Source organism: Acidobacteriota bacterium (assembly GCA_022562055.1).
Classification (GTDB): domain Bacteria; phylum Actinomycetota; class Acidimicrobiia; order Spongiisociales; family UBA5794; genus BMS3BBIN02.
The window spans coordinates 1-57,671 of record JADFQA010000007.1; the positions used below are offsets into that span (position 1 = coordinate 1).

A 57,671-nucleotide genomic window follows, 5' to 3' on the forward strand; every position below is an offset into this window, starting at 1 on the left:
CAATAGAACCCCGACAGATCCAACTCGGTGACCACATCAACAATGAACCACGCCAAATGATCCGAAGGCAACCAGTCAGACAACGACGGTGGCATCAACAACAACTGATCCCGCTCAACAGTACGTAAATTCACCATGACACCATTGTCCCGCGCGGCACACCAAAACGCGAGAACCACGCACATTCATGCGACAGCCCCCAATGCAAGGGTTTCGCCGCGTTGACGGAGAGGGTTACAGACGTTTCTCTGCAGCTCTTATGTGCTTCCATGCGATGTCGGAGAAGTCGAGAGGATCGGTGATACTTTCGGCTTCTCTGATGATGTTCAGTTTTACCTCTAAGTCTTGTTCGCCCCAATACGGTGAAAACAACACATGCGCTAGCCACCGAGAAGTTTCGGGCTGGCGCACAAGCGAGTTTGGGACCATAACCTGCACCGTCCCTTTCCTCGGCCACGACATCGGCACGGTTGAAGGCAATTCTATACGTACTGAACTCGACTTCTGCAGCCACCCGTCTCCGTTCGAGCGTGTTTTCCAAGACCGTCGACAAACCGGCATCGGATGCGTTCCGAGCAGCTCGTTGAAGCATCTCTTCGGAGGGGATATGACAACCGAGCGAATTCCGGAACGGGGTTGACGGTTTGCGGTAGGTGCATACGATGTCTCCACGCAGCCTGGAGGACCACATGCCGGCGGAGCCACGCGACAGCACATGGAATTTCCGTGTGAAGGCTCAGAGCGACGCACTGGTACGCGAAGCAGCAACGCTGTCAGGAACGACGAGGGCACCGTTTGTCGAAGAGAGCGCGGTCACTCGTGCCCGATCGTTGATTGCTGCGTATCGGCCGGTAATCCGGTTCTTCGGAAATGAGCGGGGTCGGGTGATGATGGAGACATGACAGGGACTCTGCCAGTCTGAGAGTAGTTACCACCTTCAGAACGGAGGGCCCCTGTGGAAATGGACCCTACTGTCATGTGCGAGTTGCTTGTCGGACTCGGCGATGTAAACGTCTTGGGAGTTGACGGCGTTGCGGGTGAACCCATCCGGGTCCGTGTCGAGGCTCGATGGTTACGACCTGAATGTCGACGGTGTTCAACATCGGCGGTGGCCAAGGACCGTCCTGTGGTTGTATTGGTGGATCTGTGTGTGTTCGGCCGTCCGGCGCGTCTGGTGTGGCGCAAGCACCGGTGGCTGTGCCCCGATGAGACATGCCGTAGCGTGACGTGGACCGGGCAGGAACCGCGTATCGGGTCGCCACGGTTGGCGTTGACGGACCGGGCGGGCCGGTGGGTGACGTTCCAGGTCGGGAAACACGGCCGCACGGTGAGCGAAGTCGCACAGGATTTGGGCTGTGACTGGCACACGGTGAATGATGCCGTGATTGCCTACGGCACCCCACTTGTTGATGACGACGCCGACCGGATTGGTGACGTTAGGGCGTTGGGGTTGGATGAGACACTGTTCTGTCGCTTGGGCTGGTGGCGGACCCAGGCGTGGTCTACCCAGATCCTCGACGTCGTGGAAGGCCGCAAAGCTGTGGGTCCCGCAGCATGGCTTGCCACTCGGGGCGATGCGTGGTGTTCCCAGATCAGATGGGCGACACTGGACCTGTCGGGCCCGTATCGCAGCGTGTTCGACACCATACTCCCCAACGCTACCCAGGTTGCTGACCCGTTCCATGTCATGAAGCTGGCGAACACGAAACTTGATGAAACCAGACGCCGGGTCCAGAACGAAACAATGGGGCACCGCGGCCGCAAAACAGATCCGCTGTATCAGATACGACGCCTGTTGACCAGAGCCGATGAGCGGCTCACCGAGAAAGGCCGAACCAAACTCGTGGGACTCCTCAAAGCAGGAGACCCCAACAGTGAAGTCACAACAGCGTGGCAGCCCAAAGAAGCGATCCGTCAGATATACACCCACACCGACCCCGGCCTCGCCACTCAACACGTTGAACGGCTCGGCCGCGGCCTCCAAAACCCTGAGAACCCGCCAGAAGTCCGATCCCTGGGCCGTACCCTCATCCGATGGAGAGACCAGATCGCTGCGTGGCACCAGGCCCACGTGACGAACGCACCCACCGAAGCAGCCAACAACCTCATAAAAAGAATCAAACGCATCGCATTCGGATTCCGACAGTTCCGCAACTACCGGATCAGGACACTCCTCTACGCAGGGAAACCCAACTGGGACCTACTCGCCACCATCACACCCCGCTGAAATCCGAAGCGCCGGTTATCTTCTCGGCGTGGTTTCAGGTCGATGCCTCAGCTCTAACGAGGTTCAACGGCCGATTGGAGGAGTCGGCTCGATTGGCAATCGGGAGAGTGAGTTCGAAGATGCTTGTTTCGTTCTCATACCTGTAGGTGAGGTCGCCACCCATGAGTCGTGCCAGCGATCGGGATATTGTGAGACCGAGACCGATCGAGCCCGTTTGGTGTCGCCCTGCTTGGGCCTGGTTGTAGGGATCGAAAATCGACTCCCGGTCCTCTACCGGAACGCCCTGCCCGTTGTCGCAGACCTCGACGACCGCGGTTGAGTTGCGGGAGAATACGCGAGCCCGAACGTGGTCGCCACCGTAACGGGCTGCGTTCGTCAGCAGGTTACGGATGATTTGACGTACGCGCTGAGGATCTCCCAGTGTGTCGACAGACCCATCGGCGACCTCAACGTGCTCAGCCGCTGCCGCCCTCCACGCGTTCAGCACCTGGGTGAGCTGCTCTCGGAGATCAACCGTCACCTGAGTCACGTGAAGTTTACCGATCTTTGTTCGCGCCGATACCAACAGATCCTCGACGATGTTGGAGATGTCAGTAGCCTCTTCAGTGATGGACTGCATCATTTCCTTCCGCTCGTCAGCGGAGAAGTCCTCCGGTGATGCTTGCAGGAGCTCGGCGAAACCGAGGACCGCGGTGAGCGGAGTGCGCAGCTCGTGGCTGATCGACGCCACAAAGTCGTCCTTCGAGCGAATCAGATCTTCGAGGTGTCGTTCGGCAGCCTTCGCCTCGGTGATGTCGCGGATCACCAACAACGTTTCGTCAGATCCGGGGATGGCTACTATCCGAGCCTCCTTTTCTTGCGTGTCGCCCGCTGAAGAGACCTGATACTCGAGCCGCTGGACCTCTCCACTACGGTGCGCCTGGTGACTGGCCGATACGAACTGCTCCGCTAGATGCCGGGGTAAGAATTCTTCGAGATTGTTGCTGTGAAGATCTTCGAACAAGGGGAAGATCGCCGCGGTGCCACCGTGAATGAATTCGAGGTATGCGCCTTCGCTGCTAACGCGGACGATAAGGTCTGGGATTGCTTCGAGCATGGCGCGATTTTGGGCTTCGTTGGCTGCCAGCTCGGTGGTGCGCTTTTCTACCTTAGTCTCCAGCTTCTGGTTGAGGGTCGTGAGGTCGTCGGTCATCTGGTTAAAGGCGTCAGCGAGCGTTCCCAGCTCATCGTGGACGTCGATATCGGCCCGCTGGCTGAAATCCCCACGTTGGATGGCACGCGCAACCCGTGCCAGGTTGATTGTTCGCCTGGAGAGCCGGCGCCCTATCCGGTTTGCAGCGTAGAAGCTGGTCGCAAGGACCAACAGGCCGAGGGCGGAGAACTGCCACACCGCGGTGCGCGACCTGTCGGCTGCGGCGTTGCTCGCATCAGCAAGATCTTCTAGCAGGTTGTGCTGAATATTGTGAAGGGCGCTGATTCGTCTGGAGGAAACCCAAAACCACATAGCAGGCTCCAACGAGAATTCACCGGCCGAAAAGCGCGCGAGGATGGTTGCCGCGGATACGGTCTTGGTCGCATTGAGGCGACTCTCGTACTCAGCGCGCAACTCTGGAGGGGTGTGGTCATCAAACGCCTGGAGTGAGGCTTCTTGTCTGCCTACCAACCCGCCGAGGACAATGAGCTCGTTGGCATCGATACTACGATCCGTGAGCACCTTGGAAACGATCGCCCGCTCAAGGCTGGCCGCCTCAAGAGCGGCAGTGATGTCAAGGAAACCCGTATAGATACCCGCGACTTGTGGGTCAAGACGTACCAGCGGCCATAGGCCGTCCGCTAGACCCTCGCCCATGTCTTCGACGAGATCCGCATAGAAATGCAAACTGTCAGCCCAAACCGCGTCGAGGTCGACGATGCGCTCACGCATGTCGGCGAGACGCTCGAGATTCTCAAATAGATCTGAAAACGGTTGAGCGAAGAGCTCAGCCTCGTACTTGTTGTCGAATTCGCCAAGAGCGCTGCTGAAGTCGGCCAAAGCCGCGTCCGTCTCGATCCACTGAGAAAGTAGGGCCTCTCGAGCATCGGGCCCATCTGATGACGACAGGAGCGCAGCGCGTCCCAGTTCCAACTGCAACTCCGTGACCAGATGCTCAGATTTAGTCAACACGACGGTTGACGCCACAATGCTCTGCAGATCTCGCTCCCGAGAGATGCGGTTCGCCACCTCGAACCCAAGTAGGACTACCAGCGCGGTCAGCGGTATCGCCACCATTGTGACAAGCTTGGCTGCAATACCGACTCCTGTCCGCGCAGGCTCGGGTTCTGCACGCGCGGCTTTACCGTCTGTGTCAGCCCCCGTGTTTGTTGTCAGAGGAGCGTGCGTGCGGTTCACGGCATTCTCAATAGGTTTCGGGGATGCGTTAACTGTCGACGCTTTACTAACTGCCTTAAGCCATAACTGCCTTAAGCCGCACGAAGGCAAATCGTCGGAGGCACGCTAGCGTGGGAGGCGGCGACCGTGCTCGTCGTTGTTAGCTCGACCTTTTCGCCCTTTTGGCCTGTCGTTTCTCTTTCAACGTCCTAGCGGCAACTTTCTTGCCGCTCCTGCTGGCCTTGTCTTTGTTTGCCATCGTATCTCCCCTCCCTGCTTGGCTTGGAAAATCGTCAGACCCATAGTGGCACATGAGTGGCTTGGTTGGTCGGATCAAACGGAGATGAACCGGTCGTCAGGGAGTGGTAGGGATCTCAACTCCACGATCGGCAAGAACGCTGACGATTGTTCCGATCCGCCCCTGGATTCTCGACGCGCCACCCGCCTCCAGGATCCGGGCATTCAAGGAAACCCCACCGAGGTTGCCCATCTCCCCGCCGCCACCGCCACCGCCGCCAGCTTGTGTCACAAGGTCAATTCTTTGCCCCTCAAGACCCTGCAACTGCGAGCGTAGCGCAGCGAGTTCGGTGAGGAGTCCTGCGTCCGAGCGTTGCGCGTCGAGGTCGACGGCGTATTGGGACGCCTCTTCCCTGAGCTTGTCGCGTTCCTTCAACAGCTTGTATTTTTCCGCAAACGCATCGTCGGGCAACGCAAGAAGCTCGTCGTTGACCGTTACAAGTCGGGCCACAATGTCAGAGTCGATCTCCATACTGCCAACATATCACGACGGCGGTTTTATAGATATCGCGCAATCGTCATTCCGTCAGCGACGCTCCGTCTGCCGACAACTCGTCGCGGCCGCAAAGCGCGATCTAGGTTTGGCCGTGCACCGGTATCGCAGCGCCATTGATTACTTGCGCATTTCGAGAGGCGAGAAAGTCGATCACGACCGCGATTTCAGCCGGTTTTGGCCAGTTGATGTAGTCAGCATATGGGAGGGCAGCACGGGTCGCTGCGGTGTCGATCACCGACGGTAGAACGACGTTGGCGGTGATTGCGGTGTCATCAAGTTCGACCGCCAACGTCTTTATGAGCGCAACCACTCCTGCCTTGGAAATGTTGAACGCAGCCTGGGCTGCTGGAGTGTCCAGCGCGGCACGACTGCCGATTGCGATGATCCGCCCCCACTCGGCGTCGCGCATGTACGGGATTGCTGCACGAATCGTATAGAACGCTGAACGGAGGTTGAGATCGAGCATCCGATCAAACCGCAGATTATCGGTTTCATGCACCATCCGTCCGCCGGCCCATCCGCCGACCAGCGACGCCATCACGTTGAACGGCCCAAAACGATCTGCCGCTTCGCGCATGAAATCGTCCACCGCGTCCGAATCTGATGCATCGACTCTCCGCAGCAGCAGTTGGCTTTCGTCGAGTCCCAGAGAGTCTTCGAGAGACGTTGCCTCCTCTGGTATGAGGTAGGTGACTGCGAGCTTGAAGTTTCTGCGCACGAGCAACGGGAGCAGGGTTTTTCCTAAAGCGCCGGTTCCGCCCGTGATTACTGCAACTGGTGAATCGTGCATGGGCCTACTGTAGCTTGTATATGTTTTGCGGCTGTTTGTGGGCCCGTGCTACGGTGGCCCGATTACGGAACGACACGGAAGGTATGCGCATGGCGGGAATTACGCTTGAGGGGATTGGGAAGATCTATCCCGATGGGACACGCGCCGTCGGCAACGTGAATCTGGAAATCGTCGACGGAGAGTTTTTGGTGCTTGTCGGGCCCTCTGGTTGCGGCAAGTCGACCATTTTGCGGATGATCGCTGGTCTTGAGGAAATCACCGAAGGAAAGATGTACATCGGCGAGAACCTTGTCAACGACGTGCAGCCCAAGGATCGCGACATCGCGATGGTTTTCCAAAACTACGCCTTGTACCCACACATGTCCGTCTTTGACAACATGGCGTTCGGTCTCAAGTTGAGGAAGACGCCAAAGGACGAGGTGATCAGGAGGGTCCATGAGGCAGCAGAGATTCTTGAAATAATGGAGTTTCTTGAACGGAAGCCGAAGAACCTGTCCGGTGGTCAGCGCCAGCGCGTTGCAATGGGCCGCGCAATCGTCCGCGAGCCGAGTGCGTTCCTCATGGATGAGCCGCTCTCAAACCTTGACGCAAAGCTCCGGGTCCAGATGCGTGGTTCGCTGGCTCAGCTCCACACACAGCTCGACACAACCACGGTGTACGTGACGCACGACCAGGTGGAAGCTATGACGCTCGGCCACCGTGTTGCGGTCTTGAAGCCCGTATCCGAGAAACGGCCTGATAACCTGCAGCAAGTTGCGCCGCCAAATGAGCTGTATCACGAACCCGCTAACCTCTTCGTTGCCGGTTTCATCGGTTCGCCCGCCATGAACATGGTGTACGGCACTCTTGAGGCCGATGGCGACCGGGTGTACGCAAAGTTTGCGGGCAACAGCTTGCTAGTTGAACGGGTGGCGCTCGATCGCCATCCAGGCATCGAGAACTGGATGGGCAAGCAGATCGTTGTCGGCATGCGCCCAGGAGACTTTTCGTCAGCAGAGTTTGTTGGTGCTGACGACAGCGCAGTGATCATGGCGAACATCGATGTTGCCGAGGTTCTCGGTGCCGAAACATTCATCAAGTTCGATGTCGATACGCCGCCTGTTATCACGCTGGACATTGAGGAGCTGTTGGCTGATACCGAGGGCGATGCCGGCTCGCTTGGTGATGTCGTGACATTCACCGCCCGTGTCAACGCAGATGTCAGTGTTTCGGCGGGATCGCAAATCAAGCTGACGTTCAACACCGCAAAGCTGCATTTCTTTGATCCCGAGAGCGGTCTGCGTATAGGAACCTGACCGGCCGACTCGACAACATTCCGCAATCGGTGTGAGGACTCTTCGGGGTCCTCACACTTTCTTATGTGACGAGTCAGGGCATGATGCGTCGAACTCCTAGGCCGAGTCGATTGGCACGACGAGGCCAACTCGCCTGTTCAGGCTATGGCACCTCAGCGGGGAAGCCTTCCTTAATACCAGCGTTGGTGGCATCGACCCCCTCTCGGCGGATGGACAGCGCCGCTACGGTTTGGCGTCGCCGGCGCCATACATGTACCCCTGCCTCAACCTGGATCAAGTTGAATCGCGAGTACGCTAATACGATGTTGAAACGATGGACGGCCTTGTTTTTGTTGGCACTGGGGGGCGTCTACGCCGGTCACGCTGTCGGTTACACGCTTGTCGGCCAGATCCACCTCCACAGTACCGAACTCGCTGACCTCCACAGCTACCTGCCAGGTGTGGCCAGGCTGGCAGTGCCTCTCGCGGCGTTGGCATTCGGTTGGCTCACACTATCCGGCTCTCGTAAATCACCAAGTGTCAATCCTGGCGTAGGCATCGGCAGCTTGCTGGCACTTCAGATCGGCGTCTACGGTGTGCAGGAAGTGCTTGAGCGTGTGGTCTCAGGTCGTGGGGTCGCCGGCATTTTGGCCGAGCCCGTTGTCTGGGGTGGCTTGGTCGCCCAAGTCCTTGTGGCGGTTGGCGTGCTTGCCGCCGTGCGCTTTCTCAAGCGGGTGGCGGTGGCGGCGCTGTTGTTCTTCATCCCCCAAGGGTTGCACGCGGGGGCGCCTGCTGAGTTCTTTAATCTCATTTCACGAGTCACTCCCCGGATTCGGCAACAAGCTGAGCCTCGTTCTTTGCGCGGGCCGCCGACGATTGCCTGACGGCCCGCGCGGCCGTCGATTCCACTTTCACTCCAAGATCGTCACTCGGTCTTCATCGTTGCCCGCATTGAGGAGCCGCACATGTTCAAGAACACAAGAATCCAACTCGCCACAGGGGGGCTGCGTTGGTGTTGTCCGGCGTCGGCGCGTGTGGTGGAGGTGATGCCGACGTCGCAGTACCCACCGCATCGACTGTAACGGTCCTCGCGACCGGCGCCCCGACAGCGACCACGACTAGCGCCCCGACAGCGACCACGACGACCATCCCCATTGCGGCAGGTCCGGTGGAGTTCGTGGTGTCGGTGGAGGCTGGTTCTGTTGAAGGTGGTGGGAGGATCCCGGTTGAGATGGGTACCAAGGTGCGTCTGATCGTTTCGGCCGATGTCGCCGACGAAGTGCACCTCCACGCCTACGACATCTTCGTTGACGTGACACCGGGGACGCCGGCGGTCTTGGAGTTTGTGGCCGACATCCCAGGGATCTTCGAGGTCGAGTTGGAGTTGTCAGGTCTAGTGCTCATCGAATTGGTGGTGGAGCCGTGACACACAAACAGCGCTTGGGGGTCTTTGGGGCGCTTGTCGCTGGCTTTGTCTTGACGCCCGACGTGGCTCTCGCTCATGGTATCGGCGGCCGCGGGGACCTGCCGGTTCCGCTGGAGTTCTTCCTGGTGGGGGCAGGTCTTGTTTTAGTGTTGTCCTTGTGATCCTGACGGTGTTATGGCCTGAACCTCGTCTCCAGGGCGGCCCGCTGGAGCGACCGCTAACCGCGTCGTGGGTTAGTTCGGTGGCTTCGTTGCTCGCTTTCGTCGGCCTTGCCGGGTTGGGGCTGGTGCTGGTCACGGGGATCTTCGGCGGTGTGCGAGGTCGCAGCAACTTAGCCCCAGTGCTGGTCTGGGTCTATTTCTGGCTAGTGATTTCGTTTCTCAGTGCTTTAGTCGGGGACTTGTGGCAGTACATCAACCCGTGGCGCAGTATCAGCCGCATCGGCGGGTTTGGCAGGAGGGAACGCCCGGAGTTGGTTGAGAAACTTGGAATGTGGCCAGCGACAGTTGGGTTCGTGGCGTTCACCTGGCTGGAGTTGGTGTGGGCGGATCCGGCGAGGCCTCGAGTGGTTGCGGGGGCAGCCGTGATCTACACCCTCTACTTGGTGTACTCCATGGTATGGGTCGGGCGTGAGACCGCGCTCGACGCCGGTGACGCCTTCACCTCCTACAACGCGTTGGTCGGAGCGATAGGCCCGGTGGGACACGACGTTGATCGAGGTCTGGTGTGGCGGGGTTGGCTGCGACAACTCCCGGCGCTGAGAGAGCGGCCCGGGCTGACCATGTTCGTCGTGGCCATGATTGGTACCGTCAGCTACGACGGGCTTTCAAGCACGGCCTGGTGGGGAGTGCGGCAACTTCGCAGCTTTTCGGAACCCTGGCGCTATTTAGCTCGATTGCGGTGATCGGCGCCTGCTACTGGCTCGCCTCGTGGGCGGCAGCCCGACTGGCTCCGGGAGAGAGCCTGACGGCGACCGCAGTGGCGCGCAGCTTTGCCCATACCCTGGTCCCCATCGCGTTCGCATATGCATTCGCTCACTATTTTACATTGGTGATCTTCGAGGGGCAGATCCTCTTTTCTGCGATCAGTGATCCGTTTGGTCGCGGATGGAATCTATTCGGAACGGCCACCTGGTCGGTGAACTTCTGGTTGTCGCCGAATTCCATCTGGTATATCCAGGTAGTCGCGATCGTCGGCGGCCATTTGGCTGCGGTGATCCTCGCACACGATCGGTCCCTGGCCATTTTTCCCCGTGAGGACGCCGCCAAGTCACAATACGCCATGCTTGCTCTGATGGTCGCCCTCACTGTGTTCGGTTTGACGCTTCTGGGGACTGTCTGATGCTGGCCTCGCTAATGCTGGCACATCAGAGCGGGTGGGACGATATTGCCTATTTCGTGGTGCCGACGGCTCTAGCGATTCTGGCACTCCGATGGTCCGCGAAACGAGCGACGCGACAGCGTACCCACGAACAAACGAACACGCCTGACGACAACGAAATGACGAATCGGTCCCAAGAGTGATATGCCCTGGCGCTGGGTACTTGCTATGCGCTGATGATGAGAGGCCGGTTATAGTCCGTTCACATTCCGCGTTCGTCTGTTGACACCACTGGCGAATCCGCGCGTCAGTGACGATCGTTGCGAAGTGCTGACGGATGGCGCCGGCGGCGTCTGACGGCTTTCGCCTAACTGTGTCGGTGTGAGCGATGTTCGTTGCGTCGCAGCAGGGTCAATAGAGTCAGCCACGATTCTTGTTGCATCTTCATGTGCAACGAGAGCTATCTGCTCGTAGCGCGGTAGCGCGAAGTCACGAACTGAGTCAGGGGGTGATGCGTCGAAACGCCTCGGCGCGTTTTAGGCCAGCCTCGACTCCGGACTGGCTCGCCCATTCAGAGATACGGGCGCCGAACGCGTGTGCGTTGGATTCCTCCGTCACGTCTCCGCCCATCGTGGTTGCGCCTTGTGAAGTGTGACAGAGCAACGCACGCACCTTGGTATCGATGGTCGCCACGATGTCCTCCCAGTGGTTCGCTTCGTCCGCAGACCAAAGGAGGATTGCCTTCGGCCGGTGCGGAGCGAGGTTTTGGTCCTTGAAGAACAGATGGTCGCGGGCCGCAACTACACCGTCGGTCGCACCAAAACCGGTCACACGGTGGTCGGGATGAAGCTGGTACCGTTGCCAAGGATCGTGGCTGAGGACCACTTCAGGGGTGTGGACCCGAATCTGTTCACAGATCTGGCCCCGCAGTTCCATTGAATATTCAAGTTCACCGTCGACGTACCCAAGCTGTACGGTCTCTCTAGCTCCGAGAACCTCCGCGGCGGCGCGTAGCTCGTCGCCTCGCGTCGCTACGAGCTCATCTTGATCTTGCTCGGTATCCCAGGCGCCCTTCGAACCGTCGGTCACAATTAGCATCACAACGCGGCATCCTGCTGCTGCCCATTTCGCAAGAGTTCCTCCGGCGCCGAACTCGATGTCGTCTGGGTGCGCACCGATCGCAAGCGCAGATGCGGGGGTCGGCAGGTCGACGGCGTCTGTTTGCGAGATTTGTGTTGGCGCCATGGCCAAGAGCCTATCTGATACAGCGATTGTCTGACGCATGGCCTAGCGGATGACGGTCTCGATCCATATGCCGTTGCGGTGGCGACGCACCGCCTCCAGGTCGATCGTGGAATCAAGGTCGATGGTGAGATTTGGTGATACGAGGACGGTAGCGAGCGGGATCTGGCGCCTATGAAGCGAGAACGAACCCAAACCATATTTGAAGTGGATGGCTTCCCGGGCGAAACCATGGACCCCGCCGAGAATGTTGGTGCCGCCGTCCCGTGAGGGCACGATAACTCCGTGCTCCGTTGCCGTGAATGCGTCTAGGCAGACGCGGGCATCGGCAGGCCGGATCAGCGGAAGATCTGCATGGACCGCAAGCCAGCGACAACCGGCCGCGGACGCGGCAGCGCAACCAGCAGCGATGGCACCGTTGAGACCGGGTCCGAACACGTCGGGCTGTTCGGGAATGACCACACACCCGAGATGAGTCGCCCAGACCTGCACATCGCGGTCGGCGGTGACGACGACGACGTGGGCGCCCGCAGATGTAAACGCGGCGATCGTTTTCGATGCTACCGCTTTCCCGAGGCGGCTCCGTTGGTCACTGTCGAGCACCGCGGCGAGACGTTGCTTCGCTACGCCGAAAGCTTTCACCGGCACGATCACCCACGCTTTGTTCACTGCAGGGAGAGATAGTGTTCGAAACTCAGCGACGTTTCGGTACCGTCACCGACGCCGTCTTGCCACTGTGCAAACTGGATGACGATCCCGTGTGTCGACGAAGGATGGAAGAACGTCTCGCGCCAGTCGGCGTGGTCTGTGTTGGTGCTGGCTACCACGAGACCAGCACCTACCGCAGATTCGGTGGCCGCCTCCAGGTCGAACACCTTGAACGTTATGTGGTGGAAACCCTCGCCGCGCCGTCGCAGAAACCGGTTGAGAAAGTTGTTCGCGTCGTTTGGGTTAATCGGCTCGATCATCTCGAGCTGGCCTCGCATCGGAAGATCCCATTTGGCATATTTGAACCCCGCGTCGCGCTCGATTCCTCCGCCCTTCCAGATGCCACCCATAACTTCCGCTATGAACCCCGAGTCCTCCACCGAGTGGACTCCCATCGCGATGTGGTCGAAACGCTCAATGTGGGCTTGCAGTGCGTTAGGGAACTCAATGTTGATCATAAGGTGATCCTACCGATAGTACGTCTTGATCGGACACCGGGCGACCGGCGCTTCCGAGTGGTGATGTCAAGTGTCATTCGCCTACTCTGCGGGTTGCTTTGGTGCCCGCTCCGATGGGCACGTTGAGATTAGGGAGTGAAGTGACAATGAAAACTACGACCAGATTGGTTGCGTTCATCGCTGTTCTTGCGGTCGTCGTGGCCGCATGTGGAAGCGACGGTGCATCTACGATCGCCGACGGCAAACTGACGATTTGTTCGGAAATACCGTACGAGCCGTTCGAAATGGACGACGGCAGCGGCGGTTACACCGGGTTCGATATCGAACTGGCTGAGGCCATCGCTGGCGAGATGGGTCTTGACCTTGCGGTGATCAACACCGGGTTTGATGGGATCCTTCTTGAGGTCGCATCGGGAGGATGTGACATGGTGGCCTCTGCAATGACGATCACGGCCGAAAGGGCTGAGAACGCTTCGTTCTCAGATTCGTACTTCAGTGCCGACCAGTCACTGCTCGTGCTGGCCGAGATGGGCACACCGAAACTTTCTGAGTTCGGCGGCAAGAAGATCGGCGTTCAGAGCAGCACCACCGGTGAGGCGTACGCCAAGGAGAACGCACCGGCTGACACGGAGATCGTCTCGTTCGAGTCTGGTGAGGACCTGTTCCTGGCCCTGACGTCAAACGCTGTCGACGCAATCCTCCAGGATCTGCCCGTCAACGGCTACCGGGCGCAAACGGATTCAGCCTTCTCGCTTGCGGACACATTCACGACTGATGAGCAGTACGGGTTCGCAATGGCGAAAGGCAGTGACCTCGTTGCCGAGGTAAACAAGGCACTCAAGACGTTGCGTGACAACGGCACGTACGGTGACCTACACGAGAAGTACTTCGGTACGCGAGGGTAAAACTACATACCAGTACCTGATGGGGGACCTTCGGGTCTCCCATCTCGTTCAGTTGAGGGAGTAGCAAGTGGCTAGCTGGGCATCGTTGTCGAGGCGGCGGCGGACAATTGTCTTGCGTCGCATTGCATACAGCGTATCGCTTGTCATCGTCGTAGTTGTCGGATTCGTGATCGACTGGGTCAGCCTGTCGGATTCGATGATCAGGCCGTCGATCATCGTGGATCAGTTCCCCAGAATTGTGACTGTTGCCGCACGGAACACGCTGATTTTTACGTTCTTTGGTTTCGTTGGCGGTCTGATGATCGGTCTGGTTGTCGCCCTTGGGAGGATTTCGCAGGCGAGACCGTTCCGGATAGCAAGCGGTGTGTTTGTCGACGTCATTCGTGGAATCCCTTTGCTTGTGTGGATATTGATCATCGGTTTTGGGATTCCGATCGCGACCGGGGTTCGTATTCCCGGCGCATACGGAGCGGGTTCGTTGGCTCTTGCGATTGTCGCAGGTGGCTACATGGCAGAAACGATCCGGTCAGGGATCGAGGCGGTCCCGCGCGGTCAGATGGAGGCTGCGCGTTCGGTCGGGATGACCTACACCCGCGCAATGTGGACGATAGTTCTGCCGCAGGCGTTTCGAATCATCATTCCTCCCCTCACGAACGAACTTGTCTTGTTGATCAAGGACACGTCGCTGGTATCCGTGCTCGGCGTGACCGCCGGCACCATCGAACTCACCAAGTTTGGCCGATCGGCATCCGCTACGGCGTTCAATGCGACTCCGCTGATAACGGCCGCGCTCGTGTACCTCGCCATCACTCTGCCGATGATTCGAGTTGTCGCGATCCTTGAGAAAAAGGCGGCGGCGTCACGATGAGCAAAGTTGTTGGTACCCCGGTCATTGAGGTGCAAAACCTCCACAAATACTTTGGTGACTTGGAGGTGCTCAAGGGGATCGATTTCGTGGTTCGCTCCGGTGAAGTCGTGTGCATCATCGGGCCCTCAGGATCGGGAAAATCGACTTTGCTTCGGTGTATCAACCGTCTTGAAGAGGCGACGTCGGGCAATATTCTCATTGAGGGCGAGGACATCACCGACATCGACGCCGATGTTGATGCGCTTCGAACCAAGATCGGGATGGTGTTCCAACGGTTCAACTTGTTTCCACACCTCACGGTTGTCGAGAACCTCACCGTTGCTCAGGTCAAGGTGTTAAAGCGATCAAAACAGGACGCCCTTGAGATCGCCAACGCCAACCTGGAGCGTGTTGGCCTCATGGAGAAGGCCAGCGATTTTCCGCGGACCCTGTCGGGAGGACAGCAGCAACGCGTCGCTATCGCAAGGGCGCTGTCGATGGAGCCAGAGATGATGTTGTTCGACGAAGTTACCAGCGCTCTCGATCCAGAACTCGTCGGCGAGGTGCTTACGGTCATGCGAACCCTTGCGGAGGAGGGGATGACGATGATGGTCGTGACCCATGAGATGGATTTTGCTCGTGGCGTTGCAGATCGGGTCGTGTTCATGGACGCTGGCGTCGTGTGTGAGGAGGGTCCGCCTGGCGATATCCTCGTGAGTCCACAGACCGAGCGTCTCCAGCAGTTCTTGCGAGTGATCAGTTAGCGCTACATGTTGCGTCGGTACTGACCGCCGACGTTGTACAGCGCAGCGGAAATCTGTCCGAGTGAGCACACTTTTGTGGTCTCAAGCAACGACTCAAACACGTTGCTGCCGTGCAGCGCCGTCTCTTGAAGCTCAGCTAGTGCAGTGACGGAACTCGCTGCGTTGTGTGCGTGATAGTCGGCAAGCTGACTAATAAGTCGGTCCTTGTCCTCATCGGTCGACCGAATGATTTCTCCCGGCACCACAAACGGGCTGCCCGAATCTGATAGAAAGGTGTTGACTCCGATGATGGGGAACTCGCCCGACTCTTTGAGTTGCTCGTAGTACATCGATTCTTCTTGAATCTTGGTGCGCTGATATTGGCTTTCCATCGCACCCAAAACGCCACCGCGTGCGGTCAAGTTATCAAACTCAGCCAGCACCGCTTCCTCGACGAGGTCTGTAAGGTCGTCGATGATGAACGAGCCTTGGAGCGGGTTTTCGTTCATGGTCAAACCCAGCTCGCGGTTCACGATGAGTTGAATCGCAAGCGCTCGGCGCACGGATTCGACGGTCGGAGTCGTAATGGCCTCGTTGTAGGCGTTGGTGTGTAGCGAGTTGCAGTTGTCGTAGATCGCGTACAGGGCCTGGAGCGTGGTGCGGATGTCGTTGAAGTCAATGTCCTGCGCATGCAAGGATCGCCCCGACGTCTGGATGTGGTATTTAAGTTTCTGTGACCGCTCGTTGCCGCCGTACTTCAGCTTGATCGCCTTGGCCCAAATGCGACGGGCAACACGTCCAATCACGGCATACTCGGGGTCGACGCCGTTTGAGAAGAAGAAGCTGAGATTCGGTGCGAAGTCGTCGATGTCGAGTCCGCGCGACAGGTAGTACTCGACAAACGTAAACCCGTTCGCCAGCGTGAAGGCAAGTTGTGAGATGGGGTTCGCACCCGCTTCGGCCATGTGATAACCAGAGATCGAAACCGAGTAGAAATTTCGGATGTTGTTGGCAATGAAGTACTCCTGCACATCACCCATCATCCGCAGCGCAAACTCTGTCGAGAATATGCACGTGTTCTGCGCCTGATCCTCTTTGAGTATGTCGGCTTGCACCGTCCCGCGCACAGCAGCCAACGTATCTGACTTGATCTGTTCGTACACTTCCGCAGGCAGCACCAAGTCTCCGGTCACGCCGAGAAGAAGAAGCCCCAGCCCGTCGCTTCCTTCCGGGAGGTCTCCCGAGTACGTTGGTGCGACTGTGCTGTGTAGATCGGCGATCTTGCGCCGCGTTTCATCCACCAGGTCGTGCTGGGTGATGTAGCGCTCGCATTGCTGGTCGATCGCGGCATTGAGGTAGAACCCAAGAAGTATCGGCGCCGGACCATTGATCGTCATCGACACCGATGTTGATGGGTCGACGAGGTCGAAACCGCTGTAGAGCCGCTTCATGTCATCGAGGGTGGCGATCGACACACCAGAGTTGCCAACCTTGCCGTACACATCAGGGCGGGATTCGGGGTTCTGTCCGTACAGTGTCACAGAGTCGAATGCTGTGGAGAGCCGCTTTGCCGGCACACCGAGTGACAAATAGTGGAAGCGGCGGTTGGTCTGCTCGGCGCTTCCTTCGCCGGCAAACATGCGTGTCGGATCTTCATCCTGCCGCTTGAATGGGAACACCCCGGCCGCAAACGGGAATGCACCGGGGACGTTCTCATGGAGCAGCCACCGTAAACGGTCGCCGTGGCTCGAGAACCGAGGCAGAGACACTTTGGGGATCCTGGTATGTGCGAGAGATTCTCCCGCGAGAGTCGCGGATATCTTGCGATCTCGCACGAGGTAGGTCAGCTCGGTGCCGGTGTAGGACCGCACAAGGTCCTCCCAACCCTCGAGCATGGCGGCGTTTTTTGGATCGAGTTCGGCGGTGAGCGCTGCTTGGACGGTGTCAAGCGCACTCTGGGCCGCCTCGTCTGAGACTTCGGTTAGCGCGACCTCAAGGCCCTGAATGCGGTCGGCTAACGTCGCCTGCTCGTCGACCCTTAGGCCGTACCCTCGGATTACCTCAGTGATTTCTGAGAGATAGCGGACGCGCTCCGCAGGTACCACGGCGGCCCCCTGTGGAGGGGCTTCCACGAGCGGGCTCTCGATGTCGAACGAAGCGTTGGCCGCCCGACCGACAAGCTGCATCAGTTTCTCGAAAACCGTGTTCACCCCGGCGTCATTGAACTGGCTCGCAACCGTTGCATACACCGGGATCTCGTCGTCGGATTGTTCGAACATCACGCGACTGCGCCGGTACTGCTTGCGAACATCTCTCACGGCGTCGAGTGCCCCGCGTTTGTCCGCCTTGTTGATGACGATGACGTCGGCGAAGTCGATCATGTCGATCTTCTCAAGCTGGCTGGCGGCACCATATTCGGGTGTCATCACATACAGAGTGACGTCTGCGTGATCAACGATTTCGGTGTCCGACTGACCGATCCCTGAGGTTTCGAGGATCACCAGATCGTATCCGGCCGCTTTGACAATGTTGATTGCGTCGTGGACGTGACGCGGCAGCGCAAGATTTGCCTGCCGTGTGGCGAGGGACCGCATGTAGCAGCGCTCATCACTGATGGCGTTCATACGAATGCGGTCCCCGAGCAAAGCCCCCCCGGTACGCCGTTTCGAGGGGTCGACACACAGCACCGCGACTGTTTTCTTGACATACGCAGATAGGAATCGACGGACGATTTCGTCGACCAGCGACGACTTGCCGGCGCCCCCTGTGCCGGTGATGCCAAGGACCGGTACTCCTGACTGCTCAGCCAGGCTCTCTATCACGGTGGACATGCCGACGAAATTGCTCGGAAGATTCTCCGCAATACTTATGACACGAGCGGTGATCGTCGGATTCGCCGTCGACAGGGGAGTGTCAGCAACGGAGTCGACCGATGGGCGTGCGACCTTGCGTGCCGCGGCGATCATGTCATCAACCATTCCCTGGAGACCGAGGCGCCGTCCGTCGTCGGGCGAATACAACGTTGCAATGCCGTCGTTTGCGAGAGCCTTGACTTCGTCGGGCAGGATCGTGCCACCACCACCGCCGAACACCTGTATGTGGTTGCCGCCTCCGTCGTTGAGCAATTCGCGAACGTACCTGAAGAACTCGTCGTGGCCACCCTGGTAGGACGTGATCGCGATGGCATGTGCGTCTTCCTGGAGGGCGGTCTGAACGATGTCGCGGGCCGTACGGTTGTGACCGAGATGGATAACCTCGACACCGGATGCCTGGAGAATGCGCCGAAACATGTTGATCGAGGCGTCGTGCCCGTCAAACAGGGAGGTCGCGGTTACAAAGCGAAGCGGTGATCCTTTGGACTCTGGTTGTTTGACCTCGGTGGACTGTGTCTGAGTCACGCTGCCCTCCCGGTCGTCAACAGGCGGATTCCCTGGCTTGCAATGGTTGCGGCCGTCGCACGCGCCGAGACACCCACCGACGGGTCATACCACTGGTACACCCAATTCATCAGTGACAGAATCGCAACCGCTGTGTCGCGGGGGTCGACTGTGCCATCCGCCTCACCACTTATCTGAGCATCGATGACTAACTTGCGGACAAATCGATCGTATGTGAGGCGATCTCGCCAGATGCGGTCAGCATTGGGTGCGTCGAGCGATCGGAACTCTTGAAAGTAGACGCGGATGCCGTTGAGATGGTCGATGTTGTACATCACATGGTCGGAAATGAACCATGACAACGTCTCCAAAGGAGAGCCGGTTTGTTTGCAGGCTTCGGAAAGCCGGTCCAGCGCCGAGTCGTGGACGGACTGGATGACGGCCTCGAGCAACGCCTGTTTCCCCGAAATATGGTGGTACAAACTGCCCTTGAGCATGCCTACATCGTTCGCAATATCTTGCACCGATGTCGCACCGTAACCCTTTGTTGCAAACAGTCGGGCTGCAACCGTCACGATTTCTGTATAGCGGGGAGTTGTTGTCGCCATGTGCTGATTGTACCAAACGTTTGGTAGGTTGGGAAGGGCGTAGCTAGCTGCAATTGGGGCTTGTCGATGAATGGGGTAGATTCGTTGGCATGGAGCGCAAGACAAAAATTATCGCAACACTCGGACCAGCAGTTGCAAGTTTCGAGGGGATCTGCGGTCTCATCGAAGCCGGCATGAACGTCGCCCGGCTCAACTTCTCGCACGGCACTCACGAATCACATGCACAGATGATCGAGTGGGTGCACGGCGCCGCGGACAAACTTGAACGGCCGATCGCGATTCTCCAAGATATTCAGGGTCCTCGGATCCGCGTTGGGTCCTTTGCTGGTGGAGAGATTGAGTTGTCAGACGGTGACATCATCCATCTCGAGCCGGGGACGGACTCCATGGATGGCTCGACGATCTTTGTTGAGAACCTCCAGCACGTCACCCTCTCAGCCGGGTCACCAATTCTATTGGCGGACGGTCTCATCGGCCTCGAGGTCACCGGTGTCGATGGCACTCGGGTGACCGCTCGCGTTGTCGAGGGGGGCACGGTCAAGGACCACAAGGGGGTTGCATTCCCTGGCTCGGCAATGACGCTTCCTGCCGTCACCGGGAAAGACGAGGCCGATCTTGCTTTCGGCCAAGAGCAGGAAGTCGACTATGTGGCGGTGTCGTTTGTGTCCTCGGGCAGCGACATTCGCGACGTCCGTCGCATCATTGGGTCCGACACGCCGATAATCGCAAAGATCGAAAGCACGATCGGTTACAAGAATCTCGACGACATACTCGATGAGGCATACGGCGCGATGGTCGCTCGTGGCGACCTAGGTGTGGAGCTTTCGTTCGAATCGGTGCCTCGCGCTCAGAAGGACATTCTTACGAGAGCCAATGCTCGCGCTCGCCTGACGATCACCGCGACCGAAATGCTTGAGTCGATGACCCACTCATCCCGGCCAACTCGCGCCGAAGTCACGGACGTGTTTGGTGCGGTGCTCGACGGTTCGGATGCCGTCATGCTTTCGGGGGAAACTGCCGTTGGCAAATACCCACAGCGCACGGTTGCCGCCATGGACCGGATCTGCCGTGAAGCTGAGCAGAGTTCACGTTATGGCCAGACGGTCCCGGTCGAGTTCACCTCTGACGATGCGCGGTTCGCAGTTGCGACGTCGCAAGCATGTGTCGAGGCAGCCGACTCGCTCGGCCTTCGGGCAATCGTGGCGTTTACCGAATCGGGCAGCACGGCTCGTCTGATCTCGAAGTATCGACCAAAGGCCGACATCTATGCATACACACCAACGACACGGACATATCGACGAATGGCGTTGTACTCAGGGGTGCGTCCGGGTGTGTTCAGACGGGTGGATTCGACCGACGAGATGATTCTGTACGCAGAGCACCAGCTACTCGAGGAGGGCATCGTGAAAAAGGGCGATGGTGTTGTGATGGCGGCCGGCATCCCTCCAAACCAGGCGGCGTCGACGAACCTCATGAAACTGCACTCGATAGGCTCCACGATCGTCGGCGTTCCCACGGGCGATTAGGATTGTGAACCTACCGGCACGAGAGGATTCTCCGCAATGGGTCAGAAAATTCAGATCGCCAGCGTCCGTGTCGTAGGCGACATCGCCTCTTACACCACCGACCGCAACGTCTCTTCTCAGGACGGAGAGACCTTTGCCGGTCTGGCCGACGCGGAGAGTGCCGGCACGATTCCTGCTCGGTTGGCAGTGCGGCTTTTCGAAGCGGTCGATGGCATTGTTCACATTTTCGCGGGTTCTAACCACATCGTCATTCGTCGCTCGGGCGGCTGGGATGAGGCAGCCGAGTCCTCGGCTTCCGCCGTGATTGAGTCGTTCTACAGTCACTACGCCGCAGCATCGCAGGCGTAGCGTCGCCAGCCATCCGCGGCTCTCGCAAATATCCCACACTGGTCTCCGCAACTCCGGGGAGGGCCGCTGCATATCTGGCTGGATACGCCTCGCGGGATCGACGCGGACTCACTGCGAGACGCGGTGCTTCGACAGGGTGTAGCGATCGTGGCGGGCAGACAATGGCACCCGAGTGACGCCCCCAGCTCGTTCATCCGGTTGAGCTACGCTGCCGTTACCACACCTCTTGTCGAGGAGGGTGCGTACCCACTCGCACGAGCGATAGGGCCGGAGATTTGTCCTTGTCGTTCGGTGTTGGTCTATGTTTCGGGCGGGGTGTATTCGCCTAGGCGGACGGTGATTGTGGCCCCACCATCGAGGTAGCTGCCGCCAGCGGCGCTCTGGGTCTGCACGATGCCATTCTGTTCGGCGCTTGTAACCACGATCGGGTCACCGACCGCAACTCCAAAGCCGGCCGCCGCAAACGTGGCCTGAGCGTTGGCGAATTCCATGCCGACAACCGACGGCACCAGCAGTGGACAATCCTCTTCGCTGTCTGGCATGTTGCACGGATGTACCTCGATAATTTTCGTCCGGGGACGGTACGTCGCGGTGTCTTTTTCTTCAGTGACCGTACCGTCGGGAGCCGTGATAATGCGTGTGATCGTCACCGACCATCCGCCGAGGCCATTGCGCTTGATATGTTCTTCGCCGGGGGCGAGCGAGGCGTCGGGCTCGTACTCGGTTTTCGGTTCAGTGAATGCGAATCGCCCCGACCTCTCGGCCTCGCATGTGACGCCGCCGGTGTTGCCATAGAACTGCACGGTGATCGAGGTCGACGTGTACTGGGTCTTGATGATGAGGGCCGTCTCGGTGTTGTTACGCAGAATGAGATTCGGCGCCGGCCAAGAAATCGTCGCTTCACGGCCCTCGGGATAGCGCGAGAAATAGATCGAATGCGGAACATGTCTGATGTCCTCGTAACAACCGAAAAAGATCGCGTTGTAGAACGTAGTTGCGAACTGGCTGACGCCGCCGCCAATAACCTGTACTAGTTCACCACCCAAGATCATGCCGTCCGACAAGTAGCCCTTTTCAACAGTTCGTTCGCCGACTGCTACGTTGAGCGAATACTCTTCTCCGGGAAGGACGATGTTTCCGTCGACCGCCTCGGCGAAAAGCTGAATGTTGATAACGCGATTCTGCCCTGCCGGATGGTTGGTGGTGAACTCGCTCACCAGACCGACTTCGTCCATGGCTTCGGCATCTGCCGTTGTGAACGAAGCCGCCTCCCCTTCGGCAAATGGGAACTCGCCGATCCGCACGCCGGAAGACGCGGTGGCGAAAATGGCTTCAGCAACGAGGTCGATGTCGAGCGACGTCGATGGACGCGACGGGACGAGTACGACCGGGAATCCCTCGCCTTCGCCGACCTCGGCCTCCTCGTCGATGGTCCACTCAGCATCGCGAGCCTCCGAGCGCGCAGTCTCACGCAGTGGTTCGATGACGTTGACGAGTTTGTCTCTGTCAAATCCGAGGACGATCCGCGGAGTTCCCAAAGTCACCACGTTCGATACGAATGCGTTGATGAGTTGCTGCGAGGTGATGACAAGCTCGATTTCGGGCTGCTCGGAACGGAGGGTGATTGGCCCGCCGATGAGCAAGTTCGCTTCGCTCACGGCCTTGTCAATATCGTTTCTGGTTAGTGAAGGCTGCACCTCAATTGTTGGAAGCCATGCGGTGTTTGTGCTTGGGTTCGTGAGGACGTTGGTGAGAATCGCTAATGCGGGGACACGGTCGATTCCCTCACCCGACACCGGGTACTCCGCCTTGGCGAATCCGCCAGCCATCACTACCGCCCCCTCGTATGCCGGGATGGAGATGGCGTCTTGCTGCCATTGGTCGATCTGTTGATCCAGAAGTACAGGATCGATGGTCACCGCAACGTCAATCGTCCGAGTGTCGCCAAACGACGAAAACCAACCCAGTACTTGACCAATCAGACCGGACTCACGTCGTTGTAACAGTGCCTCTTCAACTACTTCATCAGTGTTGAGGACGAGGTCGACCGACTTTGGGTCAAGCTGGAACGTAGTGTCCTTGACGGTAATCAAGGCCGGCTCGTCGCGTAGAGCAGCCTCGTACTCAAGAACAGCAACTGTTGCATCCTCTGGACCGAATCCGCCTACCTCGATTCCCGCAATTGTGACATTGCGAGCGATTTCCCCGTTGCGCGACGATATGTCGGCCACGATCACCAGTAAGGGGAACAGCACAACTACGACGAGTAGGTATTTCAGGTTGTTTCGTAATTTCGCGATTACGCGTGCAGCCCCTGCCGGTGTCGGTGGAAATCGGCGCTCACTCACCATGTGTATGCCGACACCACAGTCTAAATGGTTTCTGAAATTGCACAATATCGCATGTGTGTCGTGCGATACGATGGGGCATGGATCTGCCGATTACCGTTGCGGGCGAGGACCTCGCCGTCTCCGCCACAACCTATGTTGCGTTTAGGCAGTGCCCGGCATCTGCGGTTGCCCGCCTTTCGGGAATCTACGGACCCGAAACCAAGGCCTCGTTCAAGGGCAGCCTTGCGCACAGGATTTTCGCACGCCATCTCGAGCGCGGTCCTATCGATTCGACCGACGTTGACCATGCGTGTCGAGAGGAGATCGGGAAAGCCTTGAACCACAAGATGGCGTCACTTGGATTGAAGCCGTCGGAGCTGGGCCTTGTCCTACAGGAGGTGGGTGCTCTCTACGAGACGTTTCGGCAAATGCCCGTCGATGGATTCCGTGCTTGTGAGGTGTACATCGATGCCGATGCCGGATCGGGCGTCACCCTGCGGGGTCGCATCGACGCGATTTTTGATACTAATGATGGCGGTGTGCGTCTCGTTGATTGGAAGACTGGTCAGCTTGGTGATGTCGACGACCAGTTGGCCTTCTACGCCTTGACGTGGTTTGCGGATACGGGTGCCCTGCCCGCTACGATCGAGGCTCTTTCGGTGCAGACCGGAGAGCGCACCGAGCGCGTCCCCACCGAGGACTCGTTGCACATGACTGCGGTTGAGGTTGGGAGTCTCGTGGACACGGTGCGACGTCTACTCGTCAGCGGTGACGAAGGCGAACGCCGGGGCGGACAGTGGTGTCGCTGGTGTCCTCTCCTTGAGGATTGTTCGGAAGGTCAAACCGCGACGGCCGTCTACCGCCACGGATAAGCACCTTGACGTCCGGGACACGGCGCGATGTCTGGCATACTGCGTCGCTATGGCAACCTTGATGGCGATCCACGCCCACCCCGATGACGAGAGTTCCAAGGGCGCCGCGACCGTTGCTCGGTACGCTGACGCAGGGGTTCGATGTCTGCTTATTACGGCCACGGGAGGTGAGGCCGGCGACATCCTCAACCCCGCAATGGACAACGATGAAGTCCGCGACAATCTCGCTGAAATTCGTCGTAAAGAACTTGAGGAGGCAGCTCGTATCATCGGATACGACGATGTGTTCATGCTCGGTTATCGCGACTCGGGCATGGTCGATTCCCCGGACAACGCCAACCCTGCAGCTTTCGTGAACGCTGACTACGACGAAGTTCTCGAGAAGGTCGTCACGTTGGTGCGCACGCATCGTCCAGATGTATTCCTTGGGTACGACGCGCACGAGTTCTACCCGCATCCTGACCACTTGCGAATACACGCCATCACGACCGACATCATGGCGGCTGCTGCGGACGCGAAATGGTTTCCGGATGCGGGCGAGCCGTGGAAGATCCGGCGGCTGGTGGCGTCCCTGTTTTCGCGGCGAGGCATGTTGGCCATCCACGAGGTACTCCTCGAACGTGATGGAGAATCCCCCTTTACCGAGTGGATCGACAGAATTCGAGGAGAAGATGTGCCCGACGTCAGGACGCTTGCTGTCGAAGTAAGCGCCACCATGCAACGCGCACGGGATGCTCTGCGGGCGCACGCCACCCAGGTCGATCCGGACGGATTTTGGTTTCAGGTGCCGATCAAGCTTGCAAAAGAGGTGTACCCGTACGAGGACTTTCAGATTCTCCTTTCTAACCCTCCGATGACAGACGGGGTAGGCGACCTCTTCGCTGGGCTCACCGGCGGGACTTCCGGGTAGTCTTTGCAGCTTCGCCCCTTGGTAAGCCGTATTGCTGCGCGGCAACAAGAGCGATCGTCCGCATGCTGACACGGACTGCATTGGGCTAGTTGGTCGGTAGCGATTGCGCCCTCGGTGGCGAGTTGTTGGAATCATTCGGCGATGCAGTCGGGATGTGGTGTAATTCGGTCCTATGGAGATCGAATCGGGGGCCAACAACAGCATCAAAGCGGAGCTCGGTTTCCTCGCTGCACCGCTTGAAGGTGTCGGCATCCACCCGGATGTCGAACGGAGGCGCAGGTCCGCGGTCGGTGAATACATGATGCGCCGCCATGCGGCCCACCGCCAAGTCCCTCTCGTGGTTGTTGTCGGACTCACCGGAACAGGTGTCTCGACGGTCGTCAACGCGTTGTGCGGCGCGGATGTCGCCACCACAGGAGTGCTCAGGCCGACCACGACCAGTCCGCTCATCGTTGTGACGGCAGACAATCTCGATGCTCCGGTCACAGGACTCGCTGTTGCGATGGACGGTGCGCCACGGGTCGTCGAGATGGCTTCCGTTCCGTTCACCATCATCGACGCACCGGCGTGGGAGATGGGTGTCGGCGGCGAGGTCTCCGCTCGGCTTCTGCCCCTTGCTGATGTCGTTGTGTGTGTCACGACACCTGAGCGGTACGCAGATGCCGGAGTGTGGCGGCTCATCGAGGCCGCCAGAGACGCTGGGGTGGCAGTCGTCGTAGTGATGAACATGCCGACCGACGGTCCGCTCGACGACCTGAAGGGTCGCATGGCCCTGAGGTACGGTGCGCTTGCACCACCGGTCGTTGCTGGAATCGCATCTGATGATCTCGTGGCTGCGATTACGGTGGCCGCTTCTTCGCACCGCGTTCACAGCATCGATGGTGCGCGGTCGAGGTTGCGGGAAGTGCTCAAGACAATGGAGCCGATCATTGAGGAGTCCGCGGCCCTTCTTGAGACCGCCAGGGTCATCTACGCCGACCATTCACGGGCTTTGGCGGATCGGCTAAAGGCCGGCGAATTTGTCCCTGCAGCTGAGTCGCAGACGCTGACTGATGCGTCGTTCTCGCTCGCATCAGTCATCACTAGCCGCATCGGCGCCGCTGCCGAGCAGACGGCGACGGCGTGGGCCGCGACGAAGTTGGGAGAAGCCGCGCTCGTGTCCGAAACTGTTGGATTGTGGCGCCATGGACCCGCCGTTTCCGCGTTGTCGCAGCGGCATGTGGCTGAGACCATCGGCGACATACGGATGGTTGTCCGTGACATGACGAAGTGGCGTCGGCCCTCTGAGCGAAAGCTGTCGCTGGCGTCAGACTATCTGTGGAGGGCTGCTCTGGGACGCGACGTTGCCAACTGGACAATGAAGCGCGGTTTCGGAAAGCGCCGCGCCAGAGCCGTGGATAGGGTCCGGAGTTTGTTCTCCGAGGCGGTAACGCAAGTCTTTAGTGCGGACCGGCAGCGTTTTATCGACCGCTTGCATCACATTCCGACGGCCGCCCGGCTTTGGTCACTGCACGAATCATTCGAGGACCGTCCAGACGTGGTTCGGGACCGTGGCGAATCTGAGTCTTCGATCAGCATCGATCTGGCAGACGGTTCCGACATCTTGGTCGACGAACACGGGACCACTCCGGATTCCGTGCATGCGAAGGGTGCTGATGCGTGACGTTGATCAACTAATCGATGCCCTTGATAGGGTGGTCGTTACGGCCCCCGGATTCGTCGACGAAGGTCTCGCCATTGCGGCGGATTCGGCTGCTTTGCAACTCCGGCGCCGGACCGGCTACCTAGGTGAAACCCTTGTCCTTGCGATTGTCGGTGGTACTGGGGCGGGAAAGTCGAGCCTGCTAAATGCGATTGCTGGGGAGCCAATCGCCTCGGTGAGCGACATTCGCCCGCACACCCACGAGCCGCTCGCATGGATACCCGAATCCGCGGGTGGTGGACTCACCGCACTCCTCGACGATCTCGAGGTGCATGTCCGTAGACCACAGAACCTATTTGATTCTCTGTGCATCATTGATCTTCCAGACTTTGACTCGTACGCCGAGGCGCACCGTGAGGTGGTCGAGCGGTTGCTGCCGCTGGTGGACGTCGTTGCGTGGCTGGTCGACCCGGTCAAGTACGCGGATCCGTCCCTGCATAGTGACTTCCTCAAACCGGTCCATCAACACGGCGCACAGTTTGTGTTTGTCATGAACAAGATGGATCTGCTTTCCCCCGAGAGCCGCGTGGCGGTCGTTGACGACTTTGTCCGTCTGCTCGGTGAAGATGGCTTCGAGGAGACGTCCGTCATAGCTATTGCGGCCTCGCCGACCGAGGGAGAGCCGTTCGGTATCGATGAGTTGACGGCTCACCTTCGTCTCCGGCTGACTGACAAGCGTCTCGCTCTGAACAAACTCGTGCACGAGGTGCGGGATCTCGTTCGCCGAATCGGGATCGATGCAAGTGTGTGGAACGGGTTTGGTGAGTCTTTCGATGAGCGGTGGCGGGTTACCCGAGACAAGGTAGCGACCGGGCTTGCCGAACCCGTCGGCTCGCCGGAGCGGGAGGATGCGGCTTGTCGGTTGTCGGACTTTGTTGCGGCGTTAGCGCAGTCTGCAGGCGACCACGCAGCCGAGGTACGAAAGGCGGTGCCGCACACGGTCATCGATCAAGCGGTCAAAGATGTTGCTGCCAACGCCATGACCACAAGTCTGACCGCGCGGAGAGACCATCTCGACGCGAAGATCGGAAGCCCGCTCCGCGATTGGGCGCATCGTCGGGCTGTGTTCGGCGCTACTGTCGCATTCGCGGGCGTGAGTGCATATGCAGTGGAGGACAGATTGTGGCGTTGACGAACCTGGAGATTTTCGGATATGAGATCTCCGATTCACTATCGGATCAGATCGGCCCGGCGGTTGCAACACTGTCTTGGGTAGTGGTGTCTTTTGTTGCATGGAAGGTTATAAAACGGATTGGCGACTCCAGCGTGACGCGGCTGACTACGCGTGCCGAGAAGCTGACGGCGATCGAGGCTGAGGACCGTAAGCAGCGTGTCGAAACGCTCTGGTCGGCGGTGAGGGCTGTCATGTTGTCCGTTGTCGTCATCATTGTCTTTTTGGGGATACTCAACGTATGGGGTGTCAACACGGCGCCGTTCCTGGCCATCGGATCGATTATGGGGTTGGCTGTCGGTTTCGGCGCCCAAGACTTTGTCAAAGACGTGATCGCTGGGTTCCTGATCCTCGCCGAAGATCAGTACTCGCTCGGCGATGTCGTCAAAATCGCCGACGTCAGCGGCACGGTGAAGGAGATCACGCTTCGTTCGACCATCTTGCGAGACCTCGACGGGAGGGTTCACTACGTGCCAAACGGATCGATATCGGTGGCCACGAACTACACCCAGGAGTACAGCCAGGTGGTTATCGACGTTGGGTTTGGGTACGGCGAAGACGTCGACAAGATCATTCCCGTCATTCAAGACGAACTCGATCGGTTCGCGGCTGACGAAAAGTGGGCGTCGGCGTTTATCGATCCGCCCGAGATCCTCGGCGTCCAAGAACTCGGCGACTCCTCAGTGTCCGTCCGGTGTCTCTTGCGGGTCGCACCAGAGTTCCGCTGGTCGTCGCGGAGGGAGTTCCTGCGTCGCATCAAGATGCGCTTCGATGCCGACGACATCGAAATTCCGTTCCCGTACGTGACGATTGCGCGACCTCCAACCAAGAGCAACGACTAGACCGGGGCACGCACGGATTTGGCTAGTTCGACGCGGTTGCGCGGTATCGAGGTCGTTGTTTTCGACCTGGGCGGTGTCCTGGTACGGCTCGGCTCCTACACCGATGTGGTTGGTGAGGACTCGATGTCGGCTGATGAGTTTTGGTCCATGTGGCTGTCGAGTCCTGCCGTTCGCCGTCTTGACGGCGGCGTATCGAGTGTCAACGAATTCGGCGAGGAGATCGTGAAGGAACTTGGCTTGCCGTTTGCCCCTCAAGAACTGATACAAAGGTTCCTTGAATGGCCTAAGGGGCTGTTTGATGGGGCGTACGAAGTGGTTCAGCGCGTGCGAGAGTCTCGCACGGTGGCGGTTCTCAGCAACATCAACGTCTTGCACTGGACTTCACAGCGCGATCACGAGACGATCTCGCGGATGTTTGATGTGCAGTTTCTCTCTTACGAAATCGGACTGGTCAAACCCGACTTGACCGTGTTCCACCATGTCATCAACGAACTCGGTGTCGAGCCGGATGCGATCTTCTTCCTCGACGACAATCAGGCCAACGTCAGCGCAGCTAGGGGAGTTGGGATCGATGCGGTCCTCGTGAACAGCGTTGACCAGATGCGGCGCGCCCTGGTCGACCGCGGCGTGCTGCACCTCTAACCCCATGTTCAAGAGGGGGTCAGGGCGACGTGCTCTTTGGGGTCGAGGTTTCGCGGCGGACCTGGAATCTTTCGTAGACGTAGCTAAGGCTTGCGCCTTTGTAGGTGGCGGTGACTTCCCAGCACCCGTTGATACGAGCGTCGATGCCCGCAATCATCAACTGACCGCCTTCGGGTGTGCCCGCGTTGGTGCCCGGCTGGTTTGACACGATGGTCTCGCCGTCTAGGACATCGATACGGCGCCACGTCACGGCGATCTCGGGGCTTGGTTCCGTGGGCCAGCCTGCAAACCTGACGCTCCACCATAGGCTCTTCCGTGGCTGGTATTCGAATCCTTGGCGGGGCAGAATTGTCCACAGATCGGCGGTTCCGTACCACAGGTCGAATTCCCAGAGGGGGTCTGCGTAATACGGTTCGGGCGCCGAGAACCCGGGGTCTGGGGGTGCGGTCGATATGCAAATCCCTTGGGTTCGGTCACCTTCGGGAGCACCAGCGGCGAGCGATGACACGATATTCCAGGTTTGCTCCCATTGGCCTGGTGACACCGCATCACCAGCCACAAGCACGACGTCAACAACATTGTCGTTGAGGACCCACAGCGCGCGTTTTGTCGTGAGTCCATCGGGCTTCGAGCAACCTTCCGAATCCAAGCGTGCGCGCTCGAAATCGTTGATCGGTGTCGATGAACGGGGCCGTGGGGAGAGCGGTGCCTCAATCGTATCGTTTGCGGTTGCTGTGTCTCGCGACAAACCGATGTAGGGACCCACGACTGTGATCGAGATCAGGGTGTCGGTGGCGCCGACCCGGAGCATATCGTCGCCGACTACCGCGAGGCATTGTGATGTCTCTGCTGTCAGTGGAAATGTGGCGATCTGCACCATTGCACTGTCGGGTCCCAGCCCCGCGGTGTCCCGCCGAAACCAATCCGATGGGTACGCAATGGACCATCGAGGCGGTTCCTGTTTGCTCTGCTGAGCACTTGACGCAGTCGCAACAGTGACCGGCGACGTGAGGTCCTGCGGGTCGCCGCTATTGAGACTCGTGGCAACGGCGATGAACACGAAGATGCTGACGACCGCCGCACCGACTAGCAGCGATCGTCGGTGTCTTCGTTTCGGACGGTCGCCTCCGAGCGTAGGTGGTTGAAGATTCGAGGCCCCGGACACAAGAGTCCGTACCGCGTGGTCTCGGGCTTCATCGAAACCGGGAACGGGCGAGGTTGATCGCGACTCGTCGCACCCAAGCGTTCGGTGAGTCCATTTGCTCCACGCTGTTCCAGTCGCGATGGGCGCGGACGAAGGCCTCCTGGGCGAGGTCCTCAGCGGCCCAGCGGTTACCACTCAGCGCCCAGGTCAACGCAACCACCGATGAGTAGGTGTCCCGATAGAACACCGCAAACGTGCTGGGCACCTGTACCGGGAGTGGCCGCACGGAGTCGTCCATCGATCCTCACTATCGGTAAGCGTATTCACACCCTACAGACGCACAGGCAACGTGGTCCGCTTAGACAGACTGGTCCGTTCGGACGGAAGTGGGAGATGTTGCGGCTCCGTCGAGAGGCCACTGATCCTGCGAGGACGGAGGTCCAGGACTAAGGCACAAGCCCGAGTCACCGAGGCACGAGCATCGAGAGGGCGTCGTGGTCCGTGGAGATAACGACTCGTGAAGCTGCCCCCAGCAGCTCGCCGTCGGCCTGCACCCGGGTTACTGGATCTGCCTCGACGACGAGGTGCTCGGCGTTGTCGAGGATCGTTATTCCGTCAATGCCGTCGAGCGGTTTGTGGATTGCCGCTCTTCCAAGAAGATCGGCGCCGGTGAGCGGGGACAGCCGTTCAATAACCAGCGCAGTCGTGCCCACGAACGGTCCGGGTCCGAATTTGAGAGGCGCGGTCCCGAAGTACGTGTAGAGATGGTGAAGCTGCACGAGGACCGTCACTGCGTCAAGCGTTGTGTCTCCGCTCGTTACCCGCAGGTTTGGAGACTTCGAGCGGTAGGGTCCAATAAGTTTTGCAGCGGCTGTCTTCGCGTAGTGCATCGACCCGAAAAAGAGTTTGGCGCTCGGGCGCTGTTCTGCGACTTCGACGACGTCAGCATCAAATCCCACGCCGACGTTGAACGTTGCCAGCGATGTCCGCTCCTTGCCGTCAACGGTTGCGACAATACGAGCGATGGGACGTCCTGCGGGAATGGCGCTGGCGAGGGCCCGTGCGGCTTTTCTCGGTTTCTTGGAAACACCGAGGATTCGGGCGAGCACATTTGTTGTCCCCACCGGGATTATACCGAGTGCGGTCCCGGTGTCCACGATGCCGTTGGCGACTCGGTTAACCACACCGTCACCGCCCATGGCAACCACTGCAAATACTTCCTGGTGCGCCGCGTCAATAGCGGCTTCGGTGGCGTCCTCCGCCGACTCCGGCCAAACCCGGGTCACGTCGAAGGATTCTCCGAGGATTGTCACGACGTCGCGGAAGGCAGAACCGGTGAATCCCGAGGACGCTGGGTTGGCGATGAGGACGACTTGGCGCATGAGGCGAAGGGTAGAAGCGTGGCTGTGTTGTTGTCAGGTTAAGCCGGCGATTCGGTACTCGCTGGAGAAGTAAACCCATCGTCGACCCCATTGAGCACGATGCGTGCCGCAATGATGAACAGCGTCAGACTTCCAAGCGCGGCCGCCCTTGGCCACCCGAATCCGTCTACTTGGATCGCCCACACCAATGGGCCAAGAAGTGTCGCAAACCGACCCACCATGGCGTACAATCCATAGAACTCGCCGAGGTGTTGCGGCGGCGCAATGGCCGTCATATACACGCGGTCGGATGACCAGGTGAGTCCCAATGCAATCCCTGCGCCGATTCCGATCAGTGGAGCCAGCGACACGAGGCCTGCGATCCCGGCGGTAACCGCTACCGCAATTGTGAAGATCCACAGATACAGGGTGCCATGGAGTACCCGACGAGGCCCGTAACGATCGACCAGACGGCCTCCGCCGATGCCTCCGGCGATTGAGAACACCACCGAGATACCAAGCAAGCTGCGGATTTCGGCGTCGGTCATCCCGAGGTCCTCCTTGGCGTAGATCGCGAGAAAGCCGCCGATGATCGTGTTGATGGCATCGGTGTATAGGAACCGACCGACGAGAAATCTGGCGACCTGTGGGTAAGCCCGAGCCCGCTGCCAGGCCTGGACAAAGTGGCGTGGGATTGATCGAACCCGCGGCCGATCGCCGGTTTCAGTGTGGAGCCGCGGTCGTTCTTCGATCCAGATGAATGACGGCAATGCAAACAGCAAGAACGCGATCGCGATCGCCTTGAAAACGGCCGGGTAGCCGTACGAGTCCAACAACACTGCTCCGATGATCAACGCAAGCGCTGATCCGAAATACCCGACACCGACTCCGAGGCCCGAGACGCGGCCACGAGTCTGTGGGCTAGAGACATCGGGCAGCAGCGCGTTGTAAGGCACGCCGCCCAGATTGAAACCGATCACCGCAACCGTGAACAACGCGAGCGATGGGTAGAGACCGAACGATCCTAGGAAGAACGTCGCCGTCACCGCGAGCAGCGTCGTCGGGATGAGCAGCCGTACGCGTTTTCCGCTGAAGTCACCAAGTGCCCCAACCCATGGCGCCAGGATTATGACCACCGCCATTGCAACGTTGAGAGCGACGGCCAGGTTGGTGTCGGAGCCACCAACCTCGTTCATCCAGGTCGGGAAGTAGAGGCTGCCGACACCGAGTGCGAATATCGTGTTTGCCAGGTCATAGGTAACCCACGAAGCAACGGAGCGGCGTGAGGCCTGTCGATTGGAGGGCGATTTGGTCACCCGAGGGACCGTAGCTGATCGAGTCTGCGCTGTCAGGCGTCGAGTAGCTTTTCGATGCGTTCGCGTAGCTCGGTTGGTCTGAACGGCTTCGTCATGAACTCGTCCGCACCACCTTGTGCTGCCTGTTCTGCGATCTCCGGCTGTGCATGAGCGGTAAGCACCAGTACCTTGATGTTCTTAGTTTCCTCGCCGGATCTGAGGTGACCGAGAACCTCCCACCCATCCATGCCGGGAAGGCCAATATCGAGCACTATTACCTCAGGAAGCGACTCTCGGGCCGCAGCGAGACCGAGGATGCCGTCTTCTGCTGAGGACAGTTCGACGTCAAGAGCCCTGAGGCACACCTCGATCAATCGTCGGACGCTGGCTGAATCTTCTATGACGAGAACTTTTGGCATGGGGTGTCCAATATCGGGCATTTCAATGTTCTCCTTCACCTTTTTATGTCGTCTGCCGACAAAGCTGTTGCGACCACTGAAGGGAGGCGCCGACCTCGTATGCCCCGATCAATCTACCAAAGCGAGCAGCGTGGCGCGGCAAGTTCTCTTGTCTACGCGACCGGGCAGACTGGACGATTGGTCGGAGAAGTGTTCGGTGCTCTCGAAGAGGGCGTGCAGGTCCCCCACTTGGCTACGGTCGTTGCTCGAAATCTGGCGTGCGCCGCCGAAGCAGGCCGCGCTACCGTTATTATTTGGAACACTGATGGAACCGTCTGGGCTGGGGCGACTCGCCTCTCCGACGGCACACCTGACCTCCATTTGTGGGCTGCACTCCATGCTCGGTTCAGGGCAATCCCCGCGGTGACCAGGGCGATCGACGAACGGCTCATTGTGCACGCCACAAACTTATCGGACTCCAAGGCGACTGCATGGATGTCGGCATTGAGCATCGAGACAATCGCGGTGGTACCGCTTGTGCATCGCAACGCCGTAGTGGGTGTCGGGCTCATTGACGGCATCGAGCTACCGATTCCCCAGCATGTGACCAGGAGCATGGAAGCAGTTGCCGCTGCCGGCGCCGGCGCCATTGCTCTCGCAAACACGGTCGCTCGAGAGCGGCAGGAATGGCAACGAGCCAACCAGGTGCTGACAACAGTCGCGCGCGCTGCGAGTTCGCTTGACGCTGGGAGCGTGCTGAATGCCATAGCCGAGGGGATCGGCGAAGCACTCGGCGACCGGTTGTCGATGGCATTTCTGGTGGCGGATGGCCGGGCGACTCGCCTTGCAATCAGCGGAGATGGTGTTGGTGCAGTCGACCTTGCAGACACGCTCGTTGGGCGTGACGACACGCGGATGTCGGGTGTTGGGCCCATGTTGTTGTACCCGGATCTTGACAATGAGCCAGAGCTCTCGGTGCTCGGATTTGGTAGGCTTTTAGTAGCTCCGCTGCGTCGTGGCGCGCTTGATCTGGGATGGGTCGTGTCCGCGGACGCTTCCGACACGCCGTATTCATCTGATGATGTTCGTGTTACTTCGGCCATCTGTGCTCAAGCCGCATTGTCTTTACACACCGCGTCGCTGCTCGAAACGGAGCGCTCTACGGTGGCGAGGCTTGAAGATCTTGATCGCCTTAAGACGACGTTCGTCGGTGCAGTGTCGCACGAGTTGCGGACGCCGTTGACGGCGGTAATTGGTTACGGCGAGATACTTGCCGAGTACACGGACGACCCGACGATTGAGATGTTTGTCGATGAGATGCGTCGGGAGGCCGGTGTTCTCGAGTCGATGATCGGAAATCTTCTTGACACCACTCGGTTGGAGGCGGGAATGCTCCAACTCAACCGCGGGGTCGTTGAGATTCCGGAAATTGTCGAACGAGCTATCGAGGTCGTTCGACACGGCCACCGTACGCGGAAGATCTTGTTCTCCGAACTGGGGACGAGGGGCATGTGCTCGGGCGACGCGGCACGCCTACGACAGGTGTTTGTGAACCTCATCGAGAACGCGGCGAAGTATTCGCCAAGCGAGATGCCGATCGACGTTTCAGTCGAATGGGGGATCTTCACAAGTCTTGGCCCCGTCGTTCGCATAATCGTCGACGACCGTGGCCCGGGGATCCCTCGCAGCCAGCGCGACGCCATCTTTGAGAGGTTCTATCGCTTGGCGGCCGACAGCGGCACCCCGGGAACCGGAATCGGGTTGTACCTTGTCCGTGCCCTCGTCGAGGCACACGGGGGAGCCGTCGAAGTTGTCGACCAACCGGGTGGAGAGGGTACACGATTTGTCGTTGACCTCCCGGTCGATGTTGACGACGACCCAGCGGACTGATCGGCGCCGTTTGTGACCACCGTCCGGTGATCGCCACCGCTGCCCGTCGGCGCCGGATATCGTAAACTCTTGCTGTGATCATGTTGACTGTCAGTGGCTCCTTCACGGGAGGCATGACGGCGTAGGAGGCTGGGAAGTGTTGCAACCGTACGTCAGCGAGTCCTACTCGGACTTCAGCGATAAGGGGACCGCCGCCGCCTATCGCAACGCTCAGTCTGTCGTTGAGGGGCAGCTTGGTGTGTACTGCCCGGTGGTTATTAGCGGTCGATCCATCAACACCGCAGCAACTACAACGTCGGTGAACCCGGCCCACCCAGAGCAGGTTGTCGGAACCGCGGCGGTCGCGACAAGCGCACTGGCCGACGACGCGTTGGTTTCAGCGTGGGCGGCCTTTCCGGCGTGGTCAGCTACACCTGCGCACGAGCGGGCCCAAATTGTGCACCGCATCGGTGACCTGATGAACGACCGGAAGTTCGAATTCGCGGCGTGGATGACGTACGAGGCCGGCAAGAACTGGTCCGAGGCTGAGGCCGACACAGCCGAGGCGATCGACTTCTGTCGCTACTACGCACACAGTTCAATCGCGATGGCTAAACCGGTGGAAACCGCCGACTTCGCTGGTGAATCCAACATCTCATGGTATCAACCCCTCGGTGCCGGTGTGGCGATTCCGCCCTGGAACTTCCCGCTGGCGATATTGGTTGGGATGTCGATTGGGCCGATCGCAGCGGGAAACACAATCGTGCTCAAGCCCGCGTCAGCGACGCCTGTCATTGGATACATGTTCTCGGAGGTAGCTGTCGAAGCCGGGCTTCCTCCGGGGGTTCTCAACTACCTTCCCGGTCCGGGATCGGACATCGGGGATGCTTTGGTAGACAACCCGCGGACACGGTTCATCAACTTCACCGGGTCAAAAGAGATAGGTCTGCGGATCGCCGAGCGAGCGGCCGTTGTCGGCGCGGGTCAGAAGTGGCTAAAACGTGTTTATGTTGAGATGGGTGGCAAAGACGCACTGATCGTCGATGAAACGGCGGACCTCGAAACCGCAGCCGACGATGCTGTGCGCAGCGCGTTCGGGTTTCAGGGTCAGAAATGCTCGGCGTGCTCACGCCTGATTGTGGTTGACGAGGTGTACGACGATGTCCTCGATCATGTGACGAGGATTGCGAGCGAGCTATCGGTGGGAGACCCGACCGAGAACCATGCAGTAGGTCCACTCATCTCGGCAGCACAGCTCAAATCGGTACGGGCTGAGATCGATCTCGGCCGCAGTGAGGCAGAACTGGTGTTGGGTGGCGAGGCGGTCACCGACAGCGGTGGGTATTACCTTGCACCAACGGTATTCGCTGACGTCGAACCAAACTCCCGACTTGCTCAGCACGAGATATTCGGACCGGTGCTGAGCGTGATCCGAGCGCGTAACTTTGACCATGCACTCGACATCGCCAACGGCACCGAGTTCGGTCTCACCGGCGGACTGCACACGAGTGACCGTGACCGAATCGAACGCGTGAAACGAGAGTTCCATGTCGGCAACCTCTACATCAACCGCAAGATCACGGGAGCTCTCGTCGGTATTCAGCCATTCGGCGGATTCAACATGTCTGGCTCGAACGCAAAGGCCGGTGGACCCGACTACCTGAGACTGTTCATGGAAATGAAAACCGTCGCCGAACGTCTATAACCAACAGCTGCGCTCATCGAGATGCGCCAGGTTGACGTTGGGAACTGCGATAATGCCGAGCACGGCGTCGGTAAACAGGTGGACTAGTGAGGCAACGGGGTTGGACGATGGTTGCAACCTTTGCGGCTCTGTCTCTTGCGACTGCCTCCTGCGGCACCGTGGAGCCTGCGATCGCCGGAGCCGCCCCGCGTGGAGTACCGTCGACCTTGCCGCCGCCGACAACGACAACAACGCAGGACCCGGCGCTCACCGCGACCGAGGGTTACATCCGCATACCCCCCGGCGGTGCGGATCTCTACAACAGCGCAAACGGATCTGTGGTGCAGAGCATTGCTGAGGGCTTGACACTTGGATTCGTTTCCCGATCAGGCGAATGGCTCGAAGTCATTACCACCTGTGGGACGACAGCGTTTGTGACCGACACCCAAGTTGTGTTGTTCCCACGGGCCGCCATTTCCACAGGGACTGATTTATCGAAACTGGTGATCGTCATCGACCCAGGTCATGGCGACAGGGATTGGGGTGGTGTTGGGCCCACCGGTCTGTCTGAAAAGAGCGTGAACCTCGACATCTCGGCCCGCCTCGCGTCTCTCCTCGAAACGCCGCATGACATTGACTTCACCACCGGAGAAGTGACCGTTGGAACGACCTACCCAGCCGTGCACGCTGCGTTGCTCACACGATCTGCCGATGGGCCCAATGATGGAGACTACGAACTTGGCCTTGCGCACCGCGCCGGACTGGCCAACGCCGCAGGAGCCGCCGCCTTGATTTCGATTCACAACAACACCGTACCCCTGAAAAAGACCGACAAGCCGGGTACCGAGGTGTACTACTCACTGGCCGCGGAGGACTCCGATCGGCTTGCGGGACTCGTGTATGACGAACTCGTCAAGTCAGTGGCCTCATTCACCGCTGAGTGGACCGGTGGAATCTCGCTCGGCGCCAGAGCGAGGCGAGACCCCGACACCGGCAGCGACTATTACGGACTCCTCCGGCGGGCGACAATGCCGGCGGTGATCGTCGAAGGTATCTACATTTCAGAGCCGGAGGAAGAGGCACTGCTCAAGACGGATGAGTTCCGACAGGCCTACGCCGTCGCGGTGTATCGCGGCATCGTTCGATTCTTCACGACGAGCGACACGAGCACAAGCATTCAAGAGCCTGAACCGTTTCCCGACGATGCGGGCAAGTTGTCGAATCGGGCATGCCAAGTCCCCACACAGCCGGCGAGTTGACGGTGGAACGTATCGTTTTGCGGTTAGCCCTCGTGGCGGCATTGGCGGTATCTGCGTGTTCCGTGGGTGGATCAGGTTCGCTGCGGGACGAGTCTGCGCCGCTCGGTACGTTGACGCCACTCACAGTTTCGTCAACGAGCACGAGTACAACGTCGACGACGACCACCACATCAACGACCAGCACAACCACTACGACGGTCGTGCCAATTGGAGTCCCCGAACCATTCACATTGCCGGTCCCTCCAGCACCTGGACTCGAGGACGGTTTTTCTGGGACCGGCATGGCGACAGTCCCCGCCGGGGGTGCGGCAATTTATGACATCGGCGGGCAAACGCAGCAAGTACTGGCACGCGAGGGTCTCGTGTTTGTCGTCACTGGGAGCGCGGTAGGCGGGTGGCTTGAGATAGTCACAATGTGCGACACACGGGCCTGGGCGAGGGCTAGCGACATGTTGCTCTCGGGTCCAGGGTCCGGCGGGGACATCGGCAAGAGTTTCGATTTCTCTGAAGCCGTGATCGTGCTCGACCCGGGGCACGGAGGTCCGTCGAATATCGGTGCCGTCGCCGTGACCGGACTCAAGGAGAAAGATGTCAATGTTGACATAGCCCGACGCGCCCGTGACCTCTTTGCCGCTCCACACAACGTGGATTGGGATGAGGGGACGGTTTACACCGGCACGCAAGTGCCTGCAGCGGCACGCATCATTGTTACCCGGACCGGCTCTGACGAACTTGCTGACTATGAGGCCGGGTTGTTCTTTCGAGCAGAGCTCGCAAACGCAATGGGTGCCGATGCCTTCGTTGCCATTCACAACAACGCTGGGCATGACAGGGTTTCGGAGGCCCCCGGATCTGACGTGTACTACCAGAGTCAGATCGATGATTCTCGTCGATTTGCGACGATCATGGTCGAGGAATTCAACCGGAGTTTCGCACCGTTCGGTACCGACTGGGTAGGGGTCCAGGACACCGGAGCAAAGTCGAGGCTTTCTACGAAGAGCCCCGGCAAGCAGTACTACGGCGTTTTGAAGCGGACCGAAATGCCGGCCGTAATCGCTGAGGGTGCATTCATGTCCAGCAGGTCTGAGGCCGACCTGCTCGCAACTCCTGAGTTTCGTCAGGCATACGCAGAAGCCGTGTACCGGGCGGTCGTACGGTTTCTCACGGATGATGCTTTTGGCGACGCACCAAGTTTCGACCCAAAGACCTGGAGCGGGTTCGCCGGTTCAGGTGATGCCAGACCGACGTGCAAAATTCCGTCGCAAGACGATTCGTGACACCGTACGCATCGGCCTGTGCATGACACCGCTTGGATGTCGTTGCTCACACGCGGCCTCCATCGAGAGGGCGAGCGGTTAGGAGTCCGAGTACACCAGCCGGTCGATCACGGTGCCGCCCGGCGTCTGCAGGATCACCGTGTCTCCGCCGTTGTTCCACACCGATCGACCGTTGCACCAAAAGACGTCCCGGGTCGTGTCGTCTCCGCACCCGGAATGGAGGCGGACTGACGTTCGCGCTGCGAGCACATACCCGTTCGGGAATCTGAATCTGTGCGAAGACGATTCATCGCGGACGATGAAGTCGCCGATATCGATATCCTCTGCACTACGGTTGGTTATCTCGATCCATTCCTCGACGAGGTTCTCGTCATCGGGACCTGGGGGGTTCGCCTGGAGGCCCGAGATTTCTAGGTCGGCCGGGATGTCACCGCAGACCGTCAGTCCCCACATGCCGCGTGCCTCCGCAAAGGCTGCGGCCTCGACGTCTTTCAACTGGGCAGCCAGGGTCGTATCGTCTTGTAGCGCCAACGCATATCCGTCTTTGACAAGGTCGGCGTTGACGAGCGATGTCGGCGTAAATAGAAAACGCAAGAGACGTCCAAAACGGTCGGCGTCTTCGCCGTCGGAAACGAGCCACACGGTCGTACCCGCAAGCTCGCTCAGCCGGTCGCCGGCCTCGGTACCGAAACATTCATCTCGTTCCGGCGCGTTGATTCCGAGTAGGCGAACTTCCTCCTGGCGGCCGTCAATGTCCACCAGCAATGAGTCCCCGTCGAAGACTTTGATAACAGCCGCTTGCACGGAACCCTCGGGTTGTGCAATGGTTGTCGAGGGGCCGGAAGGAGCGCTCGTATCGGCTGGCGGAGTCGTTGATCGTCCGGGAGATGCGGAGTCTGCAGTCCGATCGGGTGTGGTGAAGGGAGCGCCGCACCCCGCCGCGATCAGCGCAAGGACCACAACGGGCGCAGCAACAGTACGGATGATTCGCATGCCGAAACGCTAGCGCCTCGCACGTCAACGGCGCGTTCGTGCGTTCCGCCTTCAACTGGCCTAGGCGAACATGGGGAGGACTTCGTATGAGCCGCCCAACAGCGTCTCGTGGTCAGCTTTGAGCCAACCACCGAGGATCGATGCGTAGTACGAGCGCGTGTCGAGCGTGTTGGCCACGTTGCCACGTTTGTCAAGGTTGGTGAGGCTTGCGGGTTCGCCGTATCGGCCGCCGTTGAGAGCCCCGCCGATCACCATGTGGCTGCTCGCAGTTCCATGGTCTGTCCCAGATCCGTTCCATGCCGCCCTCCTACCGAACTCCGACGTTGTCATGACGGCGACGTTGCTGCCACGACCAGCGGCGTCGACCGCTGCAAAGAAACTCTGGAGCGCAACGTCGAGATCCATGAGGAGGTCGGTTTGCCGGCTCGCCTGATCCTTGTGTGTGTCGAAGTCGCCCCAGCCATGCACATAGATGACGCGAGGCGGGACAGGGGCAACGGTGAGCGCTGCGGCCACCCGCATTGACTCGCCAAGGCTGGAACGATCGGTGTCTTCTTCGGGACCGTCGCCGCTGGCTTGCAAGATCGAAGCAACCTTGTCGGCAGCTCCCACGGTTGCGGCGATAGCGGCCCGTACACGATCGATCACAACGGTGTCGTCGAACGGCGCTGGAGCGAATTGGCCCCACATACCCATGAGTTCGTCGTTCGTGTCCACCCATGGCGGCAACGTGGGACTGAGCCCCGACATGTCCTGCAGGCCGATGACCGTTGCATTCGTAGCGAGCATTGCGGGGGAGATTCCAGGTCCGACTGCGACGCCCGCGAGCGGGTCTCCTGCGCCGACGGTGCCGTCGAGATACCTGCCGAGCCACCCTGTCCCGGTGAGGCCATCGGGCGAACCGGACCACCATGTCGCCATCGAGGCGAAGTGGGAGAGATCGGGGCTTGGATACCCGACCCCCTCCACTATCGCCACCTGGCCCGCTGCATAGCGCTGAGCGACAAACGCCAAGGAAGGGTGCAAGCCCAACTCTGCATCCAACGCGAGCGGCTCCTCGATCGCCATCGTGCGGCGAAGGTCAAAATAGGCGTCCTTGGAGTACGGGATGAACGTGTTGAGGGCGTCGTTGCCGCCACCCATTTCAACAACCACCAAGGTGCGATCGATACGCGGCGCAAGCGTGGTCGACGGCGTGAGGGTGCCCGCAGTGGTTGTCGTGGCGGCTGGTGTATTCGTTGACACTGCCGTGTTTGTTGGGTTGGCGCCAAAAGTTTTGATGGTCCAGCTTCCGATCGCGCCGACCGCGACGGTTGCTCCGAGACCGGTAACGAACCTTCTTCTGGTGAATGCCTTCTTCGAGAGGTCGGGTGTTGAGTTTGTCATGTCAGGTGGTACTCCGGTGAGTTGATCGCAAGAGCGAGTCGGGTTGTGGCGTCGGGGGCGTTGTCAAGCACGCTGATCGTGTTCGACGAGATGTCGAACAGGCCGAGCCGGCCAAGGATGTCTGCCGACGACAGGTCGCCCCGTATATCTGTGGCGACGCCGGCAAGATCGAAGGCATGGACCAGGGCGAACGGGTTTAGGAGAGCGTCGCCGCCGAGAAACCCGGCGACGTTCGGCGGGCTAAAAGGGAGATAGTTGACCCGTTCCAGGGAACGGGCGAGGAATCGCAGCTCGACTCCTTCGCCGAAACCTTGGAGAATCCCGACGGCGGCTTCGAACGGTGTACGTATCTTGATGCCAATCACGTCGTCGTCGAGGAACTCCGCGGATGTCACGATCGCCGTCACCAACGGCAGGATCTCGTAGTCTGTAGCAAAGTCGTCGCTCAGCCGGTCGAGTGTTGCAGTACTGGGCCACGCACCGACCAGTTCTCGGTAGAGCTTCTGCGTAATGTTCCGTGCGGTCATGGGGTGATCGAGCAGAATATCGATGGCCTCGGTTGAGCCGTGTCTGCCGGTCACGCCGAGGTAGGTTTTCTCGCCGTCGTCGTGGAACTCGGGTACGAGTTGGCTTTGCCAGATCTCGACCGAGAACAGGTCACGACTACGTCTAGCCGGGCGGTTGATGACCCAACCGGAAAACGCCCGCGAGGCCTCAATAACGTCCTGTTCCGTGTAGTTACCGCGGCCGATAGTGAAGAGTTCCATGACTTCGCGGCCGTAGTTTTCGTTGATAGAGCCGGCGCGGTTCTCGACTCCGTCGAGGAACATCAGCATTGCAGGGTCGATGGTGATTGCGTGGAGTAGGTCGGCGAAACTGCCGAGGGCGAGATCTCTGACGAGCAGGTGCTGTTGCAACATCAACCAACCGACATTCACCTTGCGCGCCCCGGTTGCGAAGTGGTCATGCCAAAACCAAGCCATGCGCTCCTCGAGCGGGTCACGACCGGACGTGAGCTCGGCGAACAAATACCGTAAGGGGGCCTGGCGCTGCTCGCGAGTCTTGGCTTGTTCGAATGTTTGGGGGGCGTCTACTTCGGGGGTGTGGCGGACAGGGCGTGATCGGTCGAGCAGCCCATCAATTGCCGCTTGCGGGTCTGAGTACCCGCCGAGCTCCGCTCCGCCGCTGCCGACACCTATCCGCCGCATGACATGGCTGATTTGTTCGTTTTTGCTTGCCATACTTGTCTCGGCGTTGTTCGTGGGAGACGGCCGCTCCGCACTTGACCTGTTCGATCTTGTCGCCCAAGGGAGGAGGGTCCGTGACGGAGTGTCGCGACAATGTGCGGTGCGGCCGTCTCCGGTTGCGTTGTTGACAACAGTGTGGCTCACACATGTACGAAGAGTGTGTGTGCGGTGTTGTTTGTGTATTTGCGACCCACCACGACTGGCGGGCTAAGGTCGTTGGCGCGCACAACGGAGGTCCAACATGAAATTAACGAGCTCGTCGTTCACCGATGGGGGGAAGATACCGCCAGCGCTTGCCCTTGCGGTGCCGGCGGATCCCGGCCCAGTCGCTTTCAGCGGCAATCGAAACCCTCATCTAGCTTGGACCGAGGTACCGACGGGCACGGGTTCGTTTGTCGTGACGTGTATCGACCATGACTGTCCCAGCGAACCCGACGACGTGAACCAACCCGACAGAGAGGTGCCTTCACTACTCGCACGCGTCGACTTCACGCACTGGCTACTCGCCAACATCCCTGCGTCGGTTGTCGAGATCTCCGAAGGCGCTCACTCCGATGGGGTTACCGAGCGTGGTAAGGCGGCTGACGCGGCGCCCATCGGTGTCCACGGCCAGAACGACTACACAGGCTGGTTTGCAGGAGACCCCGATCTCGAAGGACACTGGAACGGTTACGACGGAAGCGCACCGCCGTGGAACGACTCAATTGTGCATCACTACGAGTTCACCGTATTTGCGCTCGACGTCGAGGCGCTTCACCTGGACCCCGGGTTCACGCGCGACGAGTTACGCGAGGCAATGAAGGGGCACATCCTCGACCGGTCGTCGATGATCGGCCTGTATTCGTCAAACCCCAGACTCCACTGATACTCTCCGCGAATGAAGCCGGATCGTGTCATCCGTGTCTGCTAGGAACGCGGCAGCGAAGCCACGAACCCAGGGGAGAGAGGTGGAACCCGTTCGATACCACCCCTCTCCCGTCGCTCCGGCACTGGCTACAGATCCGGTGCGAAGCATTTGCTGAGGTCGGCTGCGGTCTCGGTCAGAACTGAGCCTCCTCGGTCGACCCCGCCAGGGCGAGCGTCGATGACGATCCACCGGAGATGACCTGGGCGACCGTGTCGAAGTATCCCGCCCCGACCTCGCGCTGGTGCCGTGTAGCTGTGTAGCCGTCGCCCTCCATGGAGAACTCGTCTGTTTGTAGCTCGACGTATGCGCTCATGCCACGGGTGGCGTATCCGTTTGCTAGTTCGAACATGGAGGCGTTGAGAGCATGGAACCCCGCAAGCGTGATGAACTGGAACGCATATCCCATTGCGCCAAGTTCTTTCTGGAACCTCGCAATGGTGCTGTCGTCGAGATGCGCCCGCCAGTTGAACGATGGGGAACAGTTGTACGCCAACATCTTGTCGGGGTATTCAGCTTTGATGGCCGCGGCGAAACGGGCCGCGACATCTAGGTCAGGTGCGCTTGTCTCGCACCAGATCAGATCGGAGAAGGGAGCAAAGGCGAGACCCCGTTTGATGGAGGCTTCCAGACATGGTCTGGTGTAGAAGAACCCCTCGGGTGTGCGTTCGCCGGTCAAGAACTCTCGGTCGCTTTCGTCGACGTCGCTGGTGACGAGGTTGGCGCCAAGCGAGTCTGTGCGGGCGATGATGAGCGTCGAAACCCCCGACACGTCGGCTGCCAGCCGGGCGGCGGTGAGCGTGCGGATGTGTTGCTGGGTAGGCACCAGCACCTTGCCGCCCATGTGGCCACACTTCTTCTCAGCTGCAAGCTGATCTTCGTAGTGCACCGCAGCGGCGCCTGCCTTGATGTAGCTCTTGGCGAGTTCGAAGGCGTTGAGCTGGCCGCCGAATCCGGCTTCTGCGTCGGCGACAATCGGCACGAACCACTCGCGGCCGCCAGACTTGCCGTTGCTCTCTGACCACTCGATTTGATCGGCCCGCTGCAGGGCGTTGTTGATGCGGCGCACCAGAGCCGGTCCTGAGTTTGCCGGGTACAGCGACTGATCGGGGTACACCTCTTCTGCAATGTTGGCATCGCCGGCGACCTGCCAGCCTGACAGGTAAATTGCTTTGAGACCCGCCTTCACCATCTGGACCGCCTGGCCGCCCGAAAGCGCCCCAAGTGCGTGCACGTAGGCCTCAGATTTCATGAGCTTCCAAAGCTGTTCGGCGCCACGTTTTGCGAGCGTGTGCTCAATCGTCACAGACCCCTGCAAGCGGACGACGTCCTGCGCGCTGTAGGTGCGTTCCACATCGTTCCACCGTGGTGATGAATGCCACTCGTTTTCGAGGCTGGCGGCCCGCCGTTCTGCTGTTGTCATGGTGTTTCCTTCCAGTGAACCAGTTCGGACTCAAGGAGGTCGTACGCGGGTAGCGTGAGGAACTCGGGGAAGTCCTCGGCAAGAGCAACCGTGTCGAGGAGCTGGGCAGCTTCGGCGAACCTGCCATCGACGAATCGTTGTTCCCCGACCTCGCTGCGGATCGCCCGCAGCTCTTCTTCGGCGATGTCACGAACCATCTTTCGGGTGACCATCCGGCCGTCCTCGAGCGGTGCGCCGTGTCTGGTCCACTGCCAAAGCTGCGACCTGCTGATCTCGGCTGTTGCGGCGTCTTCCATGAGGTTGTAGATCGCCGCGGCACCATTGCCACTCAGCCATGACGCCAGGTAGCGTATTGCGACATCCACGTTGGTTCGGACCCCTTGCTCGGTCACCGACCCACCGGGGACGTCGAAGGTGATGAGGTCCGATTGGGTGACGTGCACCTCAGTGCGCCGGCGCGTGACCTGGTTCGGCTTCGACCCGAGGGTTTTGGCGAAGATATCAGTGGCCAGCGGCACGAGATCGGGGTGGGCAACCCAGGTGCCGTCGTGGCCGGCCTTTGCCTCGCGTTCCTTGTCCTGACGAACCTTGGCGAACGCCCGTTTGTTGACACGCTCGTCACGCCGAGATGGAATGAACGCACTCATGCCGCCCATGGCGTGCGCACCCCGGCGATGACACGTTGCGATGAGGAGATCGGTGTAGGAGCACATGAAAGGCACCGTCATCGAGATGTCTGCGCGGTCGGGGAAGACGCTCTCCGGTCGGTTGCGAAACTTCTTTATGACTGAGAAGATGTAATCCCAGCGGCCGGCATTGAGACCCGCCGAGTGCTCACGTAGTTCGTAGAGGATTTCATCCATTTCGAACGCCGCCAATATGGTCTCGATCAGTACGGTTGCTTTGATGGTACCTCTGGGGAGCCCCAGAGCCTCCTGCGAGAACACGAAGACATCGTTCCACAACCGCGCTTCGAGGTGGCTCTCGAGCTTTGGCAGGTAGAAGTAGGGACCAGAACCGGTTGCAACAAGGTGCTTGGCGTTGTTGAACAGCATAATTGCGAAGTCGAAGAGGCTTCCTGACACTGGTTCGTTGTCGACCAGCATGTGTTTTTCGCTCAGGTGCCAGCCTCGAGGACGAACCATGAGTGTTGCGGTGGTGTCGTTCAACGAGTAGTGCTTGCCGCGATGGTCGGTGAGTTCAAGATCCCGGCGCACAGCGTCGTACAGGTTGCGCTGCGCGATTGTGACGTTTTCCCAGGTTGGCGACATGGAATCCTCGAGATCTGCCATGAACACCTTCGCCCCGGAGTTAAACGCGTTGATCATCATTTTCCGGTCGCACGGTCCGGTGATTTCGCAGCGTCGATCCTGGAGATCCTGCGGAGCGGGTGCAACGGTCCACGTACCGGCTCGGATCAAGGCGGTCTCGGCAAGAAAATCCGGATCTTCGCCCGCGTCAAGCGAGGCCTGGCGATCAACTCTCGCGGCGAGAAGGGATAGCCGCGTCGGGTTGAATCGCCGATGTAGCAGCTCGACGAACCCCAGGGCGTCGTCGGTAACCATCGATCGTGCCTGTGCCGGAATGTCGGCGGTGAGCCGGAATGCCATCGACCCGTCCTTTCGTATGCGTCACGACAGCATGCAGGGTCGGATCGAGTCTCGCCACGACAAAACATCTAAAAGATGGTTAATCTTGTCGCCATGAGTAAAACCGAGGCTTCAAATCAGGCCGATCTTTTCGACACGCTTCTTGTGGGACGCCAGATTCGCTTTGCACGGACCTGTGCCGGGCTTACGCTTGACGATCTCAGCGCCAAGGTAGGTCGATCAGCGCCGTTCCTGTCGCAGCTCGAAAACGGCAAGAAAGAGGTGAGTCTCAGCTTGCTGAATCAGCTTGCGGGCGCGCTTAGCGTCCCCGCCCGCGATCTGCTCGACTCGTCACCTCCGACCCGACGCGACGAGCTTGAGATCGCCGTCGAACTCGCCCAGCGCGACCCGTTATATCAGGGATTCGGGCTGGCAAGATTCAAGCCTTCGGCGAAGATTCCCGACATTGCACTTGAGCACATCGTCAGGCTGTACGACGAGCTTCGCGGACGATCGATCCCGAACATCGTGACGCGCGAAGAGGCACGCATCGCCAACTCAGAACTCAGGGGTGTCATGCGCGAGCGTGGAAACTACTTCGGCGACATCGAGAAGATTGCGCGAGATGTGGTGAAGGCCATCGGGTACTCCGGTTCGGGGGCGCTGAGTCAGGGTGACATTGACGACCTCGCCAAACATCTCGGATTCACCGTCCACCGCAGCCAAACAGTTCCTGCGTCGGTGCGGTCACTGACGGACCTGCGCCACAAGAGGATCTACATAGCGCAGCGCGATGCCCTCGACAACATCGGGGCCCGCAGCGTGATACTGCAGACCCTGGGGACGTTTGCGCTCGGTCACAAACCGCCGAAGGACTTCACAGAGTTTCTCCGCCAACGGGTCGAAACGAACTACTTTGCCGGCGCTGCGCTGCTTCCCGAGGTGGCGGTTGTACCAGTTCTCCAGAGGGCGAAAAATGACCGTGATCTCTCGATTCAAGACATGAAAGACGTGTATTCGGTGTCTTTCGAGATGGCTGCCCATCGTTTCACCAACCTCGCCACCGAGCATCTTGACCTGCTTGTCCACTTCGTTCGCTCGGACGAAGAAGGCATCATCTGGAAAGCGTACGAGAACAACGACGTCCCCTTCCCGCAGAACTCAGTTGGCGCCATTGAAGGGCAACGATTGTGCCGGGAGTGGGGAACAAGGCAGGCGTTCCACTCTGCGGACAAGTTCGCTATCCACTACCAGTACACCGATACCGACGTCGGGACGTGGTGGTGTGGGACGCACGTCGAGGCAGGGCGAGATCCTCTGAGTGCCATCACCGTCGGAGTTCGTTTTGACGACGCCAAGTTCTTCAGAGGTCACGACACCGATCGTCATTCAGTGTCCCGGTGTCCCGATGGCAACTGTTGTCGTCGGCCATCGGACGCGCTGGCGGCGAGGTGGGATTCGTACGCGCTGCCTTCGGTGCGCCCGAACTCACATGTGCTTGCCGCAATGCCGGTCGAGACGATTCCCGGGGTTGATATAGCTGAGATGTACGAATTCTTGGAACGCAACGCTCCGCACGTCTGACTGCTCGTGTCGGCATCCGATCGTGCGGCATTTCGTGACGGTCTCTATCGGACGCCAAGGCCCGGGGCCTGTCGTCAGGACTCGACGGGCGCTCGGATGATTCTGCGCAGCTCTCCTTCGGCGTTAATCACGAGAATCTCGCCGTTGTTGTCAACGCCGAAGCTCGTGATCATGCCGAGGCGGCCGAGGTCGCTCTCCCATGAGCGAAGCTGGGTTGCTTCTCCGTCGACCATCTTGAGGGTGCGTACCCAGCCGATGCAAAAGTCGCCGTACACATAGTGGCCCCAAAGCTCGGGCAGTGCGTCACCAAAGTACACCGGGCCACCGATGAGTGAACAAATGTATTCGTGGAATATCGGGATGGTGGGCTCGGCGAGGCCGGTTCGGTCACACGACTCGGCTTCGTAACATTGCGGTCCCTCCACAATGGGCCACCCAAAATTGGTCCCACCAGCAGTCGACAACGCAAGCACATTGACCTCTTCCCAGCCCTCTTGTCCGACGTCCGTTACGTAGAGTTCGTCGGTTGCGACATCAAAAGCGATCCGCCACGGGTTTCTCAGGCCCATCAGGAATAGTTCCGGGGCGCCGCCGCCTTGCGCGAACGGGTTGTCTGGAGGGATGGCATACGGATCGCCGCTGTCTATATCGAGGCGCACGATGCCACCGAGCAGGGTGTCAGCGTTTTGTGCGTTTTGGAACTGGTCGGAGATCCCTCCGCCATCACCAAAAGTGAGGTAGAGATATCCGTCGGGGCCGAAAATCAGTTGACCGCCGTTGTGGTATTGGTGGGGCTGGTCCTGGCGCAGAACCGTTTTCTCGAACTGAGCGCTGGTGATGCTGCTGCGTGAGTACTCAAGCAGTTGGCTGTTCCCGGCAGTGTCGGTGAAGTACACAAACGAACGTCCGTTGTTGGCGTAGTCGGGGTGTAGTGCAAAGCCGAGCAGACCTTGTTCGAGACCCTCTGTGGTGATGTCTTCGGCGAGATCGATGTAGGGCTCGTCAAGGACCGCACCGTTGTCGACGATGACGACCCGACCTGTTTGCTCGACCACGAAGAGTCGATCGGTTCCCGGCTCAGCAACGACGGCGACGGGCGTCGACAGGCCGTCCGCAATCAACTCGGAACTGAGCTTCAAGGGCCCGTCGGCGACCGCGACGGGGGCGACTGGCGGGGTCGCGGGTGGCGCCGTTGTACCTGGGCCGGTTGAGATCTCGGTGGTTGAGGACCCGCACGCCGCAACGCCGACCGCAAACAATCCAATCAGGAACACTTGTTTCATTTTCAGGAGGTTACCGACATCCGAGCGTTGTGAGTTTCGCGAGAGGGGAGCCGTGGTGAACAGCCAGTTTCGTTGGGTTTGAGCTTCCACCGTTTCTCCGGTCGCGTGGGAGTGGAGTACGGGGGGGATAGGCCGTAGGCTGGGAAGTATGGAAGCTGTATTGGTGGCGGTCGATGTGCCGCTTGTGGGAGACGAACGGCATAAGAACTGGGCGAAGCTTGTCGAGAACGTCGATCCGAGCCAGTCGACCGGGTGGGCCTTTGAGGGGGAGTTCATTGCGGCCGGGGGAATCCAAGACGTGCCCGTGGGTGCGGTGCTGCTGGTATACGGGGAGCGTGGTTCGCGACAAAACCCGCACGGCGAGGGGCGGGTTTTCAGAGTGAACGGCGACGGCACCCTGACGCTGCGTGGACAAGCGAGCGGTCGCGCCTGGGCGCGGACGCTGCGCGACGAGGTGGCCGAGCTTCTCGATGAGGCATACGAACGCCCCATCGAGATGAAGGACTGGACGCCCGAATTGATGATGTTCACCGACACTGCCCTCAAAGAAGAGCTTCGGCGGCGCGACAAGGCGAAGACGTAGGTATGGAAATTGTCGACACCGAACGCGGGCAGTTTGCGGTTAGGCGGAAGGGTGACGGGCCGACAGCGGTGTTTCTCCACGGGTTTCCGTTTGACTCCACAATGTGGCTCGACCAGATTTCTGGATTGAACGGTTTGGGTGAGCGCCTAGCCATCGACCTACGCGGGTATGGACGCTCCGAACCGATCCATGATGAGGTCGCAAACCTGGACGATCATGCGGGCGACGTTATTGCGGTGATCGACGCTCTGGGCATTCACAGAATGGATCTCATCGGGTTCTCGATGGGCGGCTACATCTCGTTGGCGATTGCGCAACGCTATCCCGACCGGCTCCGCTCGCTTGCCCTCGTCGACTCGAAAGCCGACGCAGACGCTCCCGCAGCCAAAGCGAACCGTGACACCGCAGCCCTGCGGGCGACGATCCAGGGCAGGGAGGCGTTGGCAATGGAGACTGTCGAACTGCTGCTTTCCCCCTCGGCCTCGTTGTTTGCCAAGGCCCGTCTTCGGTCAATGGTCGAAGCGTGCCCGTTTGAAACGATTGTGGCCGGTCAGGCTGGGCTGAAGCGCCGCCCGGATTGTCGGAAAGTCCTCGAATCGCTCACCGTGCCGTTCCTTGCTGTTGTTGGCGAAGATGATCGGATCACTCCACCAGAGCTTTCGGTTGCCATGGCCGACGCCGCCCCCGACGGTACGTCGGTGGTTGTTCCCGGTGCCGGTCACATGTCACCAATCGAGCAACCAGAGGCCGTCAATACAATCCTGCGCGACTGGCTCAAGACGGTCCGTTTGAACGTGTAGAACCGCTGCTGCGGGGCGTTAGCTCTTCGGTGTTGGTTCGAGATCGAACGATGTCCGCGCCTCGCGAGCGGCTTCCACGTCTACTCGGGATAGCAGGATTCCACCAGTCACGAAGAAGATCAGAATCGACAGGATGGCGGGTCGACCGGAGCCGGTCTGGAAGCTCACCACCGCAAAGATCAGCGGTCCGAAGATGGCGCTGAACTTGGAGAACACGGAGAAGAACCCAAAGAACTCAGCCGATGCCTCCTCGGGAATCATTGAGGCGTACAGCGACCGAGATAGTGCCTGGGTGCCGCCGAGTACCAACCCGATCGTTGCGGCGAGAACAAAAAATGGGACAGCTTGACCAGCAGGGAGAGAAAAACCGCCAATCGTGATGCCCGACCAACCGACAAGCGACACCAGAATTGCGTTTTTCGGTCCGATGGCGCGGGCCAGTGCACCAAAGGCCAGCGCGCCCCCGAACGCGACGAACTGCACAATGAGGAAGGCCAGCGCAATAGTCTTGAGTTCGAGACCCAATGTTTCTTCAGCGTACGCCCCCGAGATGTTGATAACGGTTTGAGTGCCGTCGTTGTACAGCAGGAACGCGACGACAAACATCATGAGGTGCTTCATTTTGATGATCTGCCTACCGGTGTTGACCGTTCGGGTAATCCCAAGCCTGACGTAGTCCCGCCAGGAACCACCCGAGATCGACGCTGCCCTTTCGGGGATGTGCATTCTGCCGAGTGCGAACCACGTAAATCCAATCCACCACACTCCGGCGCCGGCGATTGCGATGCGCACCGCGGTGCCGGTCTCTAGCCCGGTCAACGAACCGGGGCCCTCGCTAAATGTGATGAGCTGGAGTGCAAGCAGCAGGTACAGTCCGCCGCCGACGTAGCCGTACGCATACCCCTTGGACGACACCGAATCGATCGTTTCGTCCGTCGTGATGTCGACAAGGAACCCGTCGTACATCACGTTTGCTGCGACGAAACCAATGTTGGTAATAAGGAACAACCCGAGGAACAACGCCACCGAACCATCAGGGACAAGCGTCATGAGGATCATCACGAGACCACCCGTCACCGCGGCTGCGCGGAGGAACTTGCGTTTGGCGCCCGAGAAGTCGGCCACCGCCCCAAGGACCGGCATGATCGCGAACAACACGATCGCACCGATCGACACGACCCCGGACCACAGTGTCTGGCCGGACATCTGCACTCCGAACACGCCGTAACCGTCATCGGGCACGATGCCGTCGGTGAAGAACGGTGCGATTACCGCTCCCGCCATGACGATGTAGGCACTGTTCGCCCAGTCGTACATCGCCCAGCCGAATATTGTCCGTTTGTCGTTTACGCTTGTTCCCACCCGGTCTCCCATCCTGTGCGCCTGTCACGATAGATCGAACGACCCCTGTCATGCTGGACAGCATCGCTGTCGACTCGTCAGAGGCCGGCAGTGAAGGTGTCGTCGCAGCGAGTCTTCGGTAGTTCGGGACACGGTGTTTCGGCAACTCGGGCGGTGGCAGTGTGGCGACCCTCTCAACTATCACCGGACCGGCTTGAGCCCGCCGGTGCGCCTGCTCGCTCCGTGTCCGGTATCTTGTGTGGTGGAAGTACGTTGTCTAACGATTGGGTCCGCCGTTTGACGGGCAGCATTACGGTTGTTGGTTCGATCAACCACGACATCGCGGTTCGTGTGCCCCGCCACCCGGTGCCGGGGGAGACGATCATTGGGAGCGGGCATTTCACGTCTCCAGGTGGGAAGGGGGCAAACCAGGCAGTTGCGGCGGCCCGGTTGGGTGCGTCGGTGATGATGGTCGGTGCGGTCGGTGACGACGCACCTGGAGCGAACCTTGTTGATGGGTTGGAGGCCGAGGGAATTGACTGTACAAACGTTTCGGCAAGCACCCGCGTAGCCACCGGGATTGCCCTCATCACCCTCGACATGGCGGGTGAGAACTCGATCGTGGTCAGCCCCGGGGCGAACGGAACAGTGTCCGTAGACGACGTCACAATCAGTGCGGTTGCAGATGCGGTCGTCGTGCTTATCCAGCAGGAGATCCCGGCAGAGGCTGTCGCTGCGGCGGTGTTGCATGCAACAGGCAAGGTCATTTTGAACCCCGCACCTGCGCGCACCGTGAGTCCCGAAGTGTTGGCGAGGGTCGACGTACTTGTGCCCAATCGATCCGAGCTCGCCGCTCTCGCCGGGTCGGCCGAAGCCGGCTCGCTCGATGAAGTCGCCGACCAGGCGCACGGGATTTCAGGACCGGGTCTTGTGGTCGTGACGTTGGGCGGCGACGGGGCAATGATCATCGACGGCGAATCCGTCACCATCGTCGAGGCAGCTCCGGTGACGCCGGTTGACACTACAGCGGCCGGCGACGCGTTCTGCGCCGGGTTGGCGTTCGGCATCGCCTCGGGATGGGATGTCCCGAGGGCAGTGCGGTGGGGCGCTCTTGTCGGTGCGCTGGCCACGACTAAGGAGGGCGCACAGCCATCGTTGCCAACCCACGACGCCGTCATGCGCTTCGCCACATCGATGGGTTAGGCTCGCTGGATGTCTACCCGCCCAATCATCATCGACACCGACCCGGGTCAAGATGACGCCGTTGCCATCATGTTGGCAATAGCTTCTCCCGAACTCGACATTTTGGCTGTCACCGCCGTTGCCGGCAACGTGCCGCTCCCGCTCACAGAGCTGAACGCTCGCACGATCGTCGAGGCGTGCGGCAGACCAGACATACCGGTGTTCGCGGGCGCCGCAAAGCCAATGCTCAGAGACCTCGTAACGGCTGAACATGTGCACGGGAAGACAGGTCTCGATGGAGCGGACTGTCCTGCGCCGACGATTCGCCTCGCCCCAGGTCACGCCGCGCAAGCAATCGTCGATATCGTTCACAAGGCGGAGGAAAAGATCACCCTCTGTGCACTCGGACCGCTTACCAACGTCGCGATTGCCTTGTTACTCGATCCGTCGATCTCTGAGAATCTTGAACAGATCGTTCTCATGGGAGGGGGCTTCTTCGAAGGTGGCAATGTCACACCCGCCGCCGAGTTCAATATCTACGTCGATCCGCACGCAGCGCACATTGTCTTTGCGTCTGGGATCGATATCGTCATGATGCCGCTTGACATGACGCACAAGGCGATTGCCACTGACCCCGTGATACAACGGTTCGCCAACCTCGGCACCCATTGTGGTGACGCTGCAGCGGGGATGATTGGGTTCTATTCGCGACACGATTCCGAAAAGTACAGCGTCGCCGGAGCCCCGCTCCACGACCCCACAGTGATTGCCTATCTGATCGATCCCGAGCTCTTCTCAGGTCGAGCGTGCTCCGTGGAAATCGACACGCACTTGGGACCCTCGCTGGGTGCAACACAAGTCGACTGGTGGGACGTCACCGACGAACCTCCAAATGCAATGGTGATGCGCGACGTCGACTCTGAAGGGTTCTTTGATCTCTTGGTGGAACGGATTGCCGGGTTGCCGTAACCAGAACTCTTGCCCGATATGGCTGGAACATGAGCGCTACCATCGCGACCATGGGAACGTTGCAGGGGATTTCGGTCATCGAGCTCGGCGGGATTGGGCCGGCGCCGTTTTGCGGAATGCTGCTCGCCGACATGGGTGCCGATGTCATCCGTGTGGATCGGCCGAGCGAGGTTGAGGGCGGACTAGATGACATGCGGCGCGTGTCGGGTCGGTCGAAGAAATCAATCGGCATCGACTTGAAGTCAGCGGACGGAATTGACGTCCTGAAGCGACTTCTTGGTACCACAGATGTCTTGATAGAGGGATTCCGACCGGGCGTCATTGAGCGGCTTGGCATCGGTCCCGACGTATGTGAGTCCATCAACGCCCGGCTTGTCATCGGTCGGATGACAGGTTGGGGTCAGACAGGTCCCTACGCTTCGATGGCCGGGCACGACATCAACTACATCGGGTTGGCGGGTCCGCTCGGAGCAATCGGTCGCAGCGGCGAGCGGCCGGTGCCACCGCTGAATCTTGTAGGAGATTACGGTGGCGGCGCGCTCTACCTTATTGCGGGGATACTCGCCGCGCTTGTCGAGCGGGAGTCCTCCGGTCGAGGTCAGGTCGTCGACGTTGCCATGGTTGATGGGGTGGCGTCGCTTATGACACCGACCTACCAGCTCTTCGGGATGGGTCTGTGGTCCTCCGATAGGGAGAGCAATCTGCTCGACGGTGCTGCCCCGTTCTACGACACTTACGAGACTGCCGACGGGAAGTCGATGGCTGTCGGCCCCATCGAGCAACCGTTTTACAAAGCGATGCTGGATGGCCTCGACATTGACGAAACCGAGCTCCCCGATCGCGATGACCCGACGAACTGGCCGGCCCTTAAAGCCACGTTCACCGCTGCATTCAAGACGCGCACCAGGGATGAGTGGGAGGCGATCTTTGTCGGGACGGATGCATGTGTCACGCCCGTACTGGCGCTCGATGAGGTGGCGTCACACCCGGTTAACATTGCCCGTGATGTGTTTGTGGCGTCAGGCGATTCGTCTTTGCCGGCACCGGCGCCGCGGTTCTCTCGCACCCCTTCGAACGTTGGCGGTGACGCCCCCGAGCCCGGCGCTAACACCGACGAGATCTTGACCGCGGTGGGATACGGCTCCGAAGAGATTGCTGCACTGCGAGGCGTCGGTGCAATCTCTTGACCTTGCACACCTGACCGCGGCGCTTTCCGGTGCGTACGCCGTCGTGCTTGTTGCGAGTGGCGGTGCCAAGCTGCGATCGCCCGACCCCACACGGACCGCGCTGGCAGCGTTTCGACTGCCCGCGTCGCGACGGGCCGCCTACGCGCTGGGCTTCGTTGAAGTGACCTTGGGTGTGATGGTCTTGTTTGTCGGTGCGATACCTCAGCTAGTCGGCGGAGCGCTGTATTTAGCGTTTGCGGTGGTGGTAACCCCAGTCGTAACCGGCAGACTCGATCTTGAGACGTGCGGATGTTTTGGTGAGCGCTCTTTGGCGCCGGGCGTGGCGCACATCGCCATCAACCTCGTGGGAGCCGGATCATTTTTTGCTATGTACGTTGCGGCGTCACCGCCGTTCGTACCGATGGTTCGCGGAACGACGGTCGCCGCTGCCCTTGGTTGGACGGCCGGAGCCGTTGGATACGCCATCGGCGTCACAGTTGCCCTCACAAAGGGTACGATGCTCACTCGCGGTGCGGAAGTTCGATAGCACCGGGCTTGTGTCACCGGCTGCCGGCTACCGCCTCAGCCTAGGAGTGGAGAGCAATGAAGGTCATCCTTGTAGGTGCTGGAGCGCACGCCCGTCAAGTGTTACTGCGCCTTGGACCCCACTGGGATGTTGTGGTCGTTGACATCGACGAGCGTCGTTTCGAGCGTTTCAACGAGATCCGTGAATTTGACGCTGTTGTAGGAGATGGGAGTTCAGCACTTGTTCTCAAGCGAGCCGGCGTTGGCCAAGCCGACGCGGTCGTCGCCGCCACTGGCCACGACGTTGTCAATCTTGCGTGCGCCAAGATCGCGTTGGCTGAGGGTGTTATGCGTGTCATCGCAATTGCCCACGACCCGTTGCATGTCGACGAGTACACCGAGGCCGGGATTCACGTTGTGACCCCGGCCGCTCTGGCGGCGCGCCACATCGAAGTCAACTTGGAACCCCGGCGGGTCGTGTCGACCGCCTTCGCCGGAGGCAAGGCCGAGGCAATCGAGTTCTACATCAGTCCCGACACCCCGGTCGCCGGGAAGCGTCTTCGTGATCTTCACAGTGAGACGTGGGTGATCGCCGCCGTCTTGCGAGGGGAGCGGCTCATCATCCCTCATGGCGGTACGCAGATTCTTGCCGGAGACCGCGTCACTGTTGTCGGCGAAGCGGCGGACTTCGCAGCAATTGTCGCCACATTCACATCAGGGAAATCGCGGTTCCCTGAGGCCTATGGCCGCCGAGTTGCGGTAGTGATCGATCACGAAAACGACGTTGTAACGACCGGAGCTGCTGCAGTTGGGATGGTGCGTTCGACCCGGGCTGACTCGCTGCTTGTCGTTCAGCGTGATACCGGGCGCGACACCGAGCGCCAAGCCGAGCTCGACACTTTGGTCGCTTCGCTCGGTGCCGCAGAAGACGGCATCGACATCGAGGTGCGGACCACAAGAGAGAAATCTCTCGCTGAGGG

At 59.6% G+C, this 57,671-nt stretch carries 54 protein-coding genes (1 of these 54 running past the window's edge); 31 read left to right on the forward strand and 23 right to left on the reverse strand.

Annotated features, from left to right (window positions below; all coding sequences use genetic code 11):
- The coding region (locus IIC71_03405; GenBank protein MCH7668237.1) for a hypothetical protein at window positions 1-137 on the reverse strand (137 nt) is incomplete at its 3' end.
- Window positions 138-234: 97 nt separating this feature from the next.
- Window positions 235-438 carry a hypothetical protein gene (locus tag IIC71_03410; protein ID MCH7668238.1) on the reverse strand — a complete coding sequence of 68 codons (204 nt, stop codon included), beginning with the start codon at window positions 436-438 and terminating at the stop codon, window positions 235-237.
- 224 nt (window positions 439-662) lie between these two features.
- Here IIC71_03410 and IIC71_03415 point away from each other — a divergent pair, with 224 nt between their 5' ends.
- Window positions 663-902 carry a DUF1778 domain-containing protein gene (locus tag IIC71_03415; protein MCH7668239.1) on the forward strand — a complete coding sequence of 80 codons (240 nt, stop codon included), beginning with the start codon at window positions 663-665 and terminating at the stop codon, window positions 900-902.
- A 59-nt stretch (window positions 903-961) separates the two neighbouring features.
- On the forward strand, window positions 962-2,227 hold the full coding sequence (locus IIC71_03420; GenBank protein MCH7668240.1) for an ISL3 family transposase: 1,266 nt from the start codon (window positions 962-964) through the stop codon (window positions 2,225-2,227).
- Between the two features lie 34 nt (window positions 2,228-2,261).
- On the opposite strand, the gene IIC71_03425 is transcribed toward IIC71_03420, so the two are convergent.
- The 3 genes from IIC71_03425 to IIC71_03435 form a co-directional block, all read right to left on the reverse strand.
- Window positions 2,262-4,616 carry a nitrate- and nitrite sensing domain-containing protein gene (locus tag IIC71_03425; protein ID MCH7668241.1) on the reverse strand — a complete coding sequence of 785 codons (2,355 nt, stop codon included), beginning with the start codon at window positions 4,614-4,616 and terminating at the stop codon, window positions 2,262-2,264.
- A gap of 334 nt (window positions 4,617-4,950) precedes the next feature.
- Window positions 4,951-5,364, reverse strand: a complete 414-nt coding sequence (locus IIC71_03430; GenBank protein ID MCH7668242.1) for a hypothetical protein — start codon at window positions 5,362-5,364, stop codon at window positions 4,951-4,953.
- Window positions 5,365-5,467: 103 nt separating this feature from the next.
- The gene (locus IIC71_03435; GenBank protein MCH7668243.1) at window positions 5,468-6,178 is read right to left on the reverse strand and encodes an SDR family NAD(P)-dependent oxidoreductase; all 711 of its coding nucleotides are present in this window, start codon (window positions 6,176-6,178) and stop codon (window positions 5,468-5,470) included.
- Between the two features lie 89 nt (window positions 6,179-6,267).
- On the opposite strand from IIC71_03435, the gene ugpC reads away from it, so the two are divergent.
- The 5 genes from ugpC (at window position 6,268) to IIC71_03460 (ending at window position 10,219) form a co-directional block, all read left to right on the forward strand.
- The gene (gene ugpC, locus IIC71_03440) at window positions 6,268-7,473 is read left to right on the forward strand and encodes a sn-glycerol-3-phosphate ABC transporter ATP-binding protein UgpC (GenBank protein ID MCH7668244.1); all 1,206 of its coding nucleotides are present in this window, start codon (window positions 6,268-6,270) and stop codon (window positions 7,471-7,473) included.
- Between the two features lie 302 nt (window positions 7,474-7,775).
- Entirely contained in the window at window positions 7,776-8,336 is a 561-nt protein-coding gene (locus IIC71_03445; protein MCH7668245.1) for a hypothetical protein, read from the forward strand.
- 125 nt (window positions 8,337-8,461) lie between these two features.
- Window positions 8,462-8,878 carry a hypothetical protein gene (locus IIC71_03450; protein MCH7668246.1) on the forward strand — a complete coding sequence of 139 codons (417 nt, stop codon included), beginning with the start codon at window positions 8,462-8,464 and terminating at the stop codon, window positions 8,876-8,878.
- A 241-nt stretch (window positions 8,879-9,119) separates the two neighbouring features.
- The gene (locus IIC71_03455; GenBank protein ID MCH7668247.1) at window positions 9,120-9,782 is read left to right on the forward strand and encodes a hypothetical protein; all 663 of its coding nucleotides are present in this window, start codon (window positions 9,120-9,122) and stop codon (window positions 9,780-9,782) included.
- Window positions 9,783-9,856: 74 nt separating this feature from the next.
- A complete protein-coding gene (locus IIC71_03460; protein ID MCH7668248.1) occupies window positions 9,857-10,219 on the forward strand; it encodes a hypothetical protein in 363 nt (120 codons plus the stop codon).
- A gap of 480 nt (window positions 10,220-10,699) precedes the next feature.
- Here IIC71_03460 and IIC71_03465 read toward each other — a convergent pair whose 3' ends face one another.
- The 3 genes from IIC71_03465 to IIC71_03475 are packed head-to-tail and all read right to left on the reverse strand — an operon-like array spanning window position 10,700 to window position 12,606.
- On the reverse strand, window positions 10,700-11,443 hold the full coding sequence (locus IIC71_03465; protein MCH7668249.1) for a PIG-L family deacetylase: 744 nt from the start codon (window positions 11,441-11,443) through the stop codon (window positions 10,700-10,702).
- A 42-nt stretch (window positions 11,444-11,485) separates the two neighbouring features.
- A complete protein-coding gene (cofC, locus tag IIC71_03470) occupies window positions 11,486-12,109 on the reverse strand; it encodes a 2-phospho-L-lactate guanylyltransferase (GenBank protein MCH7668250.1) in 624 nt (207 codons plus the stop codon).
- Window positions 12,106-12,606, reverse strand: coding sequence for a VOC family protein (locus IIC71_03475; protein MCH7668251.1), 501 nt, complete (start codon window positions 12,604-12,606; stop codon window positions 12,106-12,108). Before IIC71_03475 ends, cofC begins: the two co-directional genes overlap by 4 nt.
- 146 nt (window positions 12,607-12,752) lie before the next feature.
- On the opposite strand from IIC71_03475, the gene IIC71_03480 reads away from it, so the two are divergent.
- The 3 genes from IIC71_03480 to IIC71_03490 all read left to right on the forward strand — a co-directional run bounded on the left by IIC71_03480 (window position 12,753) and on the right by IIC71_03490 (window position 15,122).
- Window positions 12,753-13,511 (forward strand): transporter substrate-binding domain-containing protein, encoded by a 759-nt coding sequence (locus IIC71_03480; GenBank protein ID MCH7668252.1) that lies wholly within the window; start codon window positions 12,753-12,755, stop codon window positions 13,509-13,511.
- A gap of 85 nt (window positions 13,512-13,596) precedes the next feature.
- On the forward strand, window positions 13,597-14,379 hold the full coding sequence (locus tag IIC71_03485) for an amino acid ABC transporter permease (protein ID MCH7668253.1): 783 nt from the start codon (window positions 13,597-13,599) through the stop codon (window positions 14,377-14,379).
- Window positions 14,376-15,122, forward strand: coding sequence for an amino acid ABC transporter ATP-binding protein (locus IIC71_03490; GenBank protein MCH7668254.1), 747 nt, complete (start codon window positions 14,376-14,378; stop codon window positions 15,120-15,122). Before IIC71_03485 ends, IIC71_03490 begins: the two co-directional genes overlap by 4 nt.
- A gap of 2 nt (window positions 15,123-15,124) precedes the next feature.
- On the opposite strand, the gene IIC71_03495 is transcribed toward IIC71_03490, so the two are convergent.
- Both IIC71_03495 and IIC71_03500 read right to left on the reverse strand, forming a co-directional pair.
- The gene (locus IIC71_03495; GenBank protein MCH7668255.1) at window positions 15,125-18,499 is read right to left on the reverse strand and encodes a cobalamin-dependent protein; all 3,375 of its coding nucleotides are present in this window, start codon (window positions 18,497-18,499) and stop codon (window positions 15,125-15,127) included.
- Window positions 18,496-19,086 carry a TetR family transcriptional regulator gene (locus IIC71_03500; GenBank protein MCH7668256.1) on the reverse strand — a complete coding sequence of 197 codons (591 nt, stop codon included), beginning with the start codon at window positions 19,084-19,086 and terminating at the stop codon, window positions 18,496-18,498. The genes IIC71_03495 and IIC71_03500 overlap by 4 nt, the downstream gene beginning before the upstream one ends.
- 89 nt (window positions 19,087-19,175) lie before the next feature.
- Here IIC71_03500 and pyk point away from each other — a divergent pair, with 89 nt between their 5' ends.
- Window positions 19,176-20,612, forward strand: a complete 1,437-nt coding sequence (gene pyk / locus IIC71_03505) for a pyruvate kinase (GenBank protein ID MCH7668257.1) — start codon at window positions 19,176-19,178, stop codon at window positions 20,610-20,612.
- 36 nt (window positions 20,613-20,648) lie between these two features.
- Window positions 20,649-20,960, forward strand: coding sequence for a hypothetical protein (locus IIC71_03510; protein MCH7668258.1), 312 nt, complete (start codon window positions 20,649-20,651; stop codon window positions 20,958-20,960).
- Between the two features lie 299 nt (window positions 20,961-21,259).
- On the opposite strand, the gene IIC71_03515 is transcribed toward IIC71_03510, so the two are convergent.
- Entirely contained in the window at window positions 21,260-23,311 is a 2,052-nt protein-coding gene (locus IIC71_03515) for a VanW family protein (protein MCH7668259.1), read from the reverse strand.
- Between the two features lie 77 nt (window positions 23,312-23,388).
- Here IIC71_03515 and IIC71_03520 point away from each other — a divergent pair, with 77 nt between their 5' ends.
- The 6 genes from IIC71_03520 (at window position 23,389) to IIC71_03545 (ending at window position 29,429) form a co-directional block, all read left to right on the forward strand.
- Window positions 23,389-24,162, forward strand: a complete 774-nt coding sequence (locus tag IIC71_03520; GenBank protein ID MCH7668260.1) for a PD-(D/E)XK nuclease family protein — start codon at window positions 23,389-23,391, stop codon at window positions 24,160-24,162.
- Between the two features lie 49 nt (window positions 24,163-24,211).
- Window positions 24,212-25,072, forward strand: coding sequence for a mycothiol conjugate amidase Mca (gene mca, locus IIC71_03525; protein MCH7668261.1), 861 nt, complete (start codon window positions 24,212-24,214; stop codon window positions 25,070-25,072).
- 172 nt (window positions 25,073-25,244) lie between these two features.
- Complete coding sequence (locus IIC71_03530) at window positions 25,245-26,735, forward strand: hypothetical protein (GenBank protein MCH7668262.1); 1,491 nt, start codon at window positions 25,245-25,247, stop codon at window positions 26,733-26,735.
- Entirely contained in the window at window positions 26,728-27,906 is a 1,179-nt protein-coding gene (locus IIC71_03535; GenBank protein ID MCH7668263.1) for a 50S ribosome-binding GTPase, read from the forward strand. The genes IIC71_03530 and IIC71_03535 overlap by 8 nt, the downstream gene beginning before the upstream one ends.
- On the forward strand, window positions 27,897-28,787 hold the full coding sequence (locus tag IIC71_03540) for a mechanosensitive ion channel family protein (GenBank protein ID MCH7668264.1): 891 nt from the start codon (window positions 27,897-27,899) through the stop codon (window positions 28,785-28,787). Before IIC71_03535 ends, IIC71_03540 begins: the two co-directional genes overlap by 10 nt.
- Before the next feature lie 18 nt (window positions 28,788-28,805).
- Window positions 28,806-29,429, forward strand: a complete 624-nt coding sequence (locus IIC71_03545; protein MCH7668265.1) for an HAD family phosphatase — start codon at window positions 28,806-28,808, stop codon at window positions 29,427-29,429.
- Between the two features lie 19 nt (window positions 29,430-29,448).
- Here the strand turns inward: IIC71_03545 and IIC71_03550 are convergent, their stop codons facing one another.
- From IIC71_03550 to IIC71_03570, 5 genes are all read right to left on the reverse strand, one after another.
- The gene (locus IIC71_03550) at window positions 29,449-30,489 is read right to left on the reverse strand and encodes a hypothetical protein (protein ID MCH7668266.1); all 1,041 of its coding nucleotides are present in this window, start codon (window positions 30,487-30,489) and stop codon (window positions 29,449-29,451) included.
- A gap of 133 nt (window positions 30,490-30,622) precedes the next feature.
- On the reverse strand, window positions 30,623-30,871 hold the full coding sequence (locus IIC71_03555) for a hypothetical protein (GenBank protein MCH7668267.1): 249 nt from the start codon (window positions 30,869-30,871) through the stop codon (window positions 30,623-30,625).
- 166 nt (window positions 30,872-31,037) lie between these two features.
- The gene (locus IIC71_03560; protein MCH7668268.1) at window positions 31,038-31,955 is read right to left on the reverse strand and encodes a hypothetical protein; all 918 of its coding nucleotides are present in this window, start codon (window positions 31,953-31,955) and stop codon (window positions 31,038-31,040) included.
- Window positions 31,956-31,993: 38 nt separating this feature from the next.
- Entirely contained in the window at window positions 31,994-33,250 is a 1,257-nt protein-coding gene (locus IIC71_03565; protein ID MCH7668269.1) for an MFS transporter, read from the reverse strand.
- 32 nt (window positions 33,251-33,282) lie between these two features.
- Window positions 33,283-33,669, reverse strand: coding sequence for a response regulator (locus tag IIC71_03570; protein MCH7668270.1), 387 nt, complete (start codon window positions 33,667-33,669; stop codon window positions 33,283-33,285).
- Between the two features lie 78 nt (window positions 33,670-33,747).
- Between IIC71_03570 and IIC71_03575 the strand changes: the two genes are divergently transcribed.
- The 4 genes from IIC71_03575 (at window position 33,748) to IIC71_03590 (ending at window position 39,716) form a co-directional block, all read left to right on the forward strand.
- Window positions 33,748-35,517: a hypothetical protein gene (locus tag IIC71_03575; protein ID MCH7668271.1), complete on the forward strand. Its 1,770-nt coding sequence runs from the start codon at window positions 33,748-33,750 to the stop codon at window positions 35,515-35,517.
- 136 nt (window positions 35,518-35,653) lie between these two features.
- Window positions 35,654-37,201, forward strand: coding sequence for an L-glutamate gamma-semialdehyde dehydrogenase (pruA, locus tag IIC71_03580; protein MCH7668272.1), 1,548 nt, complete (start codon window positions 35,654-35,656; stop codon window positions 37,199-37,201).
- Between the two features lie 86 nt (window positions 37,202-37,287).
- On the forward strand, window positions 37,288-38,439 hold the full coding sequence (locus IIC71_03585) for an N-acetylmuramoyl-L-alanine amidase (GenBank protein MCH7668273.1): 1,152 nt from the start codon (window positions 37,288-37,290) through the stop codon (window positions 38,437-38,439).
- 2 nt (window positions 38,440-38,441) lie between these two features.
- Window positions 38,442-39,716, forward strand: coding sequence for an N-acetylmuramoyl-L-alanine amidase (locus tag IIC71_03590; GenBank protein ID MCH7668274.1), 1,275 nt, complete (start codon window positions 38,442-38,444; stop codon window positions 39,714-39,716).
- A 78-nt stretch (window positions 39,717-39,794) separates the two neighbouring features.
- On the opposite strand, the gene IIC71_03595 is transcribed toward IIC71_03590, so the two are convergent.
- The 3 genes from IIC71_03595 to IIC71_03605 are packed head-to-tail and all read right to left on the reverse strand — an operon-like array spanning window position 39,795 to window position 43,336.
- On the reverse strand, window positions 39,795-40,709 hold the full coding sequence (locus tag IIC71_03595; protein ID MCH7668275.1) for a lamin tail domain-containing protein: 915 nt from the start codon (window positions 40,707-40,709) through the stop codon (window positions 39,795-39,797).
- A 60-nt stretch (window positions 40,710-40,769) separates the two neighbouring features.
- Window positions 40,770-42,095 carry a DUF1501 domain-containing protein gene (locus IIC71_03600; GenBank protein ID MCH7668276.1) on the reverse strand — a complete coding sequence of 442 codons (1,326 nt, stop codon included), beginning with the start codon at window positions 42,093-42,095 and terminating at the stop codon, window positions 40,770-40,772.
- Window positions 42,092-43,336, reverse strand: a complete 1,245-nt coding sequence (locus tag IIC71_03605) for a DUF1800 domain-containing protein (GenBank protein ID MCH7668277.1) — start codon at window positions 43,334-43,336, stop codon at window positions 42,092-42,094. Before IIC71_03605 ends, IIC71_03600 begins: the two co-directional genes overlap by 4 nt.
- Window positions 43,337-43,583: 247 nt before the next feature.
- On the opposite strand from IIC71_03605, the gene IIC71_03610 reads away from it, so the two are divergent.
- Window positions 43,584-44,207 (forward strand): YbhB/YbcL family Raf kinase inhibitor-like protein, encoded by a 624-nt coding sequence (locus tag IIC71_03610; GenBank protein MCH7668278.1) that lies wholly within the window; start codon window positions 43,584-43,586, stop codon window positions 44,205-44,207.
- 175 nt (window positions 44,208-44,382) lie between these two features.
- Here the strand turns inward: IIC71_03610 and aceA are convergent, their stop codons facing one another.
- Both aceA and aceB read right to left on the reverse strand, forming a co-directional pair.
- Entirely contained in the window at window positions 44,383-45,669 is a 1,287-nt protein-coding gene (gene aceA / locus IIC71_03615; protein ID MCH7668279.1) for an isocitrate lyase, read from the reverse strand.
- Entirely contained in the window at window positions 45,666-47,279 is a 1,614-nt protein-coding gene (gene aceB / locus IIC71_03620; GenBank protein MCH7668280.1) for a malate synthase A, read from the reverse strand. The genes aceA and aceB overlap by 4 nt, the downstream gene beginning before the upstream one ends.
- A 93-nt stretch (window positions 47,280-47,372) precedes the next feature.
- Here aceB and IIC71_03625 point away from each other — a divergent pair, with 93 nt between their 5' ends.
- A complete protein-coding gene (locus IIC71_03625) occupies window positions 47,373-48,842 on the forward strand; it encodes an ImmA/IrrE family metallo-endopeptidase (GenBank protein ID MCH7668281.1) in 1,470 nt (489 codons plus the stop codon).
- Between the two features lie 74 nt (window positions 48,843-48,916).
- Here the strand turns inward: IIC71_03625 and IIC71_03630 are convergent, their stop codons facing one another.
- Window positions 48,917-50,125, reverse strand: coding sequence for a PQQ-dependent sugar dehydrogenase (locus IIC71_03630; GenBank protein ID MCH7668282.1), 1,209 nt, complete (start codon window positions 50,123-50,125; stop codon window positions 48,917-48,919).
- A 148-nt stretch (window positions 50,126-50,273) separates the two neighbouring features.
- Between IIC71_03630 and IIC71_03635 the strand changes: the two genes are divergently transcribed.
- Together IIC71_03635 and IIC71_03640 are read left to right on the forward strand one after the other, a co-directional pair.
- Window positions 50,274-50,708: a hypothetical protein gene (locus IIC71_03635; GenBank protein ID MCH7668283.1), complete on the forward strand. Its 435-nt coding sequence runs from the start codon at window positions 50,274-50,276 to the stop codon at window positions 50,706-50,708.
- A gap of 2 nt (window positions 50,709-50,710) precedes the next feature.
- Window positions 50,711-51,508, forward strand: a complete 798-nt coding sequence (locus tag IIC71_03640; GenBank protein MCH7668284.1) for an alpha/beta fold hydrolase — start codon at window positions 50,711-50,713, stop codon at window positions 51,506-51,508.
- An 18-nt stretch (window positions 51,509-51,526) separates the two neighbouring features.
- Here IIC71_03640 and IIC71_03645 read toward each other — a convergent pair whose 3' ends face one another.
- A complete protein-coding gene (locus tag IIC71_03645; GenBank protein MCH7668285.1) occupies window positions 51,527-52,870 on the reverse strand; it encodes an MFS transporter in 1,344 nt (447 codons plus the stop codon).
- Between the two features lie 276 nt (window positions 52,871-53,146).
- Between IIC71_03645 and IIC71_03650 the strand changes: the two genes are divergently transcribed.
- The 5 genes in view from IIC71_03650 to IIC71_03670 are tightly spaced (at most 56 nt apart) and all read left to right on the forward strand, a layout consistent with a single transcriptional unit that may run on beyond the window.
- Complete coding sequence (locus IIC71_03650; GenBank protein ID MCH7668286.1) at window positions 53,147-54,052, forward strand: ribokinase; 906 nt, start codon at window positions 53,147-53,149, stop codon at window positions 54,050-54,052.
- A 9-nt stretch (window positions 54,053-54,061) separates the two neighbouring features.
- Complete coding sequence (locus IIC71_03655; protein ID MCH7668287.1) at window positions 54,062-55,000, forward strand: nucleoside hydrolase; 939 nt, start codon at window positions 54,062-54,064, stop codon at window positions 54,998-55,000.
- 41 nt (window positions 55,001-55,041) lie between these two features.
- Window positions 55,042-56,187, forward strand: coding sequence for a CoA transferase (locus IIC71_03660; protein MCH7668288.1), 1,146 nt, complete (start codon window positions 55,042-55,044; stop codon window positions 56,185-56,187).
- On the forward strand, window positions 56,174-56,713 hold the full coding sequence (locus IIC71_03665) for a DoxX family membrane protein (GenBank protein ID MCH7668289.1): 540 nt from the start codon (window positions 56,174-56,176) through the stop codon (window positions 56,711-56,713). Before IIC71_03660 ends, IIC71_03665 begins: the two co-directional genes overlap by 14 nt.
- A gap of 56 nt (window positions 56,714-56,769) precedes the next feature.
- A protein-coding gene (locus tag IIC71_03670) for an NAD-binding protein (GenBank protein ID MCH7668290.1) crosses the window boundary here: on the forward strand, window positions 56,770-57,671 show its 5' portion. The gene runs 541 nt beyond the window's last position; 902 of the gene's 1,443 nt are visible here — the first part of the coding sequence; the start codon lies at window positions 56,770-56,772; its stop codon lies off the right edge, out of view.

Coding starts and splice junctions, on each gene's coding strand:
- IIC71_03415 (MCH7668239.1), top strand. CDS start 663: ATGTCTCCACGCAGCCTGGAGGACCACATGCCGGCGGAGCCACGCGAC.
- IIC71_03420 (MCH7668240.1), top strand. CDS start 962: ATGGACCCTACTGTCATGTGCGAGTTGCTTGTCGGACTCGGCGATGTA.
- IIC71_03430 (MCH7668242.1), bottom strand. CDS start 5,364: ATGGAGATCGACTCTGACATTGTGGCCCGACTTGTAACGGTCAACGAC.
- IIC71_03435 (MCH7668243.1), bottom strand. CDS start 6,178: ATGCACGATTCACCAGTTGCAGTAATCACGGGCGGAACCGGCGCTTTA.
- ugpC (MCH7668244.1), top strand. CDS start 6,268: ATGGCGGGAATTACGCTTGAGGGGATTGGGAAGATCTATCCCGATGGG.
- IIC71_03445 (MCH7668245.1), top strand. CDS start 7,776: ATGTTGAAACGATGGACGGCCTTGTTTTTGTTGGCACTGGGGGGCGTC.
- IIC71_03465 (MCH7668249.1), bottom strand. CDS start 11,443: ATGGCGCCAACACAAATCTCGCAAACAGACGCCGTCGACCTGCCGACC.
- IIC71_03475 (MCH7668251.1), bottom strand. CDS start 12,606: ATGATCAACATTGAGTTCCCTAACGCACTGCAAGCCCACATTGAGCGT.
- IIC71_03480 (MCH7668252.1), top strand. CDS start 12,753: ATGAAAACTACGACCAGATTGGTTGCGTTCATCGCTGTTCTTGCGGTC.
- IIC71_03490 (MCH7668254.1), top strand. CDS start 14,376: ATGAGCAAAGTTGTTGGTACCCCGGTCATTGAGGTGCAAAACCTCCAC.
- IIC71_03500 (MCH7668256.1), bottom strand. CDS start 19,086: ATGGCGACAACAACTCCCCGCTATACAGAAATCGTGACGGTTGCAGCC.
- pyk (MCH7668257.1), top strand. CDS start 19,176: ATGGAGCGCAAGACAAAAATTATCGCAACACTCGGACCAGCAGTTGCA.
- IIC71_03510 (MCH7668258.1), top strand. CDS start 20,649: ATGGGTCAGAAAATTCAGATCGCCAGCGTCCGTGTCGTAGGCGACATC.
- IIC71_03515 (MCH7668259.1), bottom strand. CDS start 23,311: ATGGTGAGTGAGCGCCGATTTCCACCGACACCGGCAGGGGCTGCACGC.
- IIC71_03520 (MCH7668260.1), top strand. CDS start 23,389: ATGGATCTGCCGATTACCGTTGCGGGCGAGGACCTCGCCGTCTCCGCC.
- mca (MCH7668261.1), top strand. CDS start 24,212: ATGGCAACCTTGATGGCGATCCACGCCCACCCCGATGACGAGAGTTCC.
- IIC71_03530 (MCH7668262.1), top strand. CDS start 25,245: ATGGAGATCGAATCGGGGGCCAACAACAGCATCAAAGCGGAGCTCGGT.
- IIC71_03535 (MCH7668263.1), top strand. CDS start 26,728: ATGCGTGACGTTGATCAACTAATCGATGCCCTTGATAGGGTGGTCGTT.
- IIC71_03555 (MCH7668267.1), bottom strand. CDS start 30,871: ATGGACGACTCCGTGCGGCCACTCCCGGTACAGGTGCCCAGCACGTTT.
- IIC71_03560 (MCH7668268.1), bottom strand. CDS start 31,955: ATGCGCCAAGTCGTCCTCATCGCCAACCCAGCGTCCTCGGGATTCACC.
- IIC71_03570 (MCH7668270.1), bottom strand. CDS start 33,669: ATGCCCGATATTGGACACCCCATGCCAAAAGTTCTCGTCATAGAAGAT.
- IIC71_03575 (MCH7668271.1), top strand. CDS start 33,748: ATGCCCCGATCAATCTACCAAAGCGAGCAGCGTGGCGCGGCAAGTTCT.
- IIC71_03595 (MCH7668275.1), bottom strand. CDS start 40,709: ATGCGAATCATCCGTACTGTTGCTGCGCCCGTTGTGGTCCTTGCGCTG.
- IIC71_03600 (MCH7668276.1), bottom strand. CDS start 42,095: ATGACAAACTCAACACCCGACCTCTCGAAGAAGGCATTCACCAGAAGA.
- IIC71_03605 (MCH7668277.1), bottom strand. CDS start 43,336: ATGGCAAGCAAAAACGAACAAATCAGCCATGTCATGCGGCGGATAGGT.
- IIC71_03610 (MCH7668278.1), top strand. CDS start 43,584: ATGAAATTAACGAGCTCGTCGTTCACCGATGGGGGGAAGATACCGCCA.
- aceA (MCH7668279.1), bottom strand. CDS start 45,669: ATGACAACAGCAGAACGGCGGGCCGCCAGCCTCGAAAACGAGTGGCAT.
- aceB (MCH7668280.1), bottom strand. CDS start 47,279: ATGGCATTCCGGCTCACCGCCGACATTCCGGCACAGGCACGATCGATG.
- IIC71_03625 (MCH7668281.1), top strand. CDS start 47,373: ATGAGTAAAACCGAGGCTTCAAATCAGGCCGATCTTTTCGACACGCTT.
- IIC71_03630 (MCH7668282.1), bottom strand. CDS start 50,125: ATGAAACAAGTGTTCCTGATTGGATTGTTTGCGGTCGGCGTTGCGGCG.
- IIC71_03635 (MCH7668283.1), top strand. CDS start 50,274: ATGGAAGCTGTATTGGTGGCGGTCGATGTGCCGCTTGTGGGAGACGAA.
- IIC71_03640 (MCH7668284.1), top strand. CDS start 50,711: ATGGAAATTGTCGACACCGAACGCGGGCAGTTTGCGGTTAGGCGGAAG.
- IIC71_03655 (MCH7668287.1), top strand. CDS start 54,062: ATGTCTACCCGCCCAATCATCATCGACACCGACCCGGGTCAAGATGAC.